35 protein-coding genes, 1 tRNA gene and 1 pseudogene are annotated in these 45,419 nt (G+C 37.1%); 17 read left to right on the forward strand and 20 right to left on the reverse strand.

All coding sequences use genetic code 11. From position 1 onward, the window contains the following. Nucleotides 1–337 precede the first annotated feature (337 nt). A complete protein-coding gene (locus tag VJJ03_RS10565) occupies nt 338–1,150 on the forward strand; it encodes a GIY-YIG nuclease family protein (RefSeq protein ID WP_323975519.1) in 813 nt (270 codons plus the stop codon). A gap of 349 nt (nt 1,151–1,499) precedes the next feature. Here VJJ03_RS10565 and VJJ03_RS10570 read toward each other — a convergent pair whose 3' ends face one another. After that, nucleotides 1,500–2,423 carry a WYL domain-containing protein gene (locus tag VJJ03_RS10570; protein ID WP_323975521.1) on the reverse strand — a complete coding sequence of 308 codons (924 nt, stop codon included), beginning with the start codon at nt 2,421–2,423 and terminating at the stop codon, nt 1,500–1,502. Between the two features lie 138 nt (nt 2,424–2,561). Between VJJ03_RS10570 and VJJ03_RS10575 the strand changes: the two genes are divergently transcribed. From VJJ03_RS10575 to VJJ03_RS10605, 7 genes are all read left to right on the forward strand, one after another. Next, a complete protein-coding gene (locus VJJ03_RS10575; protein ID WP_323975522.1) occupies nt 2,562–3,812 on the forward strand; it encodes a hypothetical protein in 1,251 nt (416 codons plus the stop codon). Nucleotides 3,813–4,126: 314 nt separating this feature from the next. Continuing rightward, a complete protein-coding gene (locus VJJ03_RS10580; protein WP_323975524.1) occupies nt 4,127–4,975 on the forward strand; it encodes a DnaB-like helicase C-terminal domain-containing protein in 849 nt (282 codons plus the stop codon). A gap of 51 nt (nt 4,976–5,026) precedes the next feature. Beyond that, a complete protein-coding gene (locus VJJ03_RS10585) occupies nt 5,027–5,251 on the forward strand; it encodes a hypothetical protein (RefSeq protein WP_323975525.1) in 225 nt (74 codons plus the stop codon). 83 nt (nt 5,252–5,334) lie between these two features. Then, the gene (locus tag VJJ03_RS10590; protein WP_323975527.1) at nt 5,335–7,035 is read left to right on the forward strand and encodes a hypothetical protein; all 1,701 of its coding nucleotides are present in this window, start codon (nt 5,335–5,337) and stop codon (nt 7,033–7,035) included. A 170-nt stretch (nt 7,036–7,205) separates the two neighbouring features. Beyond that, nucleotides 7,206–9,026, forward strand: a complete 1,821-nt coding sequence (locus tag VJJ03_RS10595) for a hypothetical protein (RefSeq protein ID WP_323975529.1) — start codon at nt 7,206–7,208, stop codon at nt 9,024–9,026. A gap of 201 nt (nt 9,027–9,227) precedes the next feature. Further along, a complete protein-coding gene (locus VJJ03_RS10600; RefSeq protein WP_323975531.1) occupies nt 9,228–10,091 on the forward strand; it encodes a DUF6892 domain-containing protein in 864 nt (287 codons plus the stop codon). A 40-nt stretch (nt 10,092–10,131) separates the two neighbouring features. After that, nucleotides 10,132–10,857: a metallophosphoesterase family protein gene (locus tag VJJ03_RS10605; protein WP_323975533.1), complete on the forward strand. Its 726-nt coding sequence runs from the start codon at nt 10,132–10,134 to the stop codon at nt 10,855–10,857. On the opposite strand, the gene VJJ03_RS10610 is transcribed toward VJJ03_RS10605, so the two are convergent. Together VJJ03_RS10610 and VJJ03_RS10615 are read right to left on the reverse strand one after the other, a co-directional pair. Further along, nucleotides 10,854–11,537 (reverse strand): DUF4276 family protein, encoded by a 684-nt coding sequence (locus VJJ03_RS10610; protein ID WP_009401241.1) that lies wholly within the window; start codon nt 11,535–11,537, stop codon nt 10,854–10,856. The two genes, VJJ03_RS10605 and VJJ03_RS10610, sit on opposite strands and share 4 nt — an antisense overlap. 2 nt (nt 11,538–11,539) lie before the next feature. After that, the gene (locus tag VJJ03_RS10615) at nt 11,540–12,598 is read right to left on the reverse strand and encodes an AAA family ATPase (RefSeq protein ID WP_009401240.1); all 1,059 of its coding nucleotides are present in this window, start codon (nt 12,596–12,598) and stop codon (nt 11,540–11,542) included. A 286-nt stretch (nt 12,599–12,884) separates the two neighbouring features. On the opposite strand from VJJ03_RS10615, the gene VJJ03_RS10620 reads away from it, so the two are divergent. From VJJ03_RS10620 to VJJ03_RS10630, 3 genes are read left to right on the forward strand one after another with little or no spacing between them, the layout of a single operon-like run. Beyond that, nucleotides 12,885–13,616 (forward strand): YggS family pyridoxal phosphate-dependent enzyme, encoded by a 732-nt coding sequence (locus VJJ03_RS10620; protein WP_040358116.1) that lies wholly within the window; start codon nt 12,885–12,887, stop codon nt 13,614–13,616. A gap of 10 nt (nt 13,617–13,626) precedes the next feature. Then, nucleotides 13,627–16,077 carry a replication restart helicase PriA gene (gene priA / locus VJJ03_RS10625; RefSeq protein WP_323975537.1) on the forward strand — a complete coding sequence of 817 codons (2,451 nt, stop codon included), beginning with the start codon at nt 13,627–13,629 and terminating at the stop codon, nt 16,075–16,077. A gap of 11 nt (nt 16,078–16,088) precedes the next feature. Beyond that, nucleotides 16,089–16,844, forward strand: coding sequence for a lipocalin family protein (locus VJJ03_RS10630; protein WP_009401237.1), 756 nt, complete (start codon nt 16,089–16,091; stop codon nt 16,842–16,844). Nucleotides 16,845–16,853: 9 nt separating this feature from the next. On the opposite strand, the gene VJJ03_RS10635 is transcribed toward VJJ03_RS10630, so the two are convergent. The 13 genes from VJJ03_RS10635 to panC all read right to left on the reverse strand — a co-directional run bounded on the left by VJJ03_RS10635 (nt 16,854) and on the right by panC (nt 30,253). After that, entirely contained in the window at nt 16,854–17,504 is a 651-nt protein-coding gene (locus tag VJJ03_RS10635; protein ID WP_040358114.1) for a potassium channel family protein, read from the reverse strand. A gap of 4 nt (nt 17,505–17,508) precedes the next feature. Continuing rightward, nucleotides 17,509–18,837, reverse strand: coding sequence for a TrkH family potassium uptake protein (locus VJJ03_RS10640; protein WP_009401235.1), 1,329 nt, complete (start codon nt 18,835–18,837; stop codon nt 17,509–17,511). Nucleotides 18,838–18,888: 51 nt separating this feature from the next. Further along, nucleotides 18,889–18,962, reverse strand: a tRNA-Arg gene (locus VJJ03_RS10645). Between the two features lie 19 nt (nt 18,963–18,981). Next, on the reverse strand, nt 18,982–19,431 hold the full coding sequence (locus VJJ03_RS10650; protein WP_323975539.1) for a GatB/YqeY domain-containing protein: 450 nt from the start codon (nt 19,429–19,431) through the stop codon (nt 18,982–18,984). 157 nt (nt 19,432–19,588) lie between these two features. Continuing rightward, nucleotides 19,589–20,080, reverse strand: a complete 492-nt coding sequence (locus VJJ03_RS10655; protein ID WP_009401233.1) for a metallophosphoesterase family protein — start codon at nt 20,078–20,080, stop codon at nt 19,589–19,591. A 4-nt stretch (nt 20,081–20,084) separates the two neighbouring features. After that, entirely contained in the window at nt 20,085–21,356 is a 1,272-nt protein-coding gene (locus VJJ03_RS10660; RefSeq protein ID WP_009401232.1) for a UDP-N-acetylmuramoyl-tripeptide--D-alanyl-D-alanine ligase, read from the reverse strand. Nucleotides 21,357–21,419: 63 nt separating this feature from the next. Continuing rightward, nucleotides 21,420–22,694: a polysaccharide deacetylase family protein gene (locus VJJ03_RS10665; protein WP_323975541.1), complete on the reverse strand. Its 1,275-nt coding sequence runs from the start codon at nt 22,692–22,694 to the stop codon at nt 21,420–21,422. A 105-nt stretch (nt 22,695–22,799) separates the two neighbouring features. Then, nucleotides 22,800–23,489, reverse strand: a complete 690-nt coding sequence (locus tag VJJ03_RS10670; protein ID WP_009401230.1) for an HmuY family protein — start codon at nt 23,487–23,489, stop codon at nt 22,800–22,802. Nucleotides 23,490–23,501: 12 nt separating this feature from the next. Continuing rightward, nucleotides 23,502–25,835, reverse strand: a complete 2,334-nt coding sequence (locus VJJ03_RS10675) for a TonB-dependent receptor (RefSeq protein WP_323975543.1) — start codon at nt 25,833–25,835, stop codon at nt 23,502–23,504. A gap of 16 nt (nt 25,836–25,851) precedes the next feature. Continuing rightward, the gene (locus VJJ03_RS10680; protein WP_040358112.1) at nt 25,852–27,012 is read right to left on the reverse strand and encodes a DUF4903 family protein; all 1,161 of its coding nucleotides are present in this window, start codon (nt 27,010–27,012) and stop codon (nt 25,852–25,854) included. 19 nt (nt 27,013–27,031) lie between these two features. Then, complete coding sequence (locus VJJ03_RS10685; protein ID WP_323975546.1) at nt 27,032–28,438, reverse strand: leucine-rich repeat domain-containing protein; 1,407 nt, start codon at nt 28,436–28,438, stop codon at nt 27,032–27,034. Between the two features lie 181 nt (nt 28,439–28,619). Further along, nucleotides 28,620–29,405 (reverse strand): TrmH family RNA methyltransferase, encoded by a 786-nt coding sequence (locus tag VJJ03_RS10690; RefSeq protein ID WP_009401226.1) that lies wholly within the window; start codon nt 29,403–29,405, stop codon nt 28,620–28,622. A 2-nt stretch (nt 29,406–29,407) separates the two neighbouring features. Continuing rightward, a complete protein-coding gene (panC, locus tag VJJ03_RS10695) occupies nt 29,408–30,253 on the reverse strand; it encodes a pantoate--beta-alanine ligase (RefSeq protein WP_009401225.1) in 846 nt (281 codons plus the stop codon). A gap of 100 nt (nt 30,254–30,353) precedes the next feature. Between panC and VJJ03_RS10700 the strand changes: the two genes are divergently transcribed. Further along, nucleotides 30,354–31,154 (forward strand): glycogen/starch synthase, encoded by an 801-nt coding sequence (locus VJJ03_RS10700; RefSeq protein WP_323975549.1) that lies wholly within the window; start codon nt 30,354–30,356, stop codon nt 31,152–31,154. 19 nt (nt 31,155–31,173) lie between these two features. On the opposite strand, the gene sppA is transcribed toward VJJ03_RS10700, so the two are convergent. The 3 genes from sppA to VJJ03_RS10715 all read right to left on the reverse strand — a co-directional run bounded on the left by sppA (nt 31,174) and on the right by VJJ03_RS10715 (nt 35,556). Further along, nucleotides 31,174–32,961, reverse strand: coding sequence for a signal peptide peptidase SppA (sppA, locus tag VJJ03_RS10705; RefSeq protein WP_323975552.1), 1,788 nt, complete (start codon nt 32,959–32,961; stop codon nt 31,174–31,176). A 13-nt stretch (nt 32,962–32,974) separates the two neighbouring features. Further along, the gene (locus VJJ03_RS10710) at nt 32,975–34,300 is read right to left on the reverse strand and encodes an anaerobic C4-dicarboxylate transporter (protein WP_323975554.1); all 1,326 of its coding nucleotides are present in this window, start codon (nt 34,298–34,300) and stop codon (nt 32,975–32,977) included. Nucleotides 34,301–34,398: 98 nt separating this feature from the next. Next, the gene (locus tag VJJ03_RS10715) at nt 34,399–35,556 is read right to left on the reverse strand and encodes a 5-(carboxyamino)imidazole ribonucleotide synthase (protein WP_323975556.1); all 1,158 of its coding nucleotides are present in this window, start codon (nt 35,554–35,556) and stop codon (nt 34,399–34,401) included. Nucleotides 35,557–36,111: 555 nt separating this feature from the next. Between VJJ03_RS10715 and VJJ03_RS10720 the strand changes: the two genes are divergently transcribed. The 3 genes and pseudogenes from VJJ03_RS10720 to VJJ03_RS10730 all read left to right on the forward strand — a co-directional run bounded on the left by VJJ03_RS10720 (nt 36,112) and on the right by VJJ03_RS10730 (nt 40,073). Continuing rightward, entirely contained in the window at nt 36,112–37,008 is an 897-nt protein-coding gene (locus tag VJJ03_RS10720; protein ID WP_009401220.1) for a YitT family protein, read from the forward strand. Between the two features lie 237 nt (nt 37,009–37,245). Further along, nucleotides 37,246–38,781 (forward strand): thiol-activated cytolysin family protein, encoded by a 1,536-nt coding sequence (locus tag VJJ03_RS10725; protein ID WP_323975558.1) that lies wholly within the window; start codon nt 37,246–37,248, stop codon nt 38,779–38,781. A 126-nt stretch (nt 38,782–38,907) separates the two neighbouring features. Next, nucleotides 38,908–40,073 (forward strand): annotated as a pseudogene (locus tag VJJ03_RS10730) (DUF2062 domain-containing protein). A gap of 69 nt (nt 40,074–40,142) precedes the next feature. Here the strand turns inward: VJJ03_RS10730 and VJJ03_RS10735 are convergent. Next, a complete protein-coding gene (locus tag VJJ03_RS10735) occupies nt 40,143–40,679 on the reverse strand; it encodes a PAS domain-containing protein (RefSeq protein ID WP_009401216.1) in 537 nt (178 codons plus the stop codon). Nucleotides 40,680–40,957: 278 nt separating this feature from the next. Here VJJ03_RS10735 and nhaD point away from each other — a divergent pair, with 278 nt between their 5' ends. Continuing rightward, complete coding sequence (gene nhaD / locus VJJ03_RS10740) at nt 40,958–42,283, forward strand: sodium:proton antiporter NhaD (RefSeq protein WP_009401215.1); 1,326 nt, start codon at nt 40,958–40,960, stop codon at nt 42,281–42,283. 89 nt (nt 42,284–42,372) lie between these two features. Further along, nucleotides 42,373–45,419: hypothetical protein (locus tag VJJ03_RS10745; RefSeq protein ID WP_323975560.1), on the forward strand; the 3,047-nt coding region annotated here is incomplete at its 3' end.

A 45,419-nucleotide genomic window follows, 5' to 3' on the forward strand; every position in this document is an offset into this window, starting at 1 on the left:
CGGGGGCAATATTCAGAACAACAAAACCTTACTCGAAATCTATACCCAAAAATTTAACTTACTAACGGAACTTACAACATTTAATCTGCTCGGTTAAGTGCTCAGGAGCTATTACCTTTACAAGTGGTTTCTTTGACGTAGAGATAGGTTAAAAATTGCAAGGCAAAAGGGCATTAGTATAAAAATAATTTCGTATTTTTGTCAGTCGTCTTCCTCTTGCCTTTGGTTGGGCTTCGAGCTAAGCAAAACGGGATGCCTGGTGCCTTTTATCTAAAAAAACAAATAGGGGAAGCCGAAAACCTTTCAGAGCAGGCGATATTTTAAATATAATATAATTATGAGTATCAAATTAAATGACATTTTAAATTTTAGTCAGGAAGAATTGAAAAACACTAAAATCAAATTCAATCTGATGTTTTCAGGAAACTGGAATCCTATTGAGATTTTTAAAAATAGCGACATGAAAACCCTCTTGGAAGGACAATACTGGAACTATTCAAAACAAAAAATCTTCAAAGAAGGACAAACTACCATTGGTTTTATTCGTATCAAAGATGATTTGTGGTTACTCTTCTATATAGGAAAAGTTACTAGGGATCTGAATGTTTTCAATGGAGTTGGTTATGAACATGAGGAGCTTTCAGAGTATAGAAAATACTTCGGAAGATTGATCGTTAAGTATAAAAATACTTCTCAAAATCTGGCACGTCATGCCATACCTTTAATTGACGAATGTGAAGTATATGAGATATTGCCCGATATTTTTGACAATGATATTTTTCCAGGTTATGATAGTGTAAATCTGTCTTGGAGCGATTTATCACGTGTATTGGCAAAAGATTCATGGAAGACTGCTCTACAAAACCAAAAAGGAGTTTATCTGATTACTGATACCTCTAATGGGAAAATGTATGTGGGCTCCGCCTATGGAGAAAGAATGCTTTTAGGAAGATGGGAGGATTATGCGAAAACAGGAAATGGAGGGAATAAAGAATTGAAAGAACTATCTTTTGACCATATAAAGCAGTATTTCAGATATTCTATCTTGGATATTTTCAAAAGTACTATAAAAGATGAGCTTATCATAAGTAGAGAGACTTGGTGGAAGGAGGTTTTACTTACACGAAATTTTGGGTATAATAAGAACTAAAATTATACTCCAAACAGACTTATATAGCAATAGCCAATAAACTTGAAAATTCCCCTAACTCCCTTACAAGGTTAGGGGAATTTTCATTATCTTTGCCCCATGCTCAAATAAGTGAGACACTGTCTCACCTATTCAAAACATACAAAAATGATAATTTCAACGAAAGATACTATAGTTAATCAGAAATAGTTTGCGAAAAATTAGCGTGAGCAGTTGTAGGGGCAAAGTCCGCGAAAGCAGAGTATGAGAGGCAATTCGCCCTCCTATATGCGGGACAATTCGCTCCTTGCAAATAAGTTTTTACGCAGAAAGACCCTAATAAAAAGGCAGCAAAGTCACGAATTTTTATTCAATTATCATAGAGTACTAGCGCGTTTTTTATCTCACTTTTGACCCGCTCGGCCAAGTGCTCAGGGGCTACCACCTTCACATGCGCCCCATAGGAGAGAATCTCCTTGACAAAGTCGGGAGTAATCTTGATCTGTAGCGAGAGAACAATCTCCTCAGAGGTATCTTTGATAAATACCTGAGAGCGATGCAAAGGCATGGCTCTAAGGTATTCGGCAGGATTCGGTGTAAAAAACGAATCCTTTTCGTTTCTCCTAAAGGAAAGGATAACTTTTTCGGCTTTTAGTTGTCCGTCTCCTACCCACGAACTGAAACTATCATCAAAGAATGTTTGTGCTTGCTTTGCCTTTTCCCTATCATGCGCTCCACGTCCTTTTTCTTCGAGGTCTTCCATACAGTCAAGAGCGAAAATCCGCCATTGTTCCTTTTGGATATCCATTCCTAACAGATACCACCTGCGCTGGGACTCTTTAAGCAGATAGGGGTCTATAGTACGAGTTAATACCTCCTTAGGGGGATAACGCTTTTGGTAACGGAACTCAATTCGTTTCTGTTGTATAATGGCTCTGATCAGGAAACTAAGATGTTGAGTGCCTGATGATTGACGAGGGTCAAACACTACATACCGATAACTGTCTTCATGTTCTTGAAAAGCTTGAAATACATCGAAGGCTTCTAGCAAATCCTCTACAGAAGCATCTCCTTCTTCTACAATTCTATAGACTTCATCAGATTTGGAATATTTGATTTTTATCTTATAGATACACTCAATGTCCTTGATATCTCGCTGCAATGTACGTAGTTCAAAGGTATCACCAAATCTATCTTCATAATTATTTTTTATTTTAGTATAAGACAAAGCACCATAAATCCGTAATTGTTGGATAATAAACTGGTGTCTAAGGAAAATAGCTACAGTAGTCATTTTTTTTGCACAAAAATACGATTTTTTCTAAAACGACAAGTTGTTGCGTTTATAGTGTGTACTTTTGCCCCGAAATCTAAAGGAACAAGGGAAGCCGAAAACTTTTCAGAGTAGGCACTCACTAAAAAACATACAACGATGAAATTAAAAGACGAAGGATTAAGATTCACTACAGCCTCAATACCTTACATACCTGTAATGAAACCTAACACCTCTTTTGCAGCTAAAAAAGTAGTAACCTCCTACAAGGAATACGACATTGCAACAGATGAGAATGGTAATGTTTGTTTAGGTAAGTTTAACAATTATACAGAGGTCTCACCTGAACCTATCTTTACTCTCATTGAAGAATATCGTAAAATGATAGAAGAGATGAAAAAAGAAGGTTTTCTTGTAGAAGGAACAGATTTTTTAAAGCTCTCTGAAGAGATTCCCCGTTTTTATCAATTTAAGCGTCTGATAACTACTTATAATGATAAGGGGCTTGTAACAAGCTATGAAGTAGAGAATATTCTTATTAGTTTTAAGTACCATCAGAACAGCCAACTCTCACAATGGACAGCTACCATCTCAGGTCAAGTCCCTTGTACGCGCCAGTTCCTATACAGTGAGAATGCACAGCTTAAAAGAATAGTTGACACACTGGCCTCAGATAGTACGCAAGAATGGTTATATGATGAAAAAGGGAATATGATAGCTTATAAAGAAAAAGGGACAATAGTTGATAGATTTGAATATACCTATAATTCAAAAGGAAAACTAAGAGAGATAAGATGGTATAAAGACAATAAACTTCAAGATGGCGTGTCTTTTCTGTATGATGAGAAAGACAATAAGATACAGTCTAATTATCCTTGTCGTGATATATTTGATCCAGAAGATGAGGGTGATAATTGGTGTATTTCTAAGTTGTTTATCAATTTTTATAAAGATGAGATTATTTACAAACAAGAAATCCAGTATTATCGTGATGGATCAAAGGATGTTCTTTTTTTCAATGAACAAGGTAGGGTAATTCAAAAAGATATTTTTGATTACAAGCATTATCAAGGTTTTGTGCGAGTAGGAACCATATACTACAAATATTTTGAGGACAAAATAGAACGTACCAGAATAGATGATAATGGGGAGAAAGAAATCGTTATTTGCAAAGATATTGAATACTCAGAAGAGCCTGATTCCTTAGGGAGTCAATATTTTAGAAGAATGGGTTCTTATGACATATATGATGAGAATATCTTTTTTAGTTTTATATCTGAACGATATAGAGGGAAAGAATGGAAATTTGTACGTACTTACTTCAGTAATGGAGAGTGGGAAACCCTTTTTTATAAAGGAGGAAAACCCAGCTATATAGTCAGGAAAGAATACAGGGTATTAGAAGACTGATGTATTCTAAATACGATTGACTGTAAAAATAAAAAATACAGCAAAAGGGCGTTAGTATAAAAATAATTTCGTATCTTTGTCAGCAAATTAATAAAATTTATACGAAAAACTGACAGTACAGAAATAGATAATATATAATAACGTTTCGCTTTTATTTTCTAGCTCGAAATACGACCAATATTAAAAAGTGTAGGAAAGTAAAGTGGAAGCGCTTGCGTATTGCGGGCGTTCCTTTTGCTTTACACTTGCCTTTGGTCGGGCTTCGAGCTAAGCAAAATGGGATGCCCGCATATTTATTTTAAAAATATTATCAAATGGAAGGAAGTTATTTAGCAATAAAAAAATTATCTAATAGATTAGACTTTAAGAGAGACGAGGTCAATGTGATTTCTACAGGTTTTAGAGAACTTGACGCTCTAATTTTAGGATGGGAAAGAGGAAAATTTATGGTTATTGGAGCACGTCCTGCTATGGGAAAGACTGCTTTTGCATTGTCTATGTTACATCATATAGCTGTAGAAAGGAATATACCCGTAGCTTTATTTTCTTTAGAAATGAGTTCTTTACAATTACTAACACGCTTTGTTTCTCAGCAAACATCTTTAACAACAGATAAACTGCGTACAGACATATTAGATGATCAAGAAAGAAAAATATTCAATACTTATATAGACAAACTTGAGGATGCTCCTATATATGTAGATGATACTCAACATCTCTCCGTAGATAATATCTGTAAAAAAGCAGAAAAACTTTTTATTGAGCACGATATTAGATTAATTGTTATTGATTATTTGCAATTAATAGAAAACAAAAAACAAACAGAGGTTGTTATTTCTCAGCAATTAAAAGAACTCGCCCGAAAATTAAATATTCCTATTGTTGCTTTAGCTCAGGTTTCACGCAGATTGGAATATCCTACAAAACATAAACGTCCTCAGCTTTGTGATTTTAAAGATATTAGCATTGAAGAAAATGCCGATGTTATTTTGTTTCTCTACCGACCTGAATACTATAATATCTCTGAATGGGATGAGCAGGGGCATCTACCTACTGCAGGAATGGCAGAATTTGTTTTATCAAAGCACTATAACCAAAATACTTTGAGGAGTATTTATTTACGATGGGAAGCAGGAAAATTCTCAGACTTGGAAAAGAATTAATTGGGGAAGCCGAAAACCATATAGAGTAGGCATATACTAAAAACTGTAATTATGAGTTTAATGGTAACTTTCAAAAACGAAGTGGTTCGCATTTGTCCTAGCAATGCGAAGAAAATCGAGTATTCTAAGAACAATGGTTCTACTTGGAATACCCGCTATTCAGGTAGCTATACATTTCAAGATTTAGTAGTCTCTGGAGATGAGATTTTAGCTCAAACTGATAAAGGTTTGTACTATTCCAAAAACGGAGGTTCTACTTGGAACAAACGTAGCTAAAAACAACTTAGGAGGTTGCTCCTGAAGTAACCTCCTCTTCTTTGATAAGAAATAGTCGATAAAATAACTAAAAACAAAATTATATGTTAACTAAAAAAGACACTTCTCTTTATATAGAAAAGATACCAGCCAACAAATTCTTTGCAGGCAAAACGGTTGAAATAAGTTACAAGGAATACCAAGCCATAAAGACAGAAGATAATACGGTTGAGGTAGGAAAATTCTTGAGTGTAGATCAGATTCATTCGCCTTTCTGTTTTGGGGAAACGATAGATTATATGGTACATGTGATTCGTTGTAGCCCTCGTTCTCCATCTCTTCCAAAAGAAATATCTAATATGTCTTATCATAAATTCCTGAACTTCAGTTTTTTTAGACGAGTGGAAAATTATGACAAGCGAGGTCTTATGACATCACTTGTTTTAGATACCTATTCTTTCAAAAAGGTTCTTTTTACCTTTGAATATGATACAGAAGAAAGATTGGTGCAGTGGAACTGTTCTATGTTTGATAAGATAGTAAATAGCCGAAAGTTTGTTTATTATGAGGATGGTGCTCTCCGCAGTAGAGTAAGAGATCTCTGTGGTGATACTGAAGAATGGGAATATGATAAAAAAGGGAAACTTATACAATATACCCGAAATTGGGGAGGAAATATTAAAACAATAGACGGCGACTCTTATGATGAAGAGAAATCAGAACCCTATATTTGGAGAACAGTCTCTTACAAATCTTCTGAAGGGAAAATAGAACGCACTACCATCAGTGAAGATGGTGAAAAAAGTGTGATTATTTATAAAGATATTGAGTACCAAAAAGAACCTGATGACTTTTTAGGATCTGATAAATATGATGAAAATGTCTTTTCTTGTACACTGTATGATAAGAAAGGTAATGAAATACAGAAATATGTTCGTACTTATTTTGAAAATGGTTCGTGGGAGACAGTTTATTATCGAAATGGAATACCTAAGCACATCATTAGAAAAGAATGTAATATTTTAAAAGATTTAAATTATATGTACACAGAGAAATTCAAGCAAGTAGTACAATACTGCAAAGAAAACAACCTATTTGTAGGGTATGGAAACCCTAATGGGAAAGTATTGGTAATAGGTAAAGAAGCGGCACATGTGGCTAAGGAAGACCTTGCAGACCATTTGGAGAAGAAAAAAAAGGAACTTCTCCAGAGCAATGTAGCACAATGGGAGCATATCCTCTCCACAGGGGAAGTGCCTAACTATGATGGGGAGCGCCCTATCTCCGATGAAAATCCATTGTATGCTTACGGCAATCAATATAATAGTTGGGATAAAAGCAAAAAAGGAGGAACTAGTCGTACCTATTTAAACTACGAAAAACTCTACGAACAGCTATTTTTACAAGGAGAAAAACTTGAGAAAATCAATTTCCAAAAGGAGTTCTTCATCACTGAGCTTAGCGATTATCCTACCAAAGAAAGTTACAAGGATAACGAGATAGAAGCCCTTAGAAAACAGTCTATAGAAGAACGTAAGCCCCTCTTTGCGTTGCCTTTTTTCAAAGAGTTTCCTATTGTGATTGTAGCGGCTGGGCATTACCCCAAAAGATATAAATTCGATATGCAGCAGATCTTTGATGTACAATGGGAAGGAGAACCAATAAAAGTAGGCGAAAAATATTGGTACAATTTGCATTTTAGCAAAGATAACAAACGTATTCTTATTCATACCCGCCAACTAAGCAATAGAGTTAGTAACGAGCTTATTGCCGCTATTGCCAACGAAGCTAAGAAGTTTTTATAAGAAAGTAATCTTTCCTCTCCTCTAAAAATTCCCCTAACTCCCTTATGAGGTTAGGGGAATTTTCATTATCTTTGCCCCATGCTCAAATAAGTGAGACACTGTCTCACCTATTCAAAAATATACAAAAACTATAACAATAATAAAAGTTTATTAACTCAATTATAAGAACAATGATAAGATATATAATATTGACTTTTTTCTTCAGCTGTACGGCTTTAGCACAAGGTAGCGTGGTTACAGGTGAGTTCAAGGAGGATTATCGTACGATTAACCTCTATGGCAATATCCGAAAAGCACTCTTTGTATTAGAGAAAGGTAATGTATATCTTCTTGAGGATAGCGCCTATTTCCTTAAGCTCAGCCCCTTGGATGCTAAGAGGTTGGGGACTTCTCATATCTTGTTGATTCCTCTCTTTGGTTACAAAATTACCTACAAGTACGATATCCCTATTTCTTTTGAGATACTCCCGATTCCTAATGCGCCTGATGTCTATTATACTAAGAAAGCCTTCTATACCGATAAGCAAGGCAAGAAAATAACCCTCTCTTATCCTGAAGAACTGCCCTTATCCCCTATGGAGAAAATCAAAAAAGGAATCCCTATCTACTATCAAGAGATTAATAATAGAGATGACTTTCGGGATATCCCCCAGTGGATAGAAGCTTTGTCTAGCAAACAAAAAGTAACTACCATAGGAATAATGCATTGGGACGGAGTGGATAAGGATGGGAAAATGGTCGGAGGTTCCGAGGAATATAAGGAACAAGAGCTAATGAGTCAGTTAGCCCAAGAAAAGTTAAGCTCACTAAGTTATCTTCTAGGAGGTATTGTTTTCTTACCCAAGAAGCCTACCCAAGAAGATTGGCGGAAATGGTGGCAACAGTTCCAAAACTACTCCTTTCCCTCGGTCAAAAACCTACCTGCTCATATAGAAACTTTTCAGGAATCTATTGACAGGTATAGGCTCTATGCTTTGGACAAAGAGACTCAGAAAGTATATAGCCTTGACAAAGAACCTCAGTATTATTCAGGACAAGAACTCTTGGTGTTTGATACCCAAAATGACAAAGTAGAACGAGGACATATCTATTCAAAAGAGCAGCCTGATGCTACTGATTTTGAGACTTTTTATGCTCAAAATGATACACTATATACACTCAATAGTCATTTTGTTTGGGCAAAATATGTTCCTAAAAGGGTAAATGATTCTCTCTTCTACCAGCAGATAGCCTCTGCTGATGTAGTTCCTGAGCCTAACAGGTCTTATCGTAAAGCCTCTTATCAAGAGATCGAATATAAGATTGTCGAATCTTATACCACTGCTGAATGTATGTATATGCTTATTCAAAAAGAGGACTCAAAGGAGTATCAAGTGATGACGCTCGATACTAAAACAGGTAAGATAGAGGGGAAGATACTCCTCAATCCTTTACTGGACAATCCTAAGCAGTTAGAGCACCGCAGACAACATATTGCCATAGGAGCGACAGATGACTTTGTATTTCAGTTGAAAACAGAAAAGGGAGTCTACTTCCTAAAGTGCAATGCTACCAAGCTACTTGAAAAGACCCTTTTAGGAAAGCAATTTGAGTGGGGAACTACTTATCTAAGCTGGGGAAAAAAGCAGTATTATGGAGATATGGATGCTAATGATACTTTTGACTTCTACTCTATTGCCTCTCCTTCCCAAAAGCATAGTGTATCTTCGTCAGATAATTTCTATGACAACCGAATTATGGAGCAGGACGAAGAGTCTGTTGTGGCTTTTTATGAGTATTATGATAGCTTTTTCAGCGGGCTCAAGATGCAGCGCCTTGACAAAGATACACACGCCCTGAAGGGGAAAAGCTCTTTGTTATACCAGTATTTCCCTGTGGAGGAGATTTCAAGCGAAAATAGCCTATCCACACTAAAAGCCTTTAAAATCAATGGACAATGGCATGTCTTTTTTACTAAAGAAAACGAATATTTTTGGGTGAAGGTCAAATAATGTAAGTCGTTTCTAAATTTCATGAGTATAAAGATTTTTTTAGGGTCAATAATAAAAAAATAAATAGCTATAGATGTCAGCAACTCAGGGCTGCTCATCAATAACGAACTCCTGTTAGAGTTTTCCCTGTCTCGCCTTACAGAAGCCTTGGGCAAACCTCGGATAACTCCCATAACAGATGAAGATTCTCCTTACAGTGCTATGTACTTATGGGATAGCTTAGGTATCTATGCCTTTGAGAAAAAGGATGGCACCCTAGCCACACTTGCTTGTAGGGTAGCGGAAGATAAGGATTGGCAACGTACAGTAACCTTTGATTATTTTGCGCTGCGTCCTAAGGGACTTTTTACAGGGAACTTTACCATAGCGGGGAAATCTCCTTTGTCCTATATCTCCAAAGAGCAAAGTATGGATTCGTTTGGCCTTGATATAGCGTTAGAAAGTTGGAATGTGAGTTGTCTCTATACCGAAAGGTTAAGTGATGATCTTGAAGACCTTTCTAAGAAAGCGATAGTAAAGCGCGTAGCACAAGAGGCGATGCCTTTTCGTGATTACGAGGTGAGCTATATCCCTAACGAAGTTCCTTCAAGTAAGGAAAAAGATCCCAACAAGTGGGTTCTCCCTTTGACAGAAGAAAAATGTGCGCAGTTCAAGAGCTTTAATTTTAAATTGGCAGTTGTACAGGAGCTGATGTATGTCCAAGAGGTGCTAAAACCCAAGTTTGATGTATATGATTTCTGTGAAAACTATACCAAGCGAGACATAGACCCAGAGGACTATTACTTTGAAGTCATTCCTGAGGTAAAGAAATGGTTTATGGATTTGCCCATTCCCGTCTCCTTGGCTGCTTTGGTTACTGAACTGTATTTTGATGGAGGCAATGAAATATATGCACAGTTGATACCTTTTTGGGACGGAGAGGACGATGTGTTTGACATCAAATCACTTACCGAGAAGGATATCTCTCAGGTGCCTAATCTAAAAACCATTGACGGCACGGCTATTCTTATGTCCGAACAGGTGAAGGACTTATGTAAGAGCAAAGGAATATCATTCACCAATTAGTTCATTATTCACTATTCACTTTTCGCTATTCACTATCTTTATGAGAACACTTGTTATAGGGGACATACATGGCGCTTACGCGGCGCTGCTTGAGGTCTTGGAGCGAGCACAAGTTACTCCCGATGACCTACTAATTTTCTTAGGGGACTATGCCGATAGGGGCAAGCACACCCCTGAGGTCTTGGACAAACTTATTGCCCTACAACAGACTCACCAAGTGATTTATCTAAGAGGGAATCACGATGCCTTATGCTGCGATTTTCTCTTAGGCAAACCTATGTCTGATCTTTGGCGTTCTCATGGGGGCAAGGCTACCGAAGAGGCTTATAAGCACTACTCTAAGGAGGAGAAAGAGGTACATATTCGCTTCCTTCAATCTCTTCGGAACTACCTTTTAGACGGACAAAACAGACTCTTCCTACATGCAGGCTTTACCGACCGAGGGGGTGTGGCACATGAGTTTTTCACAGAGAACTTCTATTGGGATAGAACGCTTTGGGAGTTAGCCCTTGCTACCCCTGAAGACCTGCCTCCTACCGATCCCTATTATCCCAAAAGATTGTCGTTGTATAGGGAAATCTATATAGGACATACTCCCACGCTCCTCTATGGCACAGACCAACCTATGTGCCGTCACCATATATGGAACCTTGACACAGGCGCAGGCGCTACAGGGCGACTCACCCTTATGGATATTGATACCAAGAAATTCTGGCAGAGTGACCCTGTAATGAGTTTTTATCCTGAAAAAGAAATATTTGATTAGGAATTCTCTAAAATTTTATTAATTAGGAGATGTATCCAATTTCTGAAACGAGGACATTTCTCCATAAGAGGTTCTATTCCTATTTTGGTGGCAATGCTATTTCCATCAATGATTTTTTCATATTTTAAACCATATTTTTCAAAAATAGCAATAATGCGTTTGGAAGGAGCTGTATGGGGGCTATCATTTATATCTTCAGGGTTATCATAGCGTGTAATAATACGGCTTATATCCTCTACAATAGAAGGATTGTTGAACAGGTGAAAACCCTTAATAGAAGAAAAGAGTAAAGCCTCAAATTCATGTAACTGAATGTAAGGAATAAAATTTTTTACCTCAATTCCTTTATTTCTTAGGTCATCTTTGATTCCTTGTTCTATAAGTTCCACTCCCTTTGTAGGACTGGATTGTCTTTGTTTAGCTTCCTGATAGTTAGGAAAATTATGACTTTCTAAAATACCATAATAATCAAAGAAAGTGGTAAGTATTTTTTCTTTATCTCTTAGATGATTTCTTAGTTCAATAAATAATTTTGAATAGTTGGTAATACCTCCACCGGTGTATTTTAGGGTACTGAAAGAAATGTAACTACCTGTTTTTGAAAGAATATAAGGGGACAGAATATTTTTGAAGACACTCAATTCAGTTTGTCCCTCTACAATACAATGGATTCTTTTCATAATCAGTAAGGTTGTCCGTTAATAATGTTTTTCTCCCAGAGTTCGCCTAAAGAGAAATCCTTTATCCAGTAGGAGAGTTCATGAGTGTTCAATCTGTTGAAGACAGATTGGTTTACATTCCTATCTACAGTAATAATATCTTCCACCTTAAAATTGGAAACTAAAGGTACGGATTGTGTTGAGATAATAACCTGACTCTTAACGGAAGCTTTCCGGATAAGTCCAGCAAGCACATTGATAGCAAAAGGATGCAAGCCTAATTCAGGTTCATCAATGATAATCACCTTAGGGAGTTCAGGTTGCATAAGTAAGGTGGCTAAAGCAACAAATCGTAAAGTTCCATCAGAGAAATGAGTACTGTTGAAAGGAATATCAGGGGATTGCTGTGCTCTCCATTCCAGCTGGATAATGCTATCATTTAACCTATCAGGATGTAGGTCAAACCTTTCAAAATAAGGAGCTACTGTTTTTATAACCGCTTCTATCTGTTCAAAGTGGAAAGGATGTTTCTCCTGCAGGTAATACAAGAAAGAAGGCAAATTGCCACCATCATCTCGCAGAGAAAGATTGTCGGTAAGTAAAGAAGACTTTCGCAAAGGGGCATTTTCACTAGTATCATGGAAGTGATAATTCTTAAATGCTCGCATATAACCACCTACATATTGAGCTATATCTTGTTGTCTATCTTTTAGTACACTCTCTCTGCTATTTGTACTTAGATTTTTTCTTTCATTATTGAAAAAGATGTTTTCATAATCAATAAAAAGAGTACCATCAGAGGTGGGAGATAACTGACATTCGTAGGCATTGGTATGGCTGAATTCTATCTTAAGATAGATGTGTTGTGTGGTTTTGCTACCAAAGTATAATAGATTCTCAGCTCCTTTCCTTCGTGAATAGTTTCCTAAACGTTTCTCGTAAAGATTGTTTAAGAACTTGAAAAAAGAAATAAAATTTGATTTTCCAGCACCATTGGCTCCTATAAGTGTATTGATAGGATTTAGAGGGAGTGCTATCTTTTTGATAGATTTGAATCCTTCTATGTGTATGCTATTAATCATAAGTTCTTTGTGATTTTAAATGATGACAGATTTGCCGCAAATATACATCCTTTTTACCACTTAAACCTTTCTAATTTGTTAATTATCAAATATCAACTATTAATTATTAGTTAATTATTTTGTTGCTTGTAATGAGCCATTACTTAAATCTATTATAACTGAAAAATAGAAACTTATTTTAATTGAATAAAGTATTTAGTAGATACTGATAATGAATATCTTGGAAAAAAATTTGACTTTTGCTTTTTATTGTTGTACCTTTGCCTCTTATAAATATTTAATAGAAATGGATACCATAGAGAAAAACATACAACAAGTACAAGAACGCATTAACAAAGCTTGTGAGACAGCTGGTAGAGATCCCAAGGAAGTAAAACTCCTTTTGGCTACCAAAACAGTAACCCCTGAACGTATTAGGCAGGCTTTTGCTGCAGGTTATACTCTTATTGCTGAAAATAAAGTACAGGAACTCAAAGAAAAGTATGAAGCTCTAAAATCAGTCCCTCATATTAACCATTTTATAGGTCATCTGCAGACTAATAAGATAAAGGATATCCTCAAGTATGAGGTTAGTTGTGTAGAATCCCTTGATCGTTATGATTTAGCAGAGAAGCTCCATCAAAAACTTTCTCAGATAGGTAAGCAAATGGATGTTTTTATCCAGGTGAATACCTCCGCAGAAGAAAGCAAATTTGGAGTAGCTCCAGAAAATGTTTTGGAACTGGTGAAGCAAGTAGCTCAATTCCCCACCTTACATATCAGAGGGCTGATGACCATTGGACTTTTCAGTGCTGAGCAGGAAAAAGTGCGTAAATGTTTCCAGTTACTTAAGAATATCCAACAGCAGATAATTACTTTAAATCTCCCAGATGTACAACCTAAAGAACTTTCTATGGGCATGAGTGGAGATTTCGAAATTGCTATCGCTGAGGGAGCTACCATTGTTCGGGTGGGGACAGCCATCTTTGGACAGCGTATTTATCCAGATAGCTACTATTGGAATGAGAAGCAAGCTTAAGACCTAACTTATGTACTATATAGATGTTGCTCTTCCCTTGCCTCTTCGGCAGGCTTTTACCTATGAGGTTAATGAGGAACAAGCTTCTTTCCTTCAAGCGGGAATGAGGGTAGTGGTACCTTTCGGAAAGTCTAAAATCTATACGGGAATTGCCCTCAAAATACACCAGAATACACCAGCTTATCCCACTAAATCTATTGAATTTATCTTAGATGAGGCTCCTATACTCTCTCAAAGACAACTACAGTTATTCTCATGGATAAGTGCCTATTACCTAAGTACTTTTGGAGAGGTCCTGAAGATGGGGATGCCCTCATCCTTGCTCTTGGAGAGTGAGACTATTATAGAGAAAACAGAACAGCTTGTTGCGACACAATCTCTTTCAGATGATGAATTTCTTGTATATGAGGCACTGGAGCATGCTTCTTCTCTCACCGCAAAGGAAGTAGGAAAGATACTCCAAAAGAAAAATCCTATAGGAGTACTTAAGTCTCTCTTAGAGAAAGGAATTATTCGCCTTAGTGAAAAAATTTTTGAAAAATATCAACCAAAACTCAAAAAATATCTTCGTCTTACTCAAAAGTATCAGAAGAAGGAAGTCTTGAATGCTCTGTTAGAAGGCGATTCTCTTAAATCCAGAGCACAGCAAAAGCTCCTATGGGCATTTGTTACCTTACGCTCTCAGAAAGAAACACTTATTACTCCTGAGCTTCTTTTACAGAAGGCAGAGGTGAGTGCTACTGTACTTAAGAAATTAGTGAGTTTAGGTGTTTTAGAGGTCTATACTGATGTCATAGATAGGGTTTCTTTTGCATCTGATAGTGAAGTTTTGGATTTAAGCCTTGCTCAGAAAAAGGCTTTTGCTGAAATTGAACAACAATTCCGAGAAAAAAATACGGTGCTACTTCAAGGGGTAGCGTCCTCTGGGAAAACATTGCTATATAGCAAACTTATTGAACAAACCCTTGCCCAAGGAAAAGAAGTACTCTATTTGGTGCCAGAGGTGGGGCTCAGTGTACAACTGATGAATCGCTTGGAACACTTCTTTGGAGATAGTATGAGTGTATATCATAATAAATATTCTGCTCACGAGCGGGTAGAGGTATGGAATAACGTACTTGCTCAAAAGAAAAAAGCACAATTTGTTCTTGGGGTAAGAGCGGCGGTATGCTTGCCTTTTAAGCGTTTAGGACTCATTATTGTAGATGAGGAACATGACCCTTCCTATAAACAAACAGAAATATCTCCGCGTTTTCAGGTACGTGATACTGCCCTTATGCTCTCTCATTTACATGGGGCAAAAACACTTTTAGGTTCAGCCACTCCCTCTGCAGAGAGCTATTATAATGTTCAAATAGGAAAATATGGATTTGTGCAATTGTTAGAGCGCTTCTTGGGAGAGTTACCACCCCTTGTGGAACTGGTAGATTTAAAAGAAAAGACTAAAAAAAAGGAAATGCAAGGACACTTTTCTGATGCCCTTTTACAAGCTATTGAGGAAAATCTTATACTACATAAGCAGATAATTTTATTACAAAATAGGCGAGGCTATTCTCCTTATCTGCAATGTGATATTTGTGATGTTATTCCTCAATGTCCTAATTGTGATGTCTCTCTAACCTATCATCAACTTCAAAATCAACTGTGTTGTCATTACTGTGGTTATACCATTGCCAAACCTGTGAGTTGTCCTGCTTGTGGAACATGTAATTCATTAAGAACAAAAGGATTAGGAACGGAAAAAGTAGAGGAGGAATTATTACAATTTTTTCCTAAAGCTCGGATTGACCGTATGGATATGGATACTACTAAGGGGAAGTATGGCTTTGAGAAAATTATACATAGGTTTGAGCACAGAGAAACAGATATACTCATAGGAACACAAATGGTAAGTAAGGGATTGGACTTTCCTGAAGTGGGTTTGGTAGGAATTATGAATGCAGACCTATTTTTGTATCAACCTGATTTCCGTGCCAAAGAACGATGCTTTGAGCTTCTTTCTCATATTGCAGGGCGTGCAGGAAGAAGAGAATTTCAAGGGAAAGTACTGATTCAAACTTATAATCCCTTTCAAGAAATATTGCAGCAAGTAAAGGAGGGAGATTATCAAAAAATGATTACTCAGCAGCTCGAGGAGCGATATGATTTTCACTATCCACCCTTCTACCGCTTAATCCGCATTGCTCTTAAGCACAAGGAATTTGAGCGAATTAACCAAGCAGGGCAATGGTTTGCTGATTCCTTGAGAGGAGGGCTTTCTCTGTATGAAATAGAAGTCTTAGGAGCAGAATTCCCTTCTATATCCCGTATTCGTAATGAATATATTAAACACATTCTCTTAAAAATACCTCCTAAAGTGGCATTATCTTTGATAAAGGACTATATATTACGTGTGGAACAAAGTTTCTTTTCCATAGCAAATTTTCGTTCTGTACAACTTTTGTATAATGTGGATATTTAGATTTTTAATTTATGAAAAGGTTGACTTTTGTTTTTGCTTTCTGTACTTTCACACTGGGATTCTCTCAAAATATTATAGGTGAACGTTGGAAGATTGATCATCTTATTGGGAATAGTGAGGAAGAAGTGGATGTATATGAACTGAGTGAAATGCCTAAAGGAAAATCTGCAGGTTACTATGTGGAATTCAAGAATAACAATACATTTCATAGCTCCTATTATGCCCCTTGTGGAAATGACTGCTTTACTTCCACTACAGGAACCTATAAGAAGGTGGGAAATCATTATCTCAATATATTTGTCTATCGTCTTACACAAAATGGGGAATGTAAGGATAATAAATTATTGAACAAAAGTTTAGGTAATTATTATATCTATTTTTCGCCTACTGGAGTGATTCGCCTTATTAAAAGTACAGGGAATCTTAGTAGGGATAGGGAAAAAGCACAGGATTCTGAGCGATTAAATAATTTCTCTTCATTCATGGAAGATAAGATTACTCATCAATCACATTTTTCTTTGATAGAGAATTTAGAGACTCCTATTAAAATAGTTACCCAAAAATATGCTAAGGAAATACTTAAACTTACTGATTATATAGTATGCTTGAATAGTACTACACCCAGCGATTGGCGAGTTATCCTAATAAAAGACAACGCTACGGGTAAGTATTATTATGTGATAGAGGAATATATTTCTGTAAAAGGGGAAGTTAAGAAAGCTCTATTCCATTTTTCTGAAGATCAGGTGTCTGGATCTAAGAAATAATATGATAGATTACACTACTTTCCCTATGGTATTCTCCCGAGCAAGCACGATAAGCAGGTCTTCCTTATCCAGTTGTACATTTGGATCAGGGGTTACATTCATTTTCCCATCAGAGTGTTTAATAGCCAATATATTTATCTCATATTTGTGGCGTAGGTTTAGTTCCATAAGAGATTTTCCTATATAACTTTTTGGAATTTTTACTTCATAGATAAAATAATCCTCAGAGAACTTAAAGTAATCAATGATAGTAGGGTGTAATATAGAATAGGCAATTTTTTCTCCCATGGACTCTTCTGGAAATACCACTTGTGTAGCTCCAATTTTTTCTAATACTCTTCCTTGTGTATGGTTTACAGCCTTACAAATAATTTCTCTCAGCCCCAATTCTTTCAAATGTAAGGTGATGAGGATACTTGCCTGTATATTATCTCCTACACTTATGAAAGCCATATCAAAGTCATCTTTTACTACATTTTTCAGAGCAACTTCATCGGTAGCATCAAGAATTACGGCTTCATCTATAATGCCTTCATTAAGAGCTTGCTTGATGAGTTCTTCATTGGAATCAATAGCCAATACAGTGGATTTGTTCTTATAGAGTGTTTTGGCTACTGACTTACCAAATTCTCCTAAACCTATTACTAAAAAATTTTTCATAATGTTATCCAATTAGTATATTTTCTTTGGGATATCTGTAATTTCCTTTGTCTCGTTCACGAGAAAAGGCTAAAGCTATGGTAAGGGGTCCTACCCTACCTAAGAACATGGTGATGAGCAAAATAATTTGAGAGCTGAGGCTCAATGAGTGTGTAACCCCCATAGAAAGGCCACAGGTTGAAAAAGCTGACATTATCTCAAAAAGTATTTTTATAGTATCTTTATCTGAATCAAAACTGATCATAAGAATAGCCATCGTAAGTATGTATAAGAAAGCGATAAAAACTAAGGTGGATGCCTTATTGAATAACTGCCAAGAGATTCTTCTTTTGGAGTATTCTATGTATCGTCTGTTAAGCAAGGAAGCACGTACTCCCAAGCATAGAATACCGAAGGTAGTTGTTTTTATTCCACTTCCTGTTGAATTTGGGGAGGCTCCAATGAACATAAATACAATACAAAGAATAGCAGTAGCTCCTGAAATTCCCTCTATAGGAATAGTATTGAATCCGGCTGTTCGTAAGGTAGCCGAGTGGAAAAAACTTATTAGAATTCTGCCTCCAAAGGACTCATTTGTCAACTCTCCTGTATAATGGTATTCTAGAATGAAAAATAAGAAAGTACCTACCCCAAGAAGAATAAGAGTAATAAGCATAGAAAATTTAGAATTGACACTTATTTTTCTTCTTTTCCCTGTTACATATTCAAAAAGTTCTATAATAGAGGTGAATCCTAATCCTCCAAGGATAATTAATAGTGCTATAATAATATTCATATAAATATGAAAAGTATAGCCTTCTAAATTATGAGGGAAAAGAGAGATACCAGCATTACAAAAAGCAGATACTGAATGGAAGATTCCATAAAAGAGAGCCTTATGCCAGGGAAATTCTTTTATAAAAACAAAAAAAAGCAATACAGCTCCTATAGCTTCTATAAGGAGAACTACAAAAACTACTTTTTTGATATGTAAATAGAGGTCTATTTTTGCTTCATGGTTAAGTCCTTCAGATACTAAGCGCTTGGTGTAAAAACTGATTTTTTTGGATATCAATAGGATAATTACAGAGGAGAGAGTTAGGATTCCTAAACCACCTAATTGAATAAGCAATAATACTATAACTTCCCCATAGGTAGAGAAGGTACTATGTACATCACAAATGGTAAGCCCCGTTACTGTTACTGCAGAAGTAGCTGTAAAGAGAGCTTCAATGAAAGTGAATCCTTTATCACTGATATGAGTGAAAGGCATCATTAGAAGGATAGTGCCAACAAATATTAGTGAGAGGAAAGAAAGGATAATAAGAGTATAGGGAGAATAGTTCCGTAGCATAATTTTTTTAAAATAAAAAGACTATCCAACCTTGCCGTTGAACAGCCTTTGTGACCGCGAGAGGCTTCGAACCCCCAACCCTCAGAGCCGAAATCTGATATTCTATCCAGTTGAACTACGCGGCCTTTTTGTAAAACAATATAATTATGATAATACTTTCTTTACTATGGAAGCGATAAGCTTACCATCAGCTTTGCCCGAAAGCTCTTTGCTTGCTTCTCCCATGACTTTTCCCATATCTTTCATGCTTGAAGCTCCTACACGGGCAACAATTTCTTTAATAAGCGCCTCTACTTTCTCCTCAGAGAGTTGTTCAGGCAGGAATTTGGAGATAATTTCCGCTTGGGCAAGTTCAGGAGCTGCTAAATCTTCTCTTCCTTGCTTCTGATAGAGGTCTGCACTCTCTTTACGTTGTTTCACCAAGCGTTGTAAGAGCTTTATTTCTTCATCTTCAGAGATCGTATCTCCTGCTTTAGCTTCTGTTTTAGCAAGCAATATAGCCGCTTTTATAGCGCGTAAGGAATCCAATGCAATGGTATCCTTTGCTTTCATTGCCTCCTTAAGGGCTTCCATTATTTTTGACTCTAAACTCATAACCTTATGATAGTTAAAAGTGAATGATCTGTCACTACTCAATAAGAGTAGTTTTTAACTTTTATTTCAAAGTGCAAAGTTACATCTTTTTTTGAGATTGAAAAAATCTTTTTTGCAAAACTCTCTTAATTTATTTTTGTTCTTTTCTTTCTCATGCTCATTTCAGAGGGTATTCTACAATTTCCATTTGGGAGATGTTCCCTTGAGAAATCTCAAAGCGAAGCATAGTACGGCTTTTCTGTGCTCCATACTTACCAACGGCTCCTGGATTAAGGTGTAGGAGTTGGTATTTCTTATCGTAAATGACTTTAAGAATATGGGAATGTCCACAAATGAAGATATTTGGTTTCTCCTCCTTCAGAAGTTCAGGAATTCCTTTAGCATAATGAGTAGGATATCCTCCAATGTGGATCATAAGCACTTTCATACCTTCACACTCAAAAAGTTGTTTTTCGGGGAAGAGGCTGCGTATTTCAGTACTATCAATATTTCCATATACGCCCCGCAAGGGTTTTAAGGTCTGGATTTGCTCGGCAACAATAACGGAACCAAAATCACCAGCATGCCATACCTCGTCTGCCCAGCGGACATGTTCTAAGATAGCTTTATCTATGTAGCTATGAGTATCAGATAAGAGCAGTATCTTCATAAGGTTAGATTTCTATTCTTTCCATAGTCATAGAGCGGGAACCCTTAACAAGAAAAAAAGTATTAACAAAATGTTGTTGTGCTAAATAAGCATTCACTTCCTCTAAGGTATGGAATTTGAGAAAATTAGTTTGTGTATTCCAGAAATTCTCTCCTACCAGAAGTACAGCTTCCCATGGATAAAGAGCTATGTCATTTACCAATTGCTGATGTTCGGCGGGACTATAATCTCCTAATTCCTTCATATCTCCTAAAATAAGTATCTTATTAGCAGAAGGAATTTCTTTGAAAGCTTCTATGGCAGCGTGCATACTGCTTGGGTTAGCATTATAGGCATCCATAAGTATTTTGTTGCCATGAGCCTTTTCTACAAACTGAGAACGATTATTAGTGGGGATATATCCTTCAATACCATGAATAATGGCTTCCTTAGTAAGTTTAAAGTAATTACCTATACAGATGGCTGCTGCTACATTCATAGCATTATATTTGCCTATAAGATGGGTTTGAATATTAGACTCCTCCCAGTGAAGTTTTACCAATAGGCTTTCCTTATAAAGAGAGAGTTGTAGGTTAGCTTTCTTATTTCCTTCCATAGAAAAAGAGTAAGTGTTTGAATAACCATTCAGCAAACGAACCTGAATCTCATTATCTTGGCAAAAGAAAATGCGTTTATTATCTTTTTTTAAATAATTATATAGTTCACTTTTGGCTTGGATAACTCCTTCAAAAGAACCAAAACCCTCTAAATGGGCACGTCCAAAGTTGGTGATATAGCCAAAATCAGGTTCAGCAATTCGGCAGAGTTGTGCTATTTCTCCAGGATGGTTAGCCCCCATCTCTACTATAGCTATATCAGTTTCAGGAGTGAGCCGTAATAGAGTGAGGGGGACTCCTAGATGATTATTGAAATTACCTTCTGTTTTTAGGGTACGGAAGGACTGATTCAGTACACTATATATCAACTCCTTTGTAGTCGTTTTCCCATTACTTCCTGTAAGAGCAATAATAGGTGTTGCCAAATAGTGGCGATGATAGAGTGCTAATTCTTGTAATGTTTTAAGAGTATCCTCCACTAAGATGGCTTGTGGAAGATAACTCCATTTTTTGTCATTGGTAACTACATATCTGGCACCTTTTTCTATCGCTATAGGAACAAACTCATTACCATTAAAACGTTCTCCTTGAAGGCAAAAGAAGAGCATATCGGTTAAATCCTTGCGAGTATCAGTAGCAACGCCTTTACATTCTTTAAATTTTTTGTATAAAGTATTCATTTATATTTGAATAAGAAATAGGGTTATGTAAGTGTTTGATAATTATAAATGTAGATTATTGTATCAGTATTCTTGTATGGTTTTATATATGGAAAAACGATTGGGAGCCTTAGAAAGATATTCAGGGGAAAAAATAGAAACAAAATTTCCACCAAGTTCTTGGGTTTGTTGCTTTATTTTCTCTATTTTATAGAACATCTCTTTAGGACATTGTTTGTCTATCTGTTGCCAATGGAGTACACAGGTATGTACCAATATAGGAATCTGTACTTCCAATCGTATATCATAGAAAATATAAGGGGTACAGGTACCTGAACGAAAACCAAGATGTGTAGGGTAACACATAGTATAATCCTCCTTGAATTCTGAGTCAGCTAAGTTACGGTAAAGTTCAGGTAGGGGGAGTAGGTTATTATTGGAACGAAAACGACGTACAGGACGGTTGATGATATTAATCATGCGTTCTCGTTCTTTAGAAAGAATTTCCTGATGGAAAATAGCATCATAAGAGCCTAATACAGAGACGATAGCGTAGTCAGCAACATGTTTTATAAGATATTTATATTTTACATTATTGTAGGAAAGTCCTTGATCATAGTAATTATAGTCACCTAAAAGGAAAAAGAAAGTAGGATGTAGTTTCTTTTCTTCAAAATAAGCGATGAGTGCTTCATAGAAATCGTAAGGGTCTTTTCTCTTGCCTATTACAATCCTAATAAGTTGGCGTAAGGGCGTCCATTGTAAGGTAAAAAAGTAAGCAATTCCTCTTAAGAGTGTACGTAAGATTCCTTTATGCTTGTATTTGAAAGCCTTGGCGACTTCTATGACGGAGATAGTAGCTCCTTCACCAGATGCAAATTCAAGGTTAGGATATTTCTCTTGCAGAGCTTTCTTGAGACGGCTCACCCATATATCTACAATGGGAATCTCTAAGAAATGGTATTGATAACCTATACTATTTGTAGCTGTAAAAGGCTGTGTTGGGTTCTTTTCATGATGCAGATATTCCTCATAACGTGTAAGTAAAAAGAAAGAAGCTGAAAGGATGTCAAAGGGCAGCGAACCCTTTTTGGTAGCAAAGAAATAAGGGATACCTTCCCATTCTTCCATTAAAAGTTCTATAGGTTGGACACCTTTTTGAAAAAGTAATCCAAAATTCTTGATGAAGAATTCACTTCCAATAGGTGATTTAGCATAGGAAAGTTTACTCTCGTCGGATTTAACGAAAGTCTCTAAATCGGTGGTAATTTCTATAGAGAGCCCCAGCATATTTATAAAGATATGCTCACAGATGTACATAAAACGGGGGCTTTTCTTTTCAGTGTAAATGAGTAACATATCAGTATATTTGGGCAAAGGTACGGAAAAACTTTTATAACGTACTTGGAAACAACTGATAAAGTTTTCGTAAAAAAGGGTTGTCTTTTTTAATTAATTTTAAAATTAGTGCAATTCCTCGCAGTAATAGCTGATACGTCCACCACTATCACCTATCTCGATGCTTTCATCATACCAACTAACGATTTGCAACTTGAAATAGTGAGTCCCATCAGCGGTACGTATGATATAAGTATGAAATGAAGGTTCGTAGGAGGGAGGTGGACCTGAGAATACTAAAGCCTTGTTCAATAATGGATTAGCAGTAGTGGTCGTTTGCTGAGGACCTCGATTAGGATCAAACCATGGAATACCTGTGATATTATTGGCAACCGTATAGCTCACCCACTCACGCCGAGACATGGTAATAGATATGTTATTAGTATCCACTACCCATTCTATATCGTGGGGTATTTGTGAGACACTCTTCCAGCGATCGTACCCTTGGAAGCCCATATCGGCTACCCCTCCATGTCCATTGCCACTGGTGCCACTATTGGTGCGCAGTTTGTTACCACAGAAAGCTAAATCCCAGTCCAAACGATTTTTCTGTCCTCCTTCTATGATGTCGGCATTCACTTGGTAGGCATTAAATACCTCGCCTGTACGTAAGTTGTAGTATATCCAGTCGTTGGTAACCTCATTGATATATCCTGAACGGCGTGGTAACACCTTTCCTGTAAAAGGTAGTGCATCATATTTTACACAACTGACCGAAAGGGTGCTTATGAGAATGTAAAAAAGTATCTTTTTCATAGCTAAATCATCTTAAAAATCAATCTCTACCTGTGCAAACCATCTGCGGCCAGCTGTAGCAGGAATATTGAACATAGTAACCCCCGAACCTAAGGTGGAAGGCACATAGTTAAAAACATTATTAATCCCAATATTCAGCTTGTAGTGCTTGAGGAAATGCTGTTGTACATTGAAGTTAAATAAGGCATAAGCAGGCAATTCGCAGCGGAAATAGGCTTCTTTGCTCACGGGGCGCACACGAGTTCCTCCGCCTGAGGGTACTTGTTCTTGTATGGTGATACGGTCTTGTACATCAAATATCTTCTTACCCATCATACTCATTGTCAGTCCTGCCGATACATCATAATCATCGCGGTACCACTTGTATTCGAGTCCTGCGGTAGCAGCATGAGGCGAGGTAGTATTGACTTGCAGTCCGTCGGTTTTACTTACATTTACATACGAATAAGAAGCATTGAGCGTTAAGGCAGGAAGTATCTTCCAGCGGGTAAGCAGGTCAAAGCCCAATAAACGTTGATTCGAGAGATTGGTATATTCAAAATTGTACTGAAACTCATATATCTTCCAAACCCCCTCTATCTTGTCATAGAACTGATTGACAAAGGCATTGCCCGATATAAAGAAATTAGGTACGGCATATTCTGCTCCGAGAGAGAAATAGTGGTTTTTTTCGGGTTGTAACATCTCATTGCCTATGATCTGGAACATTCCCAAGTGATCCCAATTGAAAAATAGCTCTTTGATAGAAGGCGAGCGGTAACCCTTGGCATAGTTGAGTCGGTAGGAAAGTGCTTCGGAGGAAGCGTATTTTATCGCTACTTTAGGTAGTGCCATGAGTCCAAATTGTAGGCTATAATTGGTACGCAAGCCCGCTTCCACTTGCCATTGTGGGGTAATGGAATAAGTATCTTGGAAGAAGAACTCCCATTCCTTGAGCCCACGAGTGAGCATACGATGCGAAGCAAAGCGGTCGCTGGTAAGGTCGTCCTGAAAATAGTCTATCCCCAGAATCAGATCATGCTTTTTAAAATATTGGGAAGTAAGCGTAAGGCGTGGCTGCATAATCTTGGAGTCATACACCTTCTTATGCTCATCACGACGCTCATGACGCTTATAACGCTCATAGAAATCGGTATGGAAAGTCCCATGTAGGGTCAAGAAATTTTTCCATTGGTAAGAGAACTTCGCTCCTCCTGTAAAATCCTTTGTTTGTGAGAAATACAAGTCTTTTACCATATCGTATGAGTTCATCAGAAAGCCCGTTCCATAGAGTTGCAGGCTAAAATTCTTGGTTTCAAAATAGAGTTTTTGAGAGGCTGACACGTGTTCTACCCCCTCTATACCCATAGGTGGACGCAAAAAGGTAGCCTGTACTATCGTATCTTTAGGGAGGAATGGATTTGCCTCACGGGTATATACCTTACGGTCAGGTTCTTTTTGGTAGAGATAATAAGCATCTTGGCTACTAAACCACACATCGGTTTGGGTGGTGAATTTTCCTATTTTGGATCCTGCGGATACCCACGATTGTAGGTTGGGTTTATCGGCATTTTTCTCAAACATATAGAGGAAATCACGTGGTTGAGGGTTGTGGTAATTACGCTCGTTCATCTCGGCATGACGCGAACCTACCGTAATACTCAGAGGCTTGTCTGTTTTCTTGGTAATGATGTTAATCACTGCCCCTGCTGCGCGTGAACCATAGAGGGTAGAGGAGGCTCCTTTCATTACCTCGATACGCTCCACGGCATGGAGATTAAAGCGTTCGTAATCCAGATTTCCTGCCATTTCGCCTGTCATACGCTCTCCATCTACCAAAAAAAGAATATGGCGTGCATCAAGTCCCTGCATACTTATCTCGTTGCCAAAACCTACTTTTTGAATATTCATACCCGGGGTTTCCTGCATTAGGGCTTGCTGGATATTGCTATAGCCTGCTTCTACGAGCTGCTTTCCTGTGATCACTTGCACCACGGTAGGAGTTTCTTTAATGGGACGTAGGGGAGTGGTTGCTTTGGCTGTAATAGTGGTGGCTGTAAGAGCTGTGGTCTCTTGGGAGAGGTATATGGTAACGTCCTTTTGCTTAGAGAGTGTTCCCTTCTTAGCCTTGTAACCCAATGACTGTATCTGGTAGTATAGGGTGCCGTCCTTGTGCTTTTTCAGTAGTGCCACCCCTTTATCATCGGCCACACTGTGTTGCAGTTTATCATTATAGGTAGGTTCTGTATAGCTCACTACGGCAGCTACAATAGGCTCACGAGTGCTTTCATCAAGCACCCGTAGCCGTATTTGTTGTCCATAGCTTCCTCCACAAAAGAGAAGGAATAGGCATATTAGATATCTCATTTTCTGGGAAAAAGAATTATAAATCATCATAGCCCCCCTCTATAGGAATAATAGGAGAGGTGATATATAATCCCAGTTCTTTATTGATATAAGCCAAGCGAATAGAAGCACCGTTTTTCTTCAAGCGGGTAATGATGCGTATCTCTCCCTTATCAGAGGTTTTTAGCTGTTGGGTACCTTCCGCATTCCAAAGGGTAGTGGTTACATTCACCGCTTTGAATTTGGTAAAGAGATAATGAGAGAAAGTCTCTCCCTCTATTCCTGCTTTTTGGTATAATTCCTGTTCGGTTTTAGTGGTAGGATAAGCAAAACGAGCCAATGCCTCAAAGGAAATCTGCATATTATTAGCTGCTACAGCGGTTTTAGGTAGGGTGATTCGCATACGCTTAGTAACATTGGTATATTCAGTACCTCCTTTCCATTGGAAATGTATAGGCAAATCCACCTGAGTGGTTTTTCCTTCGTAGGTAAGAGTAGAGGATAGAGTTCTGCTTTCACCGAGAAATTCTACCGTATATTGGTAAGTCTTGCCGCGTAGCTGCTCATCACCATGGTCTAACTTCCATTCGGCGAGTGCTTCTTCGTAGGCGTCATATTCCTCATCAAAATTCTTTAGGCGAGCGGTATCTATCTTTTGGCGGAAGACATGACCTACTACATTCATCATATTGTAGTTAATAGAGATCTCAATTTCCTGTGTATTGACATTGTAGAAGCCTACCAAGATTACTGCCCCATCTGGCTTAGGCTTGGCAGGGTCATCGTCCTTTAGGTAGGGGGTTACCTCTCCCTTATCGTCAAAGAGCTTTATCCAGCCTGCTTCAGGATATTCGTTCTTCTCCCAAGAGGAGAGTTCCATCAGGGTAGCATTGGCGGTCATTCCAATAGCAAAAGGCATAGAACCAGGTTGTATCTTGACGATTTGGATTTCCATTTTTTTCTCTACTTCCTTCCAGCGGAATCGAAATTTGGTAGGCACTCCTCCAGGGAGGCGGCTCTTATCCACCCCCGCCATCTTAACATCCTGTCCTAATATAACTGTATTGTTCAGCTGCTGGATTACCTTAGCAGTTCTGTTGTCTTCTTGTTTAATCTCTTGGTGTTGTTCTTCTTTTTTACAAGAAAAAACTCCTATAGCAAAGGAAGCTATACATATAAGGGATATTATTTTTTTCATTATAAGGTATTTAAAAAGGTTAGTTTTCATCTTGGTTTTCTTGAGCTCGTACCCAGTCATAATTTTCTAGATCATACTCATTAAGTTCTCCTCTATCAGGAGTTATTTTCCCGTTATACTTTTGGATAAAGGCTTTGGTTTCTGCCCTTTCATAGATCTCTTGAGTGATGGCAAAGTTGAGTTCTCCATTCTCATCATCTCTTTCTCCATTATTTGTAAAATAAGCTATCTGGGTAGGATAGGTAATTTTAGCTATAGGCAAAGCGCTTAAGGTAAGTGTATTAATAACCTGTAGTTTGCTCATATCAAAGTCTTGTAACTTAGGAAGTGCTATCAAGGAAATTGCATATACTCCTATAGGTTTTTTCCCCTTGCTTAGCTCAGGTAAGGTTACCTTTTCCAAAGCAGGGCAATCTCCCAAATGGAGGATATCCCCTCCAAATAATCCTGAGAAAATACTTTTCTCTCCCCTTTGTAGGAATACCTTGCTATGGGAAAGGTCTATTTGCTTAATAGCTTTGTTATGTGAAAGCATTAATATTTTGAGATTTTCTGCTTGAGAGAGATCTAAAGCAGGTGTATTTACCCATTTGAGAGAGACCCCTTCAGTGTATTGTCGTATTTTTAAGTAAGGCAAAGTAGCTTCCTTTTCTTTGGACATTTCTATTTGGACGTTTCCTGCATAGTGAGGGTGGTTGATGATGTATTCCAGCCCGTCTAACTTCATAATCTTACTTTTATCGATCTCCAATCCTGTAGGGTCATGGTGAGATTGTTCTATAACAATAGGAGTGGATAGCTCGGCAGTACGTAATGGTTTGCTGATATCTATCTTATCTCCTATCATGAGACTGGGGAAAAGTCTCTTGAACAACTCAAGCAGGGTAGGATCGGGCACTTCGCGTAGGGTGGTATATTTCTTTAGAGAACCGTCCTTAGTAGCTATTTGAATATCCGCTTTAGCAGCAGTTTTTGAATAAGCAGGGAGGCTCTCCATATCATATTGGGCAGTTACCGGAAGGATAAGTTTTCGCAAAGGACGAAAGTTCTTAAACTCATAGATAGAGTTACCACTTAGGTCTACCTGCTGGATATTCTCTGGAAGCAAGGAGAAGTCAAAGACCTTTCCTAAAGCATTATTGGAGAGATTCACCTCTTGCAAATTCTTGAAGATAGTGATTCCTGCCACGCTTTTAAGTCCTGCTCCTGAGAGGTCAAGAGAAGTGAGGTTCCACAACTTATCATCAATTACGATGGCATTCCCCTCAAAGGAGAATCCCTTTGCCTTGAGTGCTGTGGTAAGTTCTGGATTGTCTAAGGGAAAAGCCTTTCCATACAAGGAGATGTCATCTTTCTTACATGCTCCTAAAGTCATTAGTATTACAACAAGCAATACTATTGTTACTCGGTGAAGATATCTTTTCATAAGGATGTCTTTAAAGAAATAAATTTTTAATTAGAATAAATAAACAATTTATAAGCGAGCGCAAAGATACAAATTTATTTAGAATAAAAACAAATAAAAAGTAGATAAAATTATAAACTGTCAGAAGAAAGAGTTAGTTATAATAATATAAGAGGCTATCCTTTTCGGACAGCCTCTTATATTATTTCCTTTGTCGTACCGCTTCAAAAATAAGTACAGCAGCACTGGTTGATACATTCATGGAGTCAATTTTTCCTCGCATTGGGATAATGATATTCTTAGAAGAGGCTGAGAGCCACTGGGGGGATAAGCCAACATCTTCTGTACCTACTACGATAGCTGTGCGTCCTCTGTAGGATACACTGTCATAAGGGACTGATGCTGATAGAGCTGCGCAGTAAATAGTAAAATTTTCCTTCTGTAAGAAGGAAAGAATCTCCTTAGTACTTGCTGTGGCTATGGGCACTGTAAAGAGAGTCCCTACACTGGAGCGAATTACATTAGGATTATATAGGTCTGTCTTAGGGTTGGCAATACAAACAGCATCCACTCCTGCAGCGTCGGCAGTACGTAATAGTGCTCCTATATTACCCGGTTTCTCAGGAGCCTCTGCTATGAGTATGAGTGGATTCTCCTTATGAAAAGTAAGTTCTGAAAGGAAATGATCTTTAGTTTGAGCAAGTGCTAAGATTCCCTCAGTGGAGGAACGGTAGGAGAGTTTTTGATAAATCTCCATAGAAATTTCTGTTAATTTCTCTCCAGCAAACTGTTTTTCTACTTCTTCTTGTGAAAGGATAGCCGAACAAAAGAACAGTTGTTTTATCAGATAACCTGCCTCTATAGCAAGGGTGAGTTCTCGCCTTCCTTCTATAAGGAATTCCCGTTGTTCTCTTCGTAACTTAGATTTCTGAGTAAGGGAGTATAGGTGTTTTATGAGAGGGTTTTGGAAACTGGTAATCTGTTGCATGGTTATAGAGCCAAATTGTCAATCAGGCGTACACCTTCTATATATACTGCAATGAAAGCGCGGTATGGAGTGTGCTCCTTTTTTTCATAGGTTTGTTGTAATGTATTTTCATCCACAATAAGAAAATATTCTACCTCAAATTCAGGTTTCTTAGCGAACTGTTCCTTAACAAATATTTCCAGATCAGGGAAAGAGTCAGTTGTAAAGTGTTCTTTTACCTCTTGTAGCACTTTGTATATAAAGGAAGCTTTCTCTCTTCCCTCAGCAGAGAGTCGTTGGTTACGGGAACTCATGGCAAGCCCACTTGCTTCACGTATAATAGGGCAAGGGACAAGGGTTACGGGGAGCTTTTTCTGGCTGACCATGCTTTTGATAATAAGAATTTGTTGGTAATCTTTCTCTCCAAAGTAGGCACGAGTGGGGTGAACTAAGCGGAAGAGTTTTTCTACAATAGTGGCAACGCCCTGAAAATGCCCTGGACGAAAAGCGCCTTCCATTACCTTATCTAAACCTTGAAAATCATAATTTCCTGAAGTAGGGGCACCTTCATACATCTCAGAGATAGCAGGTGCGAAAATAGCGATATTATCCGAAAGGGTTTGGATGGTAGCTATATCTTTTTCTAAGTTGCGAGGATACTTTTCCAAATCCTCTGTATTGTTGAATTGGGTAGGGTTTACGAATATACTTACCACAACTTGGTCATTATCTTCTATGGCTTTTTTGATCAAGGACAGATGACCTTGATGTAAGGCGCCCATAGTGGGAACTAAGCCAACAGATTTTTTTTCTTGATTGAAAGAATTCAAGAAGTGCTGTAACTCTAATTTATTGTTAAAAATTTTCATATTTTTATGATTTTGAACTATGAAATTGAATAAATATGTAAATAATTTGAATTTTTTTTGTAACTTTGTACCGAAATAGTTATAGAATAATAATATACCTATGAAAAATAAAAAGATTCTCTATGTTTCTTCAGAGGTATTACCTTATCAAGCAGAAACAGAAGTTTCAAAAATTGCATTTGATTTAGCAAGAGCCCTCAATACTACGGGAGGACAATTACGAATATTTACTCCTCGTTATGGGGATATTAATGAACGTCGCCATCAGCTTCATGAGGTGATTCGCCTCTCTGGAATGAACTTAGTTATTAATGATATAGATATGCCTTTGATTATTAAAGTAGCTTCTATCCAGAAGGAGCGTATGCAAGTGTATTTCATTGATAATGATGAATATTTTAAGCTGGAGGATACCTTTGATACTGAAGGGAAACTCTATGCTGATAATGATGAGCGTTGCATTTTCTTTGCAAAAGGAATTATAGAAACTGTTAAAAAACTTAATTGGACACCTGACCTTATACATGTACAAGGTTGGTTGGGAGCTTTGTTACCCCTATACTTACGTACTACTTATGCAGAAGAGGCTATCTTTTCTCATACCAAAATAATTACTAGTTTTTTAAGATCTCCTTTTGAAGGAACTCTTAGCAAGCAACTTCTTTCTAAAATGGCTTTTGATGAAATCACTCAAAAAGAAGCTCCAGAACTTTTAGAACCTAATAGCATGAATTTTATAAAAATAGCTTCTCGCTATTCTGATGCTATCACTACTATTAAAGGAGTTTTACCTAAAGATGCTCTTTCCTATATTACTTCCTTGGAAAAACCTTTCCTATTGGAAGAAGCAGAAATTCTCCAGAAAACTTATCCTCAGTTTTACAGAGAACTTCTGCGCTAAAGTATAGAATTTTCTTTCATTACTTTACCTTGATCTCATACGGTACCCTTGCTTGTAAGAAAGAATGAGGATATCGTGTGGAATAGTTTATCCGTTGGAGTTGGTCATAGGTATCTTCCCCTATTTCTTCACGTAATAGGGATCTAAGTTCTGCTCTGGTGGAGGCTTGGAACTGTTTCTTAAAGAATTCACTAAAGTCCACTTCTATTATAGGATAAGCAATAAGGCTATAATTACCGCTTGAAAGATTCTTCTCCTTGACTACATAGTCAATAACATCATTTAAGGAACCTATTTGGTCAATAAGTCCATGCTTTAAAGCATCAGCACCTGTCCATACACGTCCTTGAGCTAAGGAATCTACTTTTTCCCAAGTCATTTTACGACCATCTGCTACTCGTTGTACAAATTTTTTATAGAAACGTTCTATGCCTTCAGTAATTACTTCACGTGTTTTTTCAGGGGTCTTTTCTAAAAGACTATAAGTAAGAGCATGAGGGTGTGTTTCTACTTGTTGGCTATGAATGCCTATTTTATCAGCTAATTCTTTAGCATTAGGGATAAGACCAAATACCCCTATAGAGCCTGTCAAGGTTTCCTTATCAGCAAAAATGCGATTGGAATTACATGCTATATAGTAACCTCCCGATGCTGCCCAATTACCCATAGAGGTATATACAGGTTTTACTTTTTGAGTGAGTGCAATTTCCCGATGAATAAGTTCTGAGGCTAATCCACTTCCACCTGGTGAATTTATCCTTAGTATGATAGCTTTAATGTTTTTATCCTCGCGAGCATCCCTTAAGGATTCTATGATAGTTTCATTACCAATTTTTTCTCGCTGGGATTTTCCCTCTATAATTTCTCCATCGCAGAAGATAATAGCAATTTTATCCTTCTTTGCTTTTTTAGGAGCTTCTTTTAGGGTCTCAAGGGAAACATTTTGTGCATATTCTTCAATAGGGATAAGGTGAAGGTCTTCTATTTTTTCACTTTTAGTAACCTTACAAAGACTATTTTCAAATTCATCATGGAAAGCAATCTTATCTACCAAATGATGCTTTAGCGCAAGTTCAGGAGTGCGTCCCCATAGGCTGTCTGCAATTTGGTTAAGATCACTAAGAGAAAAACCTCTACTTTGTACTACCTCATTGGCATAACTTTGCCATAAGGAATGCAAATAGGCACTTATTTGTTCTCTGTTGGCTTCACTCATAGTGTTCTCTAAGAAAGGCTCTACAGCGCTCTTGTACTTACCATGGCGGAATATTTCCATGTGTATACCTGTTTTTTCCTGCAAATCCTTATAGTATAACACCTCTGCACTAAGCCCCTGTATCTCCACACTGCCCAATGTTCCTAAAAAGAGAGAGTCAGCAACACTATGGAGAAAATAATCATACTGGGAAATAGATTCTCCAAAAGCATAGACAAACTTTCCAGTAGTTTTGAAATCGGCTACTGCTTTACGAATATCTGCCAGATGTGTCTTCCCTGTGATTCCTTCAGTGGATCCCAGTATAATTCCCTTAATATGCTTATCTGTCTTGGCATACTTAATAGCTCTGAGAATTGCTGTAAGTGTATTTTCTTCAGTTATCTCATAATTGAAATTTTTAATGTATATTGGCTGGCTGTATTCATATATAGGCTTTTTGAAATCCAAACTCAATATGGAATTCTCCTTAGTACTCTCTTTTTTTGGAGAGAAAGCAGATCCCATTCCAATAAAAGCAAGAAGTATAAGGCATATTGAAATAAAAAAACCAATAATTACAGCTAATATTGTTTTGAGAAAATTTACCATAAATGAATGATCATTACATGAACATAATAATTGCATAACCTACCACAATCGCTACAATAGTGGCGACAAAGCCAGGAATTTGGAAAGAGTGGTTTAGTACATACTTCCCAATATGAGTGGTACCAGTACGGTCAAAGTTAATAGCTGCTACTACAGTAGGGTAGTTAGGGATAAAGAAATATCCATTGACTGCAGGAAACATTGCCACTAAAGCAAGGGGAGAAATACCTAAAGCAATACCTAAAGGATATAATGTGCGTACGGTTGCTGCTTGACTGAATAGGAAGATGGACATCACAAAAAGTGCCACAGCGAAGAGGAATGGATATTGAGTTACAATCTCAGCTATGTGTGTCTTGAAGAACTCAATGTTTCCATTAAAGTAGGTGTCTCCCATCCATGCAATCCCAAAAATAGCAATAACCGCTTGCATTCCCGCAATAAATACAGATCCTTTTACAGCTTTATTAATATCTGCTTTGGAGAAAATAAGCATAAGTCCTGCGGTGGACATCATTACAATTTCAATAGTTTGAGTCATACCAAGTTGTACCATCTTACCATCTATTTCAAATGATGGGCGCAAGGCATCTACAGAACCGAAAAGAACGATAGAGAGCACTCCAATGAGAAAGATAATTACAGAGGTTTTTGCTTTTTTAAGGTCTGCTTCTGAAGGTTTAGGTTTATCTTGTTCTTCTTTGCTGATAAGCCCTTCCTTAAGGCGACGAAGATATTCAGGGTCTTTTTCCAAAGGAACTCCTATGAAATTCACTGCAATAGCACCAACAATCACTCCAATAAGTGTAGAGGGGATACATACCATAAGGATATTTCCCAAGGTAATTCCCTTATCTCCTAAAAGTTCAGCTGAGAGAAGGGCAGCAGTAGCTGCGGATATAGGACTTGCTGTAATAGCTTGTTGGGAAGCGATTACAGAAATAGAGAGTGGACGCTCAGGGCGTACCTTGCTGTCGGTAGCAATTTCTGAAATGATAGGTAACAAGGAGTAAGCAATGTGCCCTGTACCAGAGAATAAAGTGAAGAAATAGCATACTACAGGAGCAAGAAAAGTAATCATAGCAGGATTTTTCCTAAGGATTTTCTCGGCAACTTTTACCAAATAATCCAACCCTCCTGCTGCCTGTAGGGTAGCTGCTGCGGTGATAACCGCTACGATGATGAGCATTACATCAATAGGAGGGTTACCTGGCTTAAGCCCAAAGCCAAAAACCAAAATTCCCAATCCAATCATACCGAAGATACCCAGACCGATACCTCCTACCCTTGCTCCTACAAAAATAGCTGCAAGGACAATTAATAATTCAATGTAAATCATAGCAATAATCTAAGTTTAACGTTGTTGTTTTTAAAGGCACAAAGATACGAATTTAATGATTAATGACTCATGATTAAAGGATAATTTTTGATAAAAATTTATTTTTTAGCAATTACTCTGATGGTTTCCTTCACTTTTTGGGCAATAATACGTGCTATCTCTATATTAGGGTGTACTATAGTAATATGTCCCATTTTTCTAAAAGGACGTGTTTGCCGCTTACCATAGATATGAGGGGTAACCCCTTCCAGTGCTAGGACTTCTTCTATATGCTTATAGAGTACATCTCCTGTATAACCTTCTTCTCCTACTAAGTTGACCATGACACCAGCTACTTTGCTTTTAGGACTTCCTAAAGGCAAATTCAAAATAGCTCTAAGATGCTGTTCAAATTGGTTCGTATAACTTGCTTCAATAGAATAATGTCCAGAATTGTGTGGACGAGGAGCTACCTCGTTGACCCATATTTCTCCTGTTTGGGTGAGGAATAGCTCTACTGCCAATAGCCCTATACTCTCAAAGGATTGAGCTACTTGTAAGGCTATCTTTTGAGCTCGCTCGCTGATTGTCTGAGGAATACGTGCCGGACAGAGAACATATTCTACTTGGTTAGCTTCAGGGTGAAACTCCATTTCTACCACAGGGTAAGTAACGGTTTCCCCTTTAGCATTACGAGCTACTATTACTGCAAGTTCTTTTGCTATTGAGGCATATTCTTCTGCGATACAGTCCCCTTGAGGAAGTGAAGCTAAGTCCTTATCATTACGAACTATTTTTACTCCATTACCATCATAACCAAATCGGGTACTTTTCCATACAAAAGGATAGCTCCATTTTCCTTGTATAAGGGATTCATTTAAGAGAGTAGGAGAGGAGAAATATTCAAAGGGAGCCGTAGGAATATTGTGTTTCTTATAAAAATCTTTTTGTAAGCCTTTATCTTGTATAGTGCGTAGACTCTTAGGGGTAGGGTATACAGTAACGCCTTCTTTCTCTAACTGTTCTAGAGCATCTACATTTACATTTTCTATCTCAAAGGTAAGAAGATTTACTTTTTTACCAAACTGATACACAGTATCATAATTCAATAAATCTCCTTGTTCAAACCGTTGACAGCCAAAGCGTGCCGGAGCGTCTGCACTTGGGTCAAGCACTGCAGTGCGAATATCGTACTTAAGGGTCTCAGCAAGGAGCATCTTTCCTAACTGTCCACCTCCAAGTATACCTAAGGTAAAGTCTGTAGAAAAATAGGTCATTTTAAATTATTTGACAAAAGTTATAATTAATGAGAGTCCTTACACTCTGTAAAAAGATTCTCCAATATGTTTGCAAAAATACGAATTTATTTATTTTTCTATTGCTTTTTGACTAACTGTGTGTAATATTTTTTAAAGGATTAAGATAGAAAATATTTAAAAAGCTAATGTTTTCATTGTTAAACTTTAAAAAGAATATTCATCCAAGAAGAGATCAAGCACAGAGATATTTAAGATTATTCTTAAGATAATATTAATAAAGAGCTAATAATTAATAAAAGGAAATAAATTATTTAATTAGGAGGAAGTAAAAATGCTTAATATCGCTTGCTGAATTCTACATGTATTGAGTGATAAATGATAGTTTTTATTTTTGAAAAGTATCATATTGCGAAAATAGATTTATTTATAAATAATCTTTATTTCTAATAATCAAGAGAATTATATAAAAAAGAATTAGAAAAGAGTGCTAAAATATAAATTAAAATTGTGCTGAAAATACTTTTTTTATGCTAAAAAATCGTATTTTTGTGCTCTGTTAAGAAATTATACACTATGAATAAGAAACGTAATACAATGGAGTATTTGAAATCTTTTTATATAAAAGATTACCTAATAATGGCGCTTGCCATTTTTATTTATACTATTGGGCTTACGGGATTTATTATGCCCAACCAAGTAGTGTCAGGGGGGCTAGCGGGAGCTGCTCTTTTATTGAATTATGCCACAGGAATTAATGTATCCAGTACGATTTTCGTAGTGAATGTATTACTTCTGATAGTAGCCTTCCGTCCTTTGGGAAAGAAATTTGTTATCAATACCATTATAGGGGCGGGAATGCTTACTGTTGGAGTAAGGTTAGGAGAGGTGTACTTAAAACCTTATTTTTTAGCCAACCCACCTGTGCATGATCCATTTATTGCTATTGTGTTGGGGGGTATCTTTATGGGAGTCGCTTTAGGAATGGTATATTCTGTTAATGGAAGTACAGGAGGAGTGGATATTATTGGCTTTTTGGTTACCAAGTATTTTAAAATACGAATCTCTCGTATTCTCCTATATGTGGATGTACTTATTGTATTATCTTCTATCTTTATATTGAAAGGGTATACGATAGAAAAAATGGTTTTAGGGCTTATCTTACTTCCGGTGATGTATCAGGCGGTAGATGTGATTATGAATGGAGCCAAGCAAGCCATACAGGTTATTATTCTCTCAAAGAAATATGAGGAGATAGCCACCCATATTAATACTGAGCTTAAGCGAGGTTGTACAGTGGTTGATGGTATAGGTTGGTATACCAAAAACTCTCAAAAAGTAATCATTGTCTTTGCCCGTCGTGGAGAAGGAACTGCTATTTTTCGTTTGATTAATAGTATAGACCCTGATGCCTTTGTTACTCGTGCTAATGTGGAAGCCGTTTATGGAAAAGGTTTTGAAAAATTTAACTAACAAAAAAATTTAACTAACAAACTAATATATTTTTTGTATTAGATTTTTGCTATATATTGGAAATTATTTAATTTCTATAAGTAAAGAAAAATTCCTGTAAAGGTTAATGATTTTGTGCTGAGGAAATATTAATGTTGTGTGATAAGAATACATCTATTGTTTATTTACTTTAGTTTTTTAAGCAATAAACAGGGAAATAAATTTAATACATTCTTAGTAATTTATAAAACATACTATATGAAATTATTAAATTTGCATTCTTTGAAAAACATGACATTGTTTTTCTCTGCTATGGCTCTCTTTTCATGCAAAAAAGAAGATGCCAATGAATCAAACAGAACGGCTTTAAATGCAGCGCAATTAGACAGTTATGTAGCGCAGCTTCCTTCTGTAAAACAGCGTGCTCCTTTCTCTGAGAGATTAGCCTCCCAGCAAGCACCTAAAACAGCTTCTCTTTTCGGAGCCCCAATGATGAGTGTGGCAGCTACTCATTACTATGAACAAGCTAAAGAGTATGAGAATCAATTGCTTTTTACCGAAAATGATGAAGTTTTTTATCCAGGAGCTTTGGTAAAATCAAAAACAGTGGTTGATGGGTCTTATTCTCCTATTATTGTACCACGAAAACCTATTACTATTTCAGTTTCATTAACAGGGGACTCTCCTAGGGTTACTGTTGAGAATCCCTCTCTGTCTACAATGCGTGCAGCGATTAGTGAACTGTTAAATAAGAACTTCAATGCACCACCTGCCAATATGACTTATAATAGCTATGAAGTACATGATGAGCAGCATTTGAAATTGGCATTAGGTGCAAGTTACTCTGGTGCTGTAAATACAGTGAAAGGAAGTACTAATTTCAAATATGATAAAGAAAAAACAAGATATATTGTCAAAATTGAACAGGTATTCTATACAGTAGATATAGATCTTCCTAAAAAAGCCTCTGATTTCTTTAATGATAATTTTGATTATAGAACCCAGTTTGGAGCAGAAAAGCCTGTTTATATCTCTTCTATCAAATATGGGCGAGTATTATTACTCGGTATAGAGTCCACTCTTAGTAAGATTGACTTAGAAGCTAAAATAAATGCCTCTATTCTAAGTGGTAAGTTCACTGCGGAAGCTGAGACAGCTTATAATGAGTTGAAAAAAAGTGCTACCATCACAGGACGTGTTTTTGGAGGAAATGCTAAATTGGCAGGGAAAACTATTGGGGATTTCGCTTCAATACGTACCTTCTTAGAAGAAGGAGCTACTTTTGGAAAAGAAAATCTCGGTGTACCGCTTTCCTATCGTTTAAGAGAGTTAGGTACTAATGAGACTTTTAAAACGGTGATTTACTCTAAATATCTAAAAAATGATGCTTCTTCTATTGATGATAAAACATTAGATTTTGATTTGGTTATTAAGCGAGGAGAATTAAGAGATGCTTTAGGAAAAGAGTTGTCTACAGAGTATTACACTATTGAAAGATGGAATCCTAAGAGTTCTGAACAACCTAATCCTAGGAAAGATTATTATGATAATTCAGGAAAAATTACCAAGAAAATCATTTCTTTTGAGAAGGGAGAAAAAATCTTTATCAATGTAAAAATAAAACATGGTAAAACACTTTCTTTTAAACTTCCTTCCTTTGAAGAGTTGGTAAGAGCAGCCCAAAGTAGTAAAGAAACAAATATGTACAATTTGGAAAAAGGTACTGGACATGCTATTAAAGATATAAATAACAATAGTTTAACTATTGGTATTTACAATCAGAAAATAAAGTAGATTCTTAGTAAAAAACTTTATTAATTATATGTATTTTTTAAGAGAACTATCCGTTTTTACGATAGTTCTCTTAATATTATCTCTCTCTTTCGGACAAAAACTTTATCTTTGCCAAAAAATGACTGAATGAACAAAGAGGTTTCACATAAAATAGAACATCTACATATCTGTGTACTTATCCCTACCTATGACAATGCCAAGACATTGGCAGATGTATTGGAAAGGGTACTTGAGTATACCTCTCATGTATGGATAATCAATGATGGATCTACGGATGATACGGCTGTAATTTTATCCCAATATCCTTCTGTTCAGATAATAACCTTTCCTAAGAATACAGGCAAGGGGAATGCCTTGAGGATAGGTTTTCAGGAGCTTCGTTCAAGGGGATATACTTATGCACTTACTATAGATTCTGATGGGCAACATTTTCCTGAAGATATACCCGCTTTTGTACAGGCTTTGGAAAGGGAAAAAATGCCTGTGTTATTGGTAGGAAGTCGTAATATGTCTGGGGATACCATACCTAAGAAAAGTAGCTTTGGACGTAGATTCTCTAATTTTTGGTTCCGTTTGGAAACAGGAGTAAGTCTTTCCGATACACAGTCTGGATATAGGCTTTACCCTCTTATGGAGATTCCTAAAAGATATTTTACTGGGAAATTTGAATTTGAGATAGAAATATTAGTGCGCACCTCTTGGCGAGGGATTGCAATAAAGGATGTGCCTATACGTGTATTATATGATCCTAAAGAGCGTGTATCTCATTTTCGCCCAATAAAAGACTTTATTCGTATCAGTATACTGAATACTTTCTTGGTGCTTATTGCTTTCTTATATATAAAACCACGTGATTTCTTTCGAGGTCTAAAAAAAAAAGTTTTATCCGATTTCTCAAGGAAGATCTCTTAGAGAGTAATGTCTCTGATAGTAATAAGGCTTATTCGGTTGCCTTAGGAGTCTTTTTTGGGATAGCTCCTTTCTGGGGATTTCAAACCGTTCTCACCCTTGCTTTTGCGGTATTTTTTAGGCTGAACAAATCTCTTGCTTTTCTCTGTTCCAATGTGAGTATTCCTCCCATGATTCCTATAATTGTACTGACTTCTCTTAAGATTGGAAGCCTCTTCACAGGAGGAAAGATGCTCCCTCCCAAAGGAGAGATTACCCAAGAATTTATTAAGGAAAACCTTATTCAATACCTTATTGGGAGTTTCCTTTTAGCCAGTATTGCAGCTGGGTTATTAGGGATAGGAGTGTATCTACTTTTGAAAATAAAAGGTAAAGAGGTATAAGTAAATAAAAAACCATCCTCAACGGATGGCTTCTTAACAAAAATAATATATGCGCAGTAACTAATAACCTTATTTGAATTCTAAAATAGCATTTTCTATAAAGTCAATATAATCAAAATAACCATTTTCTTTCAGAAAATTAACTAAGTATGCCCCACTGGCTTCCATGCCTCCTACAGCTTCCACTTGGAGGAGCTTAGCATAGAGAGGAGCTATGTATTTCTGAACACTTTGCGTAGGTACGGAGGTACGACGGGCGAGATAGTTTACTATTTTCCCTTGAGCATCTTTGAATATATCAAAATCTGTTACCACCCAATAATATTCCCCTGATTTAGCAAGATTCTTAGCTACAGCGTGGAAATTAATGCCTTGTTGTATATTATCCCATAGTACTTTGAAAATAATACGGGGCATATCCGGATGGCGAATAATATTGTGAGGAGAGCCTAAAAGTTCTTCTTCAGTATAACCACATACATTACAAAATACCTGATTTACATAGTCTATAACCCCGGCGGCATCAGTACGACTCATAATAGTTTTGGACTTATCCCAATCCACTTCCTTATCAATAGGAGTAGGGTACTTAAAGTTTGGTATCATACTCTGAGGGAATTAAAGTAATATTAATATTTATTTCCTCGCAAAGGTACATATTTTTTTTAGAATAGAAAAGAAAATGATAATATTTTTAATAAGATGGACTGTTAAATTTATAAATTAATAGTTTAGGAAATAGCAGATGGAATGGAAAATGTCAAGGAATAATGGGTTCCTTAAAAAGTTATCAACAATGTGTGAAAAATAACTATAATAAAATTGGGTTTTTTAATAAAAAATTTATAACTTGCGCCCGCAAAATATAATGAAAGAAAAGTACTATGGATTTACTCATTGTAGCAGTGTTTTTTATTGGTTATCTGTTTATTACAGTAGAACACCAAGTGAAAATTGATAAGACTATTTCCGCTCTTGGAATGGCAGTTATTTGTTGGACTATCCTTAAAACGGCGGATTTACCCGTTTTTGAGATTGAAGATGGATTAAAACCTCTTGCAGATAATTATGGAGGAGATAATCATCAAGCCATTGATAATTTGCTACTCCATCACTTAGGAAAGGTGGCAGAAATTCTCTTTTTCCTTATTGGTGCCATGACTATTGTTGAGATTATAGATATGCATCGTGGTTTTGAAATTATTAAGAAGATGGTCAAAACTCGCAAAAAGAAAAAGTTACTTTGGGTATTGGGAATTGTATCCTTTTTCCTTTCTTCCTTGATAGATAATCTTACCACTATTATAATAATGATAACCATCCTACGTAAGCTCGTACCTTTCCGTGAGGAACGTATCTGGTATGCCTCTCTGCTTATTATTGCTGCTAATGCGGGGGGAGCGTGGTCACCTATCGGGGATGTAACCACTACCATGCTGTGGATGGCTAATAAGGTAACTGCTTCAAGGCTTATTGACTATGTAGTGCTTCCGGCAGTTTTCTGTTTTGTGGTTCCTTTCCTTATAGCTTCTTTCATGCCTATTTTCAAGGGTCGCTTGGAAATTCCTCAGATGGACAAAACACAGGCTTACAAAAGTAGTACGCCTATCCTTATTATAGGGGTATTGGCTATTATCTTTGTGCCTATCTTCAAATCCATATTTCATCTACCCCCTTACTTGGGAATGTTATTCTCTTTAGCAACGGTATGGTTTTTCTCTGAACTTTTGAAGCCTAATAGTGAACTTAGTGAGGAAGCAAAACCTTCTTTCTCCGTACATAGAGCGTTAGGGCGTATAGAACATTCCAGTATTCTATTTTTCTTAGGAATTCTTTTAGCAGTAGCGGCCTTGGAGTCTATAGGCTCTTTATTCCATTTTGCTGGTTGGTTGGATTCTGTAGTACCTAATAAGAATATAGTAGTCATGATCTTAGGATTTGGCTCTGCTGTAATAGATAATGTTCCTTTGGTAGCCGCAGCTATTGGTATGTTTCAAGAGCCTTTGGATGCTTCTCTATGGCATTTTATAGCCTTCTCTGCAGGAACAGGAGGCAGTTTGCTTATTATAGGATCTGCTGCTGGAGTGGCAGCTATGGGAATGGAAAAAATTGACTTTTTCTGGTATGTAAAACATATTTCTTGGCTTGCTCTCTTAGGATTTCTTGCAGGTTGTGGTTCATTGATTGCTGTGGAAACATTCTTCCGCTAAGAGTGAAGAAATGATAATATGAAAAAACTTTTGGATAGAAATTAATTAACAATTATAAGATTATGATAATGAATAAATCCAATAAAATTATGAAAGTGCATCACCTATTATATTTGATAATATGGATGCTCGTACCTCTGTTAGGTAAGGCACAAGCTACCCCTCCTCCATATAGTACGAGTGTTCAGAACACAGTATGTGGGGGTACAGTGAAAGTGGATTGGAGTGCTGCTGTAGCCGCTAAAGGAGTTGCTTATGTGGCTGACTGGTGGGCAGAGTTGTATGATAATAGTGGTGCTAATAAACAATCCCAGCAGGCATTTGATAGTGCAGGAAAGGCAGAATTCAAGAATCTTTCCTCAGGCACCTATAAGGTAAAACTTGTTAGGAAGGATGGTACTATGACCCATCCTACAGTAGTTACCCAAGCGGTAGTCTCCACCTATAGGCGCTTTGTGGTGGATGCAATAGCACAGACAGCAGCTGAAAGAGCTACTGGTGAATGTACTGCTGATGGAAAAGTTACTGTTAAGATTAAGGATGGTGCGGGTCCCTTCATAGTAAAACTCTATGAAGTAGGGCAGACTGCGGTTGCAGTTACTTCAGCCCCTACTAATAAAACAGGCAATGAGACAAATGTTCTCCTTACAGGACTCAAGCCTAATACTAAGTATGAAGTAGAAATCACTGACCAAGTAGGAGGAGGAAGTTGTTCTATTACAGAAAATAGAAGTAGTGGAAGGAGTTTTACTACTTTAGGTGCTTCAGGATCTTTCCTTCATAATGTAACAATGGAAACATCACGTCCTCTTAAATCTACAGAAACTCAAGGAGAAAGAGGACTTGTAAAAATAGAAATTAATAATGCCTCTGCAGGAGCGGGTCCTTTTAGTGTAAAAGTAGTGAATAAAACTACAGGTGAGGTGATTATTGCCTCACAAAGTATTAATAAAAGTGGTGCTACAGGGACAACCTCAAAGGTTATAGAACCAGATGGAGGCAAGAAGCTTGAAGCTAATAAAACTTATCAGATTACTGTAACGGACGGTAGTTGTACAGCAGTAAGAACAGAAAATGTAAAATATACATATTCTGCAGAGCAACTTCGTATGCACTTAGTGCCTTCTTGTAGTGATTGTAATGAATTCAATATCGCTTTAGAAGTAATTTATCAACATAGTACTAATAAGGAATGGTATTATCCTTATTTGCTTACTATGAAAGTTACTCGTGGAGGAGTTCCTGTTGCAGGATTTCCTAAAGAGTTCACTAGTGTAGAAGCTATAAAAACACCTTCAGCAACAGAGGGATCACATCATATTTATGGGAATAGAGAGTTTCGTTATTGGAATTGGAAAAGACCTTTTTTACATACAGATATATCAGAGAAATTAAAAGTAGGAGATGTGATTGAGCTCTCTTATAAGGATGGGGATGGAAAAACCAAGCAGCTTACCCACACTGTAGAAGCTCTCAAGGCTGATATGCCATTAACACAAGTGAAGTTGGAATCTACCAGTGCAACAACTCCCTGTACTAAAAGACTTATATTTGAAACGCGATTTCAATATAATGCCTCTTCCTCTTGGCTTGTTACCTATAATGCTTTTTGCAATGTAGCGGGAATAAAAGCCAGAACAAATCAGTCAGGAACTTGGTCACCTTATACAGAGGATCCTCTGTACCCCAATAAACTGTTTAAGTATTATGATGGAGTGGATGAGAATATACACAGGATAAGAGTTAACTCTCTTTCAGGAACTCAATATAAGGTGGAATATGCGGAAGCTACAGCAACTCTTGATGGGACATCTCCTAATAGTTGTAAGCATTATCTTTCCAAAGACCTTAAATCATCTATACCCAATAGTCTTTTGGATGGGATTCTTGTGAGAAAATCAGATGATCCTCGTTGGATATTACAGGTAGCGGATAGAGGATCGAATATAATTTTTGGTGCTGATGACCCGAATAGATCAGGCTTGGTCAATTATATTACGGAGACCAATCACTTGAAAGTAAAAATTGAGCGAGAAGATGGTAAATCAGAAGTAATTCTGAACTCTACAGGTCCATGGAACTTAGCAGGTACTTACAAGGTGAAATTTCCTTTTGAGAAGGAATTCTATCCTTCTATGAATGAAGGAGTTAATCACGTTTATGTAATATCGGACTTACCTACAGGAAAGTATAAGATCACAATGCGAGATGGATGTGGAGCTACTCGTGTTGTCAATATTGATATGAGTACTCCTTTAGAGAGTGCTTATTATGATCTTAAGTATGAAGTAAAGACGGATTGTAGTAAGAATGGACAGGATAGTCGTGGGGAAGTAACATTTACAGGGATCCATGGAAAGTATAATGTATCTCCTTTTAATTATATGTTTGTTTTTAAGGATACTGCTGCAGATCCATCAACAAGTACTGAACCTTTGTATAAGCGAACATCATTAACGGGTATTAATGGATCATATATTGCTAAAGAATTAGATGAAGTAGCCAATCCTGATGCTTCAAAAAGGAGTGTAACAGGGAAGATAGGGAATCTTCCTCCAGGAAATTATATTTTGGGGATTAATCCTACATGGCGATTTTGGTATACGGCTATAGATAAGCCTGAAGACAAAGGGTATACCTATGGGTATAAGCCCAATATGCGTGGAAGAAGATGTTTAGGAGATACTATGTTCTATCAGTCTTTTACCATCACTAATTATACAGAAATAACTCCAATAGTAGGGATAGGCATGTGTGATCCTTCCAATCCAAGTACAGGGATTGTGAAGGTGGAATTACCTTCGGGAGCCTCTCCTCAGTTTCCTATTACTTATACCTTATATAAGGTAGTGGGAGGGGTACGTACGGTTGTGATGAAAGCAGGAGTACCTGTAAAGAAAACGATCACTACCAGACCAGCGAATATGGAGGATGCAAATGCTTTATTCAGTGATATAGAGAAATTAGGAGCAGGTGAAGGTTATGAGGTGAAGTTTGAGTCAGGTTGTTTTGATAAATGGATTCCTGTACCGGATTTTGGGTCATTAGCATCTCCGACGGTGCGTTCTAGTTCAGCGACGCAGTGTGCGGGGAGGTCATTGACATTGAGTGTAGATTTACCGGCGAGTTTGTATGA

It is taken from the genome of Capnocytophaga sp. G2 (assembly GCF_035282625.1).
Classification (GTDB): Bacteria; Bacteroidota; Bacteroidia; order Flavobacteriales; family Flavobacteriaceae; genus Capnocytophaga.

Coding starts and splice junctions, on each gene's coding strand:
- VJJ03_RS10565 (WP_323975519.1), top strand. CDS start 338: ATGAGTATCAAATTAAATGACATTTTAAATTTTAGTCAGGAAGAATTG.
- VJJ03_RS10570 (WP_323975521.1), bottom strand. CDS start 2,423: ATGACTACTGTAGCTATTTTCCTTAGACACCAGTTTATTATCCAACAA.
- VJJ03_RS10575 (WP_323975522.1), top strand. CDS start 2,562: ATGAAATTAAAAGACGAAGGATTAAGATTCACTACAGCCTCAATACCT.
- VJJ03_RS10580 (WP_323975524.1), top strand. CDS start 4,127: ATGGAAGGAAGTTATTTAGCAATAAAAAAATTATCTAATAGATTAGAC.
- VJJ03_RS10585 (WP_323975525.1), top strand. CDS start 5,027: ATGAGTTTAATGGTAACTTTCAAAAACGAAGTGGTTCGCATTTGTCCT.
- VJJ03_RS10590 (WP_323975527.1), top strand. CDS start 5,335: ATGTTAACTAAAAAAGACACTTCTCTTTATATAGAAAAGATACCAGCC.
- VJJ03_RS10595 (WP_323975529.1), top strand. CDS start 7,206: ATGATAAGATATATAATATTGACTTTTTTCTTCAGCTGTACGGCTTTA.
- VJJ03_RS10600 (WP_323975531.1), top strand. CDS start 9,228: ATGTACTTATGGGATAGCTTAGGTATCTATGCCTTTGAGAAAAAGGAT.
- VJJ03_RS10605 (WP_323975533.1), top strand. CDS start 10,132: ATGAGAACACTTGTTATAGGGGACATACATGGCGCTTACGCGGCGCTG.
- VJJ03_RS10610 (WP_009401241.1), bottom strand. CDS start 11,537: ATGAAAAGAATCCATTGTATTGTAGAGGGACAAACTGAATTGAGTGTC.
- VJJ03_RS10615 (WP_009401240.1), bottom strand. CDS start 12,598: ATGATTAATAGCATACACATAGAAGGATTCAAATCTATCAAAAAGATA.
- VJJ03_RS10620 (WP_040358116.1), top strand. CDS start 12,885: ATGGATACCATAGAGAAAAACATACAACAAGTACAAGAACGCATTAAC.
- priA (WP_323975537.1), top strand. CDS start 13,627: ATGTACTATATAGATGTTGCTCTTCCCTTGCCTCTTCGGCAGGCTTTT.
- VJJ03_RS10630 (WP_009401237.1), top strand. CDS start 16,089: ATGAAAAGGTTGACTTTTGTTTTTGCTTTCTGTACTTTCACACTGGGA.
- VJJ03_RS10635 (WP_040358114.1), bottom strand. CDS start 17,504: ATGAAAAATTTTTTAGTAATAGGTTTAGGAGAATTTGGTAAGTCAGTA.
- VJJ03_RS10640 (WP_009401235.1), bottom strand. CDS start 18,837: ATGCTACGGAACTATTCTCCCTATACTCTTATTATCCTTTCTTTCCTC.
- VJJ03_RS10650 (WP_323975539.1), bottom strand. CDS start 19,431: ATGAGTTTAGAGTCAAAAATAATGGAAGCCCTTAAGGAGGCAATGAAA.
- VJJ03_RS10655 (WP_009401233.1), bottom strand. CDS start 20,080: ATGAAGATACTGCTCTTATCTGATACTCATAGCTACATAGATAAAGCT.
- VJJ03_RS10660 (WP_009401232.1), bottom strand. CDS start 21,356: ATGAATACTTTATACAAAAAATTTAAAGAATGTAAAGGCGTTGCTACT.
- VJJ03_RS10665 (WP_323975541.1), bottom strand. CDS start 22,694: ATGTTACTCATTTACACTGAAAAGAAAAGCCCCCGTTTTATGTACATC.
- VJJ03_RS10670 (WP_009401230.1), bottom strand. CDS start 23,489: ATGAAAAAGATACTTTTTTACATTCTCATAAGCACCCTTTCGGTCAGT.
- VJJ03_RS10675 (WP_323975543.1), bottom strand. CDS start 25,835: ATGAGATATCTAATATGCCTATTCCTTCTCTTTTGTGGAGGAAGCTAT.
- VJJ03_RS10680 (WP_040358112.1), bottom strand. CDS start 27,012: ATGAAAAAAATAATATCCCTTATATGTATAGCTTCCTTTGCTATAGGA.
- VJJ03_RS10685 (WP_323975546.1), bottom strand. CDS start 28,438: ATGAAAAGATATCTTCACCGAGTAACAATAGTATTGCTTGTTGTAATA.
- VJJ03_RS10690 (WP_009401226.1), bottom strand. CDS start 29,405: ATGCAACAGATTACCAGTTTCCAAAACCCTCTCATAAAACACCTATAC.
- panC (WP_009401225.1), bottom strand. CDS start 30,253: ATGAAAATTTTTAACAATAAATTAGAGTTACAGCACTTCTTGAATTCT.
- VJJ03_RS10700 (WP_323975549.1), top strand. CDS start 30,354: ATGAAAAATAAAAAGATTCTCTATGTTTCTTCAGAGGTATTACCTTAT.
- sppA (WP_323975552.1), bottom strand. CDS start 32,961: ATGGTAAATTTTCTCAAAACAATATTAGCTGTAATTATTGGTTTTTTT.
- VJJ03_RS10710 (WP_323975554.1), bottom strand. CDS start 34,300: ATGATTTACATTGAATTATTAATTGTCCTTGCAGCTATTTTTGTAGGA.
- VJJ03_RS10715 (WP_323975556.1), bottom strand. CDS start 35,556: ATGACCTATTTTTCTACAGACTTTACCTTAGGTATACTTGGAGGTGGA.
- VJJ03_RS10720 (WP_009401220.1), top strand. CDS start 36,112: ATGAATAAGAAACGTAATACAATGGAGTATTTGAAATCTTTTTATATA.
- VJJ03_RS10725 (WP_323975558.1), top strand. CDS start 37,246: ATGAAATTATTAAATTTGCATTCTTTGAAAAACATGACATTGTTTTTC.
- VJJ03_RS10735 (WP_009401216.1), bottom strand. CDS start 40,679: ATGATACCAAACTTTAAGTACCCTACTCCTATTGATAAGGAAGTGGAT.
- nhaD (WP_009401215.1), top strand. CDS start 40,958: ATGGATTTACTCATTGTAGCAGTGTTTTTTATTGGTTATCTGTTTATT.